This window comes from Serratia sp. CY84636 (genome assembly GCF_052166245.1).
GTDB classification, from domain to species: Bacteria; Pseudomonadota; Gammaproteobacteria; order Enterobacterales; family Enterobacteriaceae; genus Serratia; species Serratia nevei.
The window spans coordinates 783,049-839,200 of the sequence record NZ_JBJNOX010000001.1 but is presented as its reverse complement, the minus strand read 5'-3'; the positions used below and the strand labels follow the sequence as shown (position 1 = coordinate 839,200).

54 protein-coding genes and 1 other annotated feature (2 of these 55 running past the window's edge) are annotated in these 56,152 nt (G+C 58.6%); of the genes, 25 read left to right on the top strand and 29 right to left on the bottom strand.

The features are described 5' to 3' along the window. From deoC to ACJ8QI_RS04165, 4 genes are all read left to right on the top strand, one after another. Window positions 1-111, top strand: the 3' portion of a protein-coding gene (gene deoC, locus ACJ8QI_RS04180; protein ID WP_038881133.1) for a deoxyribose-phosphate aldolase. It extends 570 nt beyond the left edge of the window; only the last 111 of its 681 coding nucleotides appear in the window; its start codon lies beyond the left edge, outside the window; its stop codon occupies window positions 109-111. Between the two features lie 153 nt (window positions 112-264). Next, complete coding sequence (gene deoR, locus ACJ8QI_RS04175; protein ID WP_060421601.1) at window positions 265-1,029, top strand: DNA-binding transcriptional repressor DeoR; 765 nt, start codon at window positions 265-267, stop codon at window positions 1,027-1,029. 979 nt (window positions 1,030-2,008) lie between these two features. After that, window positions 2,009-3,307 carry an HAAAP family serine/threonine permease gene (locus ACJ8QI_RS04170; protein WP_038881129.1) on the top strand — a complete coding sequence of 433 codons (1,299 nt, stop codon included), beginning with the start codon at window positions 2,009-2,011 and terminating at the stop codon, window positions 3,305-3,307. A gap of 92 nt (window positions 3,308-3,399) precedes the next feature. After that, complete coding sequence (locus ACJ8QI_RS04165; RefSeq protein WP_025302221.1) at window positions 3,400-4,767, top strand: L-serine ammonia-lyase; 1,368 nt, start codon at window positions 3,400-3,402, stop codon at window positions 4,765-4,767. Between the two features lie 54 nt (window positions 4,768-4,821). Here the strand turns inward: ACJ8QI_RS04165 and ACJ8QI_RS04160 are convergent, their stop codons facing one another. The 9 genes from ACJ8QI_RS04160 to ACJ8QI_RS04120 form a co-directional block, all read right to left on the bottom strand. Further along, window positions 4,822-5,487, bottom strand: coding sequence for a response regulator transcription factor (locus ACJ8QI_RS04160; RefSeq protein ID WP_060440316.1), 666 nt, complete (start codon window positions 5,485-5,487; stop codon window positions 4,822-4,824). Continuing rightward, window positions 5,484-6,872, bottom strand: a complete 1,389-nt coding sequence (locus tag ACJ8QI_RS04155) for an FKBP-type peptidyl-prolyl cis-trans isomerase N-terminal domain-containing protein (protein ID WP_343179315.1) — start codon at window positions 6,870-6,872, stop codon at window positions 5,484-5,486. The genes ACJ8QI_RS04160 and ACJ8QI_RS04155 overlap by 4 nt, the downstream gene beginning before the upstream one ends. Continuing rightward, window positions 6,869-7,291, bottom strand: a complete 423-nt coding sequence (locus ACJ8QI_RS04150; RefSeq protein WP_060435266.1) for a hypothetical protein — start codon at window positions 7,289-7,291, stop codon at window positions 6,869-6,871. The genes ACJ8QI_RS04155 and ACJ8QI_RS04150 overlap by 4 nt, the downstream gene beginning before the upstream one ends. A 24-nt stretch (window positions 7,292-7,315) precedes the next feature. Next, the gene (locus ACJ8QI_RS04145; protein ID WP_100396930.1) at window positions 7,316-7,870 is read right to left on the bottom strand and encodes a fimbrial protein; all 555 of its coding nucleotides are present in this window, start codon (window positions 7,868-7,870) and stop codon (window positions 7,316-7,318) included. 50 nt (window positions 7,871-7,920) lie between these two features. After that, complete coding sequence (locus ACJ8QI_RS04140) at window positions 7,921-8,559, bottom strand: fimbrial protein (RefSeq protein WP_063989367.1); 639 nt, start codon at window positions 8,557-8,559, stop codon at window positions 7,921-7,923. Between the two features lie 71 nt (window positions 8,560-8,630). Further along, window positions 8,631-9,395, bottom strand: a complete 765-nt coding sequence (locus ACJ8QI_RS04135; RefSeq protein WP_048321394.1) for a fimbria/pilus periplasmic chaperone — start codon at window positions 9,393-9,395, stop codon at window positions 8,631-8,633. A gap of 81 nt (window positions 9,396-9,476) precedes the next feature. Beyond that, window positions 9,477-12,011: an outer membrane usher protein gene (locus ACJ8QI_RS04130; protein WP_442532107.1), complete on the bottom strand. Its 2,535-nt coding sequence runs from the start codon at window positions 12,009-12,011 to the stop codon at window positions 9,477-9,479. A 46-nt stretch (window positions 12,012-12,057) separates the two neighbouring features. After that, window positions 12,058-12,594, bottom strand: a complete 537-nt coding sequence (locus tag ACJ8QI_RS04125; RefSeq protein ID WP_060421578.1) for a fimbrial protein — start codon at window positions 12,592-12,594, stop codon at window positions 12,058-12,060. Between the two features lie 78 nt (window positions 12,595-12,672). Next, on the bottom strand, window positions 12,673-13,194 hold the full coding sequence (locus tag ACJ8QI_RS04120) for a fimbrial protein (RefSeq protein ID WP_025302212.1): 522 nt from the start codon (window positions 13,192-13,194) through the stop codon (window positions 12,673-12,675). 665 nt (window positions 13,195-13,859) lie between these two features. On the opposite strand from ACJ8QI_RS04120, the gene ACJ8QI_RS04115 reads away from it, so the two are divergent. The 3 genes from ACJ8QI_RS04115 (at window position 13,860) to ACJ8QI_RS04105 (ending at window position 15,750) form a co-directional block, all read left to right on the top strand. Then, a complete protein-coding gene (locus ACJ8QI_RS04115) occupies window positions 13,860-14,180 on the top strand; it encodes a hypothetical protein (protein WP_047728024.1) in 321 nt (106 codons plus the stop codon). Window positions 14,181-14,321: 141 nt separating this feature from the next. Continuing rightward, on the top strand, window positions 14,322-15,239 hold the full coding sequence (locus tag ACJ8QI_RS04110; protein WP_072265445.1) for a fimbrial protein: 918 nt from the start codon (window positions 14,322-14,324) through the stop codon (window positions 15,237-15,239). 19 nt (window positions 15,240-15,258) lie between these two features. Next, entirely contained in the window at window positions 15,259-15,750 is a 492-nt protein-coding gene (locus tag ACJ8QI_RS04105) for a fimbrial protein (RefSeq protein ID WP_225528983.1), read from the top strand. Between the two features lie 100 nt (window positions 15,751-15,850). On the opposite strand, the gene ACJ8QI_RS04100 is transcribed toward ACJ8QI_RS04105, so the two are convergent. Next, window positions 15,851-17,056, bottom strand: coding sequence for a serine hydrolase (locus ACJ8QI_RS04100; protein WP_038881127.1), 1,206 nt, complete (start codon window positions 17,054-17,056; stop codon window positions 15,851-15,853). Window positions 17,057-17,522: 466 nt separating this feature from the next. On the opposite strand from ACJ8QI_RS04100, the gene ACJ8QI_RS04095 reads away from it, so the two are divergent. Both ACJ8QI_RS04095 and ACJ8QI_RS04090 read left to right on the top strand, forming a co-directional pair. After that, window positions 17,523-18,890: a pyridoxal-phosphate dependent enzyme gene (locus ACJ8QI_RS04095; RefSeq protein WP_197756799.1), complete on the top strand. Its 1,368-nt coding sequence runs from the start codon at window positions 17,523-17,525 to the stop codon at window positions 18,888-18,890. A 12-nt stretch (window positions 18,891-18,902) separates the two neighbouring features. Then, window positions 18,903-20,048, top strand: coding sequence for a trans-sulfuration enzyme family protein (locus tag ACJ8QI_RS04090; RefSeq protein ID WP_442532106.1), 1,146 nt, complete (start codon window positions 18,903-18,905; stop codon window positions 20,046-20,048). A 59-nt stretch (window positions 20,049-20,107) separates the two neighbouring features. On the opposite strand, the gene ACJ8QI_RS04085 is transcribed toward ACJ8QI_RS04090, so the two are convergent. Both ACJ8QI_RS04085 and ACJ8QI_RS04080 read right to left on the bottom strand, forming a co-directional pair. Then, complete coding sequence (locus tag ACJ8QI_RS04085) at window positions 20,108-21,130, bottom strand: isopenicillin N synthase family dioxygenase (protein ID WP_442532132.1); 1,023 nt, start codon at window positions 21,128-21,130, stop codon at window positions 20,108-20,110. Continuing rightward, window positions 21,075-21,311, bottom strand: a complete 237-nt coding sequence (locus tag ACJ8QI_RS04080) for a hypothetical protein (RefSeq protein WP_072271032.1) — start codon at window positions 21,309-21,311, stop codon at window positions 21,075-21,077. The genes ACJ8QI_RS04085 and ACJ8QI_RS04080 overlap by 56 nt, the downstream gene beginning before the upstream one ends. 107 nt (window positions 21,312-21,418) lie before the next feature. On the opposite strand from ACJ8QI_RS04080, the gene ACJ8QI_RS04075 reads away from it, so the two are divergent. Next, window positions 21,419-22,075, top strand: a complete 657-nt coding sequence (locus tag ACJ8QI_RS04075; protein ID WP_004938759.1) for an HAD family hydrolase — start codon at window positions 21,419-21,421, stop codon at window positions 22,073-22,075. Between the two features lie 89 nt (window positions 22,076-22,164). After that, window positions 22,165-22,785, top strand: a complete 621-nt coding sequence (locus ACJ8QI_RS04070; protein ID WP_048233208.1) for a glutathione S-transferase family protein — start codon at window positions 22,165-22,167, stop codon at window positions 22,783-22,785. Between the two features lie 13 nt (window positions 22,786-22,798). Here ACJ8QI_RS04070 and ACJ8QI_RS04065 read toward each other — a convergent pair whose 3' ends face one another. After that, window positions 22,799-23,899, bottom strand: a complete 1,101-nt coding sequence (locus ACJ8QI_RS04065) for a PQQ-dependent sugar dehydrogenase (protein WP_087762233.1) — start codon at window positions 23,897-23,899, stop codon at window positions 22,799-22,801. A gap of 131 nt (window positions 23,900-24,030) precedes the next feature. Between ACJ8QI_RS04065 and ACJ8QI_RS04060 the strand changes: the two genes are divergently transcribed. Both ACJ8QI_RS04060 and ACJ8QI_RS04055 read left to right on the top strand, forming a co-directional pair. Further along, the gene (locus ACJ8QI_RS04060) at window positions 24,031-24,450 is read left to right on the top strand and encodes a GNAT family N-acetyltransferase (protein WP_041034264.1); all 420 of its coding nucleotides are present in this window, start codon (window positions 24,031-24,033) and stop codon (window positions 24,448-24,450) included. Window positions 24,451-24,461: 11 nt separating this feature from the next. Continuing rightward, window positions 24,462-25,445: a magnesium and cobalt transport protein CorA gene (locus tag ACJ8QI_RS04055; protein ID WP_055312326.1), complete on the top strand. Its 984-nt coding sequence runs from the start codon at window positions 24,462-24,464 to the stop codon at window positions 25,443-25,445. A 63-nt stretch (window positions 25,446-25,508) separates the two neighbouring features. Here the strand turns inward: ACJ8QI_RS04055 and ACJ8QI_RS04050 are convergent, their stop codons facing one another. The 4 genes from ACJ8QI_RS04050 to speB all read right to left on the bottom strand — a co-directional run bounded on the left by ACJ8QI_RS04050 (window position 25,509) and on the right by speB (window position 30,172). After that, window positions 25,509-26,321, bottom strand: a complete 813-nt coding sequence (locus ACJ8QI_RS04050; protein ID WP_442532105.1) for a nitrilase-related carbon-nitrogen hydrolase — start codon at window positions 26,319-26,321, stop codon at window positions 25,509-25,511. Then, window positions 26,318-27,745 (bottom strand): purine-cytosine permease family protein, encoded by a 1,428-nt coding sequence (locus ACJ8QI_RS04045; RefSeq protein ID WP_442532104.1) that lies wholly within the window; start codon window positions 27,743-27,745, stop codon window positions 26,318-26,320. The genes ACJ8QI_RS04050 and ACJ8QI_RS04045 overlap by 4 nt, the downstream gene beginning before the upstream one ends. A gap of 31 nt (window positions 27,746-27,776) precedes the next feature. Beyond that, window positions 27,777-29,162: a sodium:solute symporter gene (locus ACJ8QI_RS04040; RefSeq protein ID WP_442532103.1), complete on the bottom strand. Its 1,386-nt coding sequence runs from the start codon at window positions 29,160-29,162 to the stop codon at window positions 27,777-27,779. A 77-nt stretch (window positions 29,163-29,239) separates the two neighbouring features. Next, entirely contained in the window at window positions 29,240-30,172 is a 933-nt protein-coding gene (speB, locus tag ACJ8QI_RS04035) for an agmatinase (RefSeq protein ID WP_033637774.1), read from the bottom strand. A gap of 248 nt (window positions 30,173-30,420) precedes the next feature. Here speB and ACJ8QI_RS04030 point away from each other — a divergent pair, with 248 nt between their 5' ends. Further along, on the top strand, window positions 30,421-31,326 hold the full coding sequence (locus tag ACJ8QI_RS04030) for a LysR family transcriptional regulator (protein ID WP_060421547.1): 906 nt from the start codon (window positions 30,421-30,423) through the stop codon (window positions 31,324-31,326). Here ACJ8QI_RS04030 and ACJ8QI_RS04025 read toward each other — a convergent pair. Further along, window positions 31,317-32,507 (bottom strand): MFS transporter, encoded by a 1,191-nt coding sequence (locus ACJ8QI_RS04025; RefSeq protein ID WP_442532102.1) that lies wholly within the window; start codon window positions 32,505-32,507, stop codon window positions 31,317-31,319. The two genes, ACJ8QI_RS04030 and ACJ8QI_RS04025, sit on opposite strands and share 10 nt — an antisense overlap. Window positions 32,508-32,644: 137 nt before the next feature. Between ACJ8QI_RS04025 and ACJ8QI_RS04020 the strand changes: the two genes are divergently transcribed. After that, window positions 32,645-33,529 (top strand): LysR family transcriptional regulator, encoded by an 885-nt coding sequence (locus ACJ8QI_RS04020; protein WP_084826523.1) that lies wholly within the window; start codon window positions 32,645-32,647, stop codon window positions 33,527-33,529. Window positions 33,530-33,544: 15 nt separating this feature from the next. Here ACJ8QI_RS04020 and ACJ8QI_RS04015 read toward each other — a convergent pair whose 3' ends face one another. Further along, window positions 33,545-34,369, bottom strand: coding sequence for an SDR family oxidoreductase (locus tag ACJ8QI_RS04015; protein WP_015377257.1), 825 nt, complete (start codon window positions 34,367-34,369; stop codon window positions 33,545-33,547). A gap of 229 nt (window positions 34,370-34,598) precedes the next feature. Here ACJ8QI_RS04015 and hisL point away from each other — a divergent pair, with 229 nt between their 5' ends. From hisL to hisIE, 9 genes are all read left to right on the top strand, one after another. Beyond that, window positions 34,599-34,646, top strand: a complete 48-nt coding sequence (gene hisL / locus ACJ8QI_RS04010) for a his operon leader peptide (RefSeq protein WP_100396937.1) — start codon at window positions 34,599-34,601, stop codon at window positions 34,644-34,646. Further along, window positions 34,622-34,748, top strand: a sequence feature (His leader region). It overlaps the preceding gene by 25 nt. Before the next feature lie 71 nt (window positions 34,749-34,819). Continuing rightward, on the top strand, window positions 34,820-35,719 hold the full coding sequence (gene hisG / locus ACJ8QI_RS04005; protein ID WP_049202244.1) for an ATP phosphoribosyltransferase: 900 nt from the start codon (window positions 34,820-34,822) through the stop codon (window positions 35,717-35,719). 4 nt (window positions 35,720-35,723) lie between these two features. Beyond that, entirely contained in the window at window positions 35,724-37,031 is a 1,308-nt protein-coding gene (gene hisD, locus ACJ8QI_RS04000; RefSeq protein WP_442532101.1) for a histidinol dehydrogenase, read from the top strand. After that, complete coding sequence (hisC, locus tag ACJ8QI_RS03995; protein WP_442532100.1) at window positions 37,028-38,116, top strand: histidinol-phosphate transaminase; 1,089 nt, start codon at window positions 37,028-37,030, stop codon at window positions 38,114-38,116. Before hisD ends, hisC begins: the two co-directional genes overlap by 4 nt. After that, entirely contained in the window at window positions 38,113-39,180 is a 1,068-nt protein-coding gene (gene hisB, locus ACJ8QI_RS03990; protein WP_084826525.1) for a bifunctional histidinol-phosphatase/imidazoleglycerol-phosphate dehydratase HisB, read from the top strand. Before hisC ends, hisB begins: the two co-directional genes overlap by 4 nt. Next, window positions 39,180-39,770 carry an imidazole glycerol phosphate synthase subunit HisH gene (hisH, locus tag ACJ8QI_RS03985; RefSeq protein ID WP_004938803.1) on the top strand — a complete coding sequence of 197 codons (591 nt, stop codon included), beginning with the start codon at window positions 39,180-39,182 and terminating at the stop codon, window positions 39,768-39,770. Before hisB ends, hisH begins: the two co-directional genes overlap by 1 nt. Window positions 39,771-39,775: 5 nt before the next feature. Then, window positions 39,776-40,513: a 1-(5-phosphoribosyl)-5-[(5-phosphoribosylamino)methylideneamino]imidazole-4-carboxamide isomerase gene (gene hisA, locus ACJ8QI_RS03980; protein ID WP_336843004.1), complete on the top strand. Its 738-nt coding sequence runs from the start codon at window positions 39,776-39,778 to the stop codon at window positions 40,511-40,513. Next, entirely contained in the window at window positions 40,495-41,271 is a 777-nt protein-coding gene (gene hisF, locus ACJ8QI_RS03975) for an imidazole glycerol phosphate synthase subunit HisF (RefSeq protein ID WP_041034248.1), read from the top strand. The genes hisA and hisF overlap by 19 nt, the downstream gene beginning before the upstream one ends. After that, window positions 41,265-41,885 (top strand): bifunctional phosphoribosyl-AMP cyclohydrolase/phosphoribosyl-ATP diphosphatase HisIE, encoded by a 621-nt coding sequence (gene hisIE, locus ACJ8QI_RS03970; protein ID WP_060440333.1) that lies wholly within the window; start codon window positions 41,265-41,267, stop codon window positions 41,883-41,885. The genes hisF and hisIE overlap by 7 nt, the downstream gene beginning before the upstream one ends. Before the next feature lie 74 nt (window positions 41,886-41,959). Here hisIE and gndA read toward each other — a convergent pair whose 3' ends face one another. Beyond that, window positions 41,960-43,366: an NADP-dependent phosphogluconate dehydrogenase gene (gndA, locus tag ACJ8QI_RS03965; RefSeq protein WP_060440334.1), complete on the bottom strand. Its 1,407-nt coding sequence runs from the start codon at window positions 43,364-43,366 to the stop codon at window positions 41,960-41,962. 261 nt (window positions 43,367-43,627) lie between these two features. Between gndA and ACJ8QI_RS03960 the strand changes: the two genes are divergently transcribed. Then, window positions 43,628-44,668, top strand: a complete 1,041-nt coding sequence (locus tag ACJ8QI_RS03960) for an acyltransferase family protein (protein WP_102984974.1) — start codon at window positions 43,628-43,630, stop codon at window positions 44,666-44,668. A 100-nt stretch (window positions 44,669-44,768) separates the two neighbouring features. Here ACJ8QI_RS03960 and ACJ8QI_RS03955 read toward each other — a convergent pair whose 3' ends face one another. The 9 genes from ACJ8QI_RS03955 to ACJ8QI_RS03915 form a co-directional block, all read right to left on the bottom strand. Beyond that, a complete protein-coding gene (locus ACJ8QI_RS03955; RefSeq protein ID WP_442532099.1) occupies window positions 44,769-48,353 on the bottom strand; it encodes a GT99 family glycosyltransferase N-terminal domain-containing protein in 3,585 nt (1,194 codons plus the stop codon). Continuing rightward, entirely contained in the window at window positions 48,353-49,678 is a 1,326-nt protein-coding gene (locus ACJ8QI_RS03950) for an ABC transporter ATP-binding protein (RefSeq protein ID WP_033637760.1), read from the bottom strand. Before ACJ8QI_RS03950 ends, ACJ8QI_RS03955 begins: the two co-directional genes overlap by 1 nt. After that, window positions 49,668-50,501, bottom strand: coding sequence for an ABC transporter permease (locus ACJ8QI_RS03945; RefSeq protein WP_060440337.1), 834 nt, complete (start codon window positions 50,499-50,501; stop codon window positions 49,668-49,670). The genes ACJ8QI_RS03950 and ACJ8QI_RS03945 overlap by 11 nt, the downstream gene beginning before the upstream one ends. Before the next feature lie 122 nt (window positions 50,502-50,623). Further along, a complete protein-coding gene (locus ACJ8QI_RS03940; protein WP_442532098.1) occupies window positions 50,624-51,472 on the bottom strand; it encodes a glycosyltransferase in 849 nt (282 codons plus the stop codon). Between the two features lie 170 nt (window positions 51,473-51,642). Then, window positions 51,643-52,509, bottom strand: coding sequence for a dTDP-4-dehydrorhamnose reductase (gene rfbD, locus ACJ8QI_RS03935; RefSeq protein WP_442532097.1), 867 nt, complete (start codon window positions 52,507-52,509; stop codon window positions 51,643-51,645). Next, entirely contained in the window at window positions 52,509-53,042 is a 534-nt protein-coding gene (gene rfbC, locus ACJ8QI_RS03930) for a dTDP-4-dehydrorhamnose 3,5-epimerase (protein ID WP_049202254.1), read from the bottom strand. The genes rfbD and rfbC overlap by 1 nt, the downstream gene beginning before the upstream one ends. Before the next feature lie 414 nt (window positions 53,043-53,456). Beyond that, window positions 53,457-54,473: a UDP-glucose 4-epimerase GalE gene (gene galE / locus ACJ8QI_RS03925; protein WP_100396912.1), complete on the bottom strand. Its 1,017-nt coding sequence runs from the start codon at window positions 54,471-54,473 to the stop codon at window positions 53,457-53,459. A gap of 144 nt (window positions 54,474-54,617) precedes the next feature. Then, the gene (gene cpsG, locus ACJ8QI_RS03920; protein ID WP_442532096.1) at window positions 54,618-55,991 is read right to left on the bottom strand and encodes a phosphomannomutase CpsG; all 1,374 of its coding nucleotides are present in this window, start codon (window positions 55,989-55,991) and stop codon (window positions 54,618-54,620) included. A gap of 14 nt (window positions 55,992-56,005) precedes the next feature. Beyond that, window positions 56,006-56,152, bottom strand: the end of a protein-coding gene (locus tag ACJ8QI_RS03915) for a mannose-1-phosphate guanylyltransferase/mannose-6-phosphate isomerase (RefSeq protein ID WP_100396910.1). Its footprint extends 1,278 nt past the window's final position; the window shows 147 of its 1,425 coding nt (coding positions 1,279-1,425); its start codon lies off the right edge, out of view; the stop codon is at window positions 56,006-56,008.

The following is a 56,152-nucleotide window of genomic DNA, read 5'->3' as shown; positions in this document are numbered from 1 at the left end:
CGCGATCGCGCCACCGCCGAGAAGATGATCAACGCCGGCGCCACGCGTATCGGCACCAGCTCCGGCGTCGCCATCGTTTCCGGCGCCCAGCCGGCGGCGGGCAGCTACTGATCGTCGGCATGTCCTGACGGGCACAGCCAATACACTCCGATGCGGGACAATACGGGCGGCCAAGGCGGCCCGATATTGCCCCGCATTGTTGTGTTTAGCGCCGGACACGCCGGCACGCCCTTTTACCTCTACTACCTGTGGGAAGACGGACCTATGGAAACGCGGCGCGAAGAACGTATCAACCGGCTAGTTCAGGCGTTAAAACGCGCTGACAAGATCCACCTGAAAGAAGCCGCCGTGCTGCTGGGGGTCTCGGAGATGACCATTCGCCGCGATCTGAGCGCCGAACCGGCGGCGGTGGTGCTGCTCGGCGGCTATGTGGTGACCGATCCGCGCAGCAACGGCGTGACCAACTACTTCGTTTCCGATCAAAAAGCCAAGCAGGTGACGGAGAAACGGCGTATCGGCCTGCTGGCGGCCCCGTTGATCAATGAAAACGACACGGTGTTTTTCGACTGCGGCACCACTACCCCGGCGATCATCGACGCCATCGCCGACGAGCTGACCTTCACCGCCGTCTGTCATTCGCTGAACACCTTCCTGGCGCTGCAGGACAAACCTAACTGCAAGGTGGTCCTGTGCGGCGGTGAGTTCAAGCCGAACAACTACATCTTTTCCAGCGTCAGCGGCCGTAACGAGCTCGATCACATCTGCCCGAACATCGCCTTTATCTCCGCCGCCGGCCTCAGCCTGCAGCACGGCGCCACCTGCTTCAACTTCGACGAGCTGGAGATGAAGCATCGCGCCATGGCGATGGCGCAGCAAAAGATCCTGGTGGCAGACCACAGCAAGTTCGGCAAAACCAAACCGGCCTGCATCGGCCCCCTGACGCAGTTCGATCGGGTGATCAGCGACCGCCAACCGGACGCCGACTTCATGGCGTTCTTCAACGACAACGCCATCGCTACCCGCTATTAGTCCGCCTTCTGCGCCGTCGAAACCGACGGCGCACCGTTGCAATCCCCTTCTTTTCCCGCCCGAAAATGAACAAATAATGCGCAATCGATTCGCGTTTTTCGCTTATCCGCACGCAACATCAGGTTAATAAAATGCAACAGATCACCCGAGTGATTATTTTCTCGCAGGCTAAACCGGCTGTCGGCTGCGTGAATTAACGACTATTTATGGCTTTTATATGATAAATCGCGCCAAAGGCCGGGATGTTTAAATAAACGGCGGTTTAAGCGATTGCAGCAAATCTCGCCAATACCTGTTAGTTATCTGTTATTTATATGATGAATGGTTACGCATTTTTATCCGCTAACCACGTAAGTAATTTCCCTTCGTTATTAGCGGTGATTTTTAACAAAAAACCATTAAAAACAAATAGATGAATTGAATTTTACTTAAAAATACAATGTGATCTACGTCACTAAAACTGCTTAATCCGGGTTTTTCGCTAGATCCAAAACCACGCATAAAATATATTGCTCGGCTTGCTGCTGAGCACAGCGCTTTATCCGGCTAATTATTGTACAAACCGCATAATCGCAGAAATCTTTATGAGAGCGTTCTCAGCACGAAATCTTACACAAATGTGCAACAAATGCGCGAAAAATCGATAAAAAAGCGGATAACTGCACATATTGCGCATTTGAGAGCAGGATCACGGTTGTTTCTACTGTAAATCGTTATCTTGCCGCCAACAAAAATCGACAGGCAAAGACCTGTCGGCAGCGGTAACGACTTTTATCACCCGTGACGGTGAAAAGTCTTTAGTGAATTACCCGGCGCTGTGCCTTGGTAATGAACGCAATAAACAACCAGGGGGACGCCAAAACATCCCCGCAAGCAACACCTGATTCTTACCGCAAGCGTTGCCTGAATAGGACGTTTGACGGTTTAACCTTAAGTTTTGCCTTTTAATTTTAAATTCGTGTTCACTTCGGAGATATTTATGGACACTACACAGACCGGCACAATTGCCTCTGCGGCCTCGGGCTCCAGCAGTACCTGGCGTAAAACGGATACCATGTGGATGTTGGGCCTGTACGGCACCGCCATCGGCGCAGGCGTCCTGTTCTTGCCAATCAACGCCGGTATCGGCGGTTTGATTCCTCTGATCATCATGGCCATCATCGCTTTCCCGATGACCTTCTTTGCCCACCGCGGCCTGTGCCGTTTCGTTCTGTCCGGCAAAAATCCCGGTGAAGACATCACCGCCGTGGTAGAAGAGCACTTCGGCATCACCGCCGGTAAGCTGATTACCCTGCTGTACTTCTTCGCCATCTACCCGATTCTGCTGGTTTACAGCGTGGCGATCACCAACACCGTCGACAGCTTCATCACCCACCAGTTGGGCATGACGTCGCCACCGCGCGCCATCCTGTCGCTGATCCTGATCGTCGGCCTGATGACCATCGTGCGCTTCGGTGAGCAGGCCATCGTGAAAACCATGAGCATCCTGGTCTTCCCGTTCGTCGCGGTGCTGATGCTGCTGGCGGTGTATCTGATCCCTAACTGGACCGGCGCCATCTTCGAAAACGTGTCGCTGTCCGGCAGCGGTACCGGCATGGGCCACGGCCTGATAATGACCCTGTGGCTGGCGATCCCGGTAATGGTGTTCTCCTTCAACCACTCGCCGATCATCTCCGCCTTCGCCGTCGCCAAACGCGAAGAGTACGGCGCAGACGCCGAGAAGAAGTGCTCCCGCATTCTGGCTTATGCACACATCATGATGGTGCTGACCGTGATGTTCTTCGTGTTCAGCTGCGTGCTGAGCCTGACGCCGGAAAACCTGGCGGAAGCCAAGGCGCAGAACATCTCGATTCTGTCTTACCTGGCTAACCACTTTAACAACCCGATGATCGCGTACATCGCGCCGGTTATCGCCTTCGTCGCCATCACCAAATCGTTCCTGGGCCACTACCTGGGCGCGCGTGAAGGCTTCAACGGCCTGGTTGCCAAGTCGATGAAGAGCCGCGGCAAAACCGTCAGCACCGCCAAGCTGAACCGCATGACCGCTATCTTCATGCTGGTGACCACCTGGATCGTCGCCACCCTGAACCCAAGCATCCTGGGCATGATCGAAACCCTGGGCGGCCCAATCATCGCCATGCTGCTGTTCCTGATGCCGATGTACGCCATCCGTAAAGTGCCTGCCATGCGTAAGTACAGCGGCCACATCAGCAACGTGTTCGTGGTTGTGATGGGTCTGATCGCCATCTCTGCAATCGTGTTCAGCCTGCTCGGCTAATCACGTCCGGCCGGCGCCGCTGCGCGCCGGCCCTCCCGCACTCCCCCATTTCCCGTATTCACCGCCTGAAACCTGAAGAAGGAGGCGAGACCATGGTCAGCGTTTTCGATATTTTCAAAATTGGCATCGGCCCATCCAGTTCCCACACCGTTGGCCCGATGAAAGCCGGCAAACAGTTCGTCGACGATCTGATCGCCCACCAGCAGCTGCAGGACACTACCCGCGTGGTGGTCGACGTGTACGGTTCGCTGTCGTTGACCGGTAAAGGCCACCACACCGATATCGCCATCATCATGGGCCTGGCCGGCAACCTGCCGCACGACGTGGACATCGACAGCATTCCGGGCTTTATCCGCGACGTCGAACAGCGCGGCCGCCTGCCGCTGGCCAACGGCCATCACGAGGTGGATTTCCCGCTGCACGGCGGTATGAACTTCCACAGCGACAACCTGCCGCTGCACGAAAACGGCATGCGCATCCGCGCCTTCGCCGGTGAGCGCCTGCTGCACAGCAAAACCTATTACTCGATCGGTGGCGGTTTCATCGTCGACGAAGAGCACTTCGGTCAGTCCGCCGAGGGCGCCACGCCGGTGCCCTACCCGTTCAAATCGGCGCACGATCTGCAGCAGCATTGCAAAGACACCGGGCTGTCGTTGTCCGGCCTGGTGATGCAGAACGAGCTGGCGCTGCGCAGCAAGGCGGATATCGACGCGCACTTCGCCGACGTCTGGCAGGTGATGAGCGCCGGTATCGAACGCGGCATCAACACCGAAGGCTTGCTGCCCGGCCCGATGAAAGTGCCGCGCCGCGCCGCCGCGCTGCGCCGCATTCTGGTGACCGGCGACAAGAACAATATCGACCCGATGAACGTGGTCGATTGGATCAACATGTTCGCGCTGGCGGTCAACGAAGAGAACGCCGCCGGTGGCCGCGTGGTCACCGCGCCGACCAACGGCGCCTGCGGCATCATCCCTGCGGTGCTGGCTTACTACGACAAGTTCATCCGCCCGGTGAACGCCAACTCCTACACCCGCTATTTCCTGGCGTCCGGCGTGATTGGCGCGCTGTACAAGATGAACGCCTCGATCTCCGGTGCCGAAGTGGGCTGTCAGGGGGAAGTGGGCGTAGCCTGTTCGATGGCGGCGGCCGGGTTGACCGAGCTGCTGGGCGGCAGCCCGGCGCAGGTGTGCATCGCGGCGGAGATCGCCATGGAGCACCATTTGGGGCTGACCTGCGATCCGCTCGCCGGCCAGGTTCAGGTGCCCTGCATCGAACGCAATGCCATTTCCGCCGTCAAGGCGGTCAACGCCGCGCGCATGGCGATGCGCCGCACCAGCGAACCGCGAGTTTGTCTGGATAAGGTGATCGAAACCATGTACGAAACCGGCAAAGACATGAACGCCAAATACCGCGAAACCTCACAGGGCGGGCTGGCGATCAAGGTCGTTGCCTGCAATTGACCGCCACGGCGAATCACTAAAGGCGCCGGCCGTTCCGATCTGGCCGGCGCCGTTTCAATGCCGCTCTTTCCCTGCCGCAACGCCCGGCTGAATGCCGGCTCGAGCCCCCACGGCGCCGGGACGGGCGCTGTGCCGCAGCCAACCGTAAAGTTCGGCATTACGCCGGAATCCCATCTTGCGCATAACGCTCATCTTGTGATTGCTGACGGTTTTCACGCTGATGTCCAGCATCCGCGCAATTTGCGTCACCCCCATCTCCCGCGTCATGCAGCGCATGATCTCCTGTTCGCGCAGCGTCAGGCCTCGGTGCTGGCATACGCAGTTCATGCCACAACCCGGCCTGCCCGGCCATTTGCTGCGCCGCTCCAGTTCGGCGCTCACCTGATACAATGCCGATACCAGCGGCGTATCGTGGTAAATGACGCCGGCCTCCAGCGAGCATCGGGTGCCGACGGTGCGTTTATGCCGCCCCTCCGGCGTTCGCAACGAGAAATACAGCGTTTTACGCCCTGCGGCCTGCGCCTCAAAGAAGTGACAAAAGCAGCTTTGCACGCCAGGAGGAAAATAGCAGAACACCAGATCGGCTTCGTGAACCTGCTGCGCATCCAGTAACAGCGTGCGCTTGCCGTAAGTGCTGAAATGCAGCGCCAGGGCCTCCTGCCAACCGGCGCTGAAGTAACGGTTTTCATCAAATAGCGCGATTTTTATCATGGTGTTCATCCCTGCCCTCCCGCCGTTCCGGCTTCCCGTTTAACCGCCTGGGCCCCCTTTGTCGGAGCCTGACTGTTGTCGATGCGTAATTCATAAATCATGGTGGCGTTAGGTGGCACTTTCGGCGGGTAGCCGGTTTCGCCGTAGGCCAGCGCCGGCGGCACGACCATCGTCAGCGAACCGTGGTTATGCAGATGGCTTATCGCCTCCCTGAACAGCGGCGGATACTCGGACAGCGGTTGCGACAGCACCTTGCCGCTCAGCTCCATATCCTGGATCACCGTGCCGTCGGTCAATTTCTCCTTCACGACCACATCGACCACCGCCGTTGGCGCCAGCACGCCCTCCCCGGCGTAATCCACCCGATACCAAAAGCCCATCGCCGACTGCTTTACGCCCTTTTGTTGACTGAACTGCGCCAGATAATCTTCATCACGCCGCCGCTGTTCGTTAACGCGTTTCTCACGCGCGGCCATGGCGGCGGCATCCGCCTGCGCCGTCAGCGTATTCAGTTCATCCGGCGGCAGCTGCAAACGCCCCGACACGCTATCGATGACGCCCGCCAACAGGCTGTCGCGGTCCACCGGTACGCCCCAGCTTTGACGCTCCGTCACTACCCCCTGAATATCCCGCCCCAGCGCACTGCCCGCCGCATAGGACAAACGCTTGCGTTCATCCTTCAACTGCTCCGGCGTCACCTCCCATTGCAGCCGCTTATGCAGCGCCAACAGCGCTTCGCGCGCCTGCTGGGTCACTTTCTGCTCATCGGCCCGCTTCTGCTCACTCGCCTCCAGCGCGGTACGCAGAGTGTGCAGTTCCTCCTGGTGCTCGCGCTGGCGTTGTGCAAGCGTCTGTGCCGATGCCTGCGCAGCGGACTCCAGCTCGGTGACGCGCCGTTCGGCCTGCATCGCCGTCGCTTTGGTTTTGGCGGTTTCCTGCGTCGCCTGCCGCAGCAGCGCCTCGGCGCGCTGCGCATCGGGCGAGCCGCGCCAGGCGGCGCCCAGCCCGGCGATCCACTGCTGCAGCGTTGACGAATCGGGCAACGTCGCGACGGGTGGTGCCGCTTTCTCCGCCCGCAGCGCGGCGAGTTCCTGGCGCAACACCGTCAGTTCCATTCGCTGGCGCGCCAGCTGTTGGTCACGCGCCAATAATTCCTGGCTCAGCGTAAAAGCTTTGGCCGGGGAACCAGGCTGGTGGGTATCCGACGGACGCTTTGCCGGCTCACGCTTTTTTTGCCCCGCCCCGCGGTCGGCGGGTGCCGCGTTTTCGCTCTTCGGCGCGGTGTTCTGCCGTTGATACTGCTCGGCAAACTGCAGCAGCGCCGGCACACCGTCGTCCGCCTGCGCGACGCCGGTGAACAGCAGAGCCGCACAGCCCAGCAGGCGCAGCCTCATTTAACCTGCTCCCCGCGATCCGCCAAGCCGGTCAACACCGCCTGATTCACCCCGGCGCACAGATAGTTGACCTTGTAGCGATACAGCGCATCCACCGTCTCCTGCGTGTCGCCGTTTACCCGGGCGCGCAGGTTGGCGTACTGCGAAGCGCCGCTCATCAGGCTGTCGAAGGCCTGTTTATAGCGCTGATACTGTTTCTCGTCGATCGTGCGCAATGCACCCAGTTGCTCCTGGCACTGCTGCAGCTGCTCGGCCTCACGCTGCTTGCGCAAAGCCTCTTCTGACGGAGCCTGCACAGCCTGATTTTTGGTGTTCACAGCCGGCTTGCCCGACTTTTGGTTTTGACAGGCGGCGGCGCTCAACGCCAACAGGCACAGCAGGCCCATGCGCAGGGCGCGATTGAGGGGCTTTATCATCATTGCGTTTTTTGTCCTTGTAGACGCTTATTCATATTCCAACGTAAAAGTGGCCACCGCGCTGAAGGTGCCGCGGCCGATGGACTTCGTTTGGATGGCCTCCGGCTCCCCCTGCACATAGGCCTGCAGCGTGAGCGTGGTGTTACCGGCATTCAGGCGGAATTTATCGCTGGCGCGATTGAGCGGCAGCGCCTTGCCGGTGCTGTCCTCCAGCCCGATGCCGATCCCCGAGGCCAGGCTGCCGGCATCCAGCGCCAACAGGCCGGGCAGCTTAGCGTTCTCGGTGCCGGTAAACGTGATGGCCACCGTATTGCCCAGGCTGAGATCGCACTCGGTCAGGTGCAACGCGAAGCTTTGGCTATGGGTGCGGGTGTTCAGATACAGGTATTTGTCGACGATGGTGCCGAAATCCAGTTGGATATCCTCATCTCCCGGCTGAATGACGCACGGCTCGGCTACCAGCGTACCGTGAAAGCGCATGTTTTCCGCCGCAGTCGCCGGCGGCGCCATCATGCCGGCCGCCATGACCATGCCTGCCCCCAACAGCGCGCTCCGGCGCCGGTTCGTCTCTGTCGCGCGCATGTCGCCACTCCCTTTGGTTGTGCTTGCGCCGGTCCGACGCAAGCGGCGTATTAGTCGTAATAAAGGCGGAAATCGATCGCCGCACGGTAGGCGCCGGCGCTCAGCGTCGCCGGGGTTCGCACCGGCGTCACCGTATACGTCAGGGTGTTTTGCCCCGGCGTCAGCAAGATCGGTTTGTTACGCGCGCCGAGGCGCACCGGCAGGCCGCTGGCATCCGCCAACTGCAGCCCCAAGCCGGTGACGCCGGCCACCCTGACCAAACCCGGCGCGTCGTCATCCGCAGGCGCGGCAAACGCCACGGACACCGCAGGTTGACTGCCGCTCCAGGCCAGAACCCCGGTCCAGGCGTCGCGGTTGCTCGCCGGCGCCCGCAGACAGTCTTTCAGCGTCAGCTCGAACGCCACCGGCGTGCCGCGATCGCCCGGGCGCTGGAAGTGCGCCGTCCCCGTCTCCCCCAGCCACACTTCCTGACGAGCGGTGGTCATTTCCAGACTGCAGGCGCTTTCCGTCAACGCGCCGTAGACGTGGAGCGTGCCGTTCGCGCCCTCCACGTCCCAGTTGTCCACCGCGCGGGCCGGCGGCATCAGCATCAGCATCGTGCCTGCCGTCAGCGGTACCATCAGCGCGGCCAATACCGTCAGGCCGATAGTGCGTCGCTGATGACGTTCATAGGCCTTTCCCAACAGCATGGGGATCTTTCGTTGCATGATTCGTTCACTCCGCTGTATTCACTCTGTCTTCCCTGCTTGCGCGCGGATCGTCATTTGGCGACCGGCACGACCTGGCAGGCATTGCCGGCGCAGCGGAAGTTCAACTGCGGCCGCCCACCGTAATCGTTGATGTATGCCAGCGACGGGCCGTTGCCGAGGCTCGCGGCGGAGACGTTCAGCGGGGCACTGGCCTTCGGCGCCACCATCAGCGGTTCAAAGCCCGCCGCTCCTTTTCCGCCCTTGCCGGCGCTCGCCTCAACGATCGTCACGTAATAAGGGGTCGGGTTGTTCACCACGTACTTGTCGCCCTGCCGGGTCAGCGTCAGCTGCTCCTGCCACGGTGCGGCGTTCTTTTTCGGGGCGAGCGCCGCCGGGCGATAAAACATTTTGATGCGCGTCTGCAGCGCTATCTGCAGCGTGTTCGGCTTATTGCTGCGCGGCGGGATCTCGCGCAGGTTGAAGTAATACAGCGTCTCCCTGTCCTGCGGCAGCTGACGCGCGGCCGGCAGCGACTGGATCTTCACCTGGCTCGGTTTACCCGGCTCCACCCGTTGCACCGGCGGCAGCACGGTGAAAGGGCTTTGGATTTTGTTGCCGCGATCGTCTTCGATCCATCCCTGCGCCAGATACGGCAACTGTTTGTTCTGGTTACTGATGTTGAGACTGACCGTTTTCAGGTCGCCGTCGAAAATCACGCGCGTGCGATCCAGCGCGATAGCCGCATGAGCGGGCAGGCTGACCGCGCCGATCGTCAACGCGGCGGCGAGCGGGCCCACAAGGAAAACGGTCTTTCTGGTCATAGTCAGATTCATCATGTCTTCACGGTTCCAGTCGGCCGGAAGCGGACGAGCCCGCTCCGGCGGTTTAGCGGCGGAGCGGGCTCCGCCGGGTGTATGTCAGTTGGCGTCAGCCGCCGGCTTGCTGCCGGTAAGAGGACGGCAAGGCAGCAGCAACGTGTTCATCAACATTTCGGCCGGCAGCGGCGACGGCAGCTGGATTTCACACTGCGCCGCGCCGTTCCAGTGCACGCTCATGCGCTCGCCGGGGTTAAGGCCGGACAGGTAAACGCTGCCGCCGTCATTGATGATGCCGGTCTCCTGTTTGCGGGCATTCAGCACCGTGGCACCAAACGGCGGCTCGCTGCCGTCCGCCAGCTTGACGATCGCCATCGCCTTCTCACCGGCAATCACTTCAAACTTGCGGTAGCCGATGGCCCCCTCGGTCAACGTGGCCTGCACCACGGAACGCGTCGCCTCGACGTTGTCGCTCAGGCTGTTGAGATCGATGCTGGCCTTGTTGCGGTAGTAGCTATTTACATCCGCCACCACCGCCTTGCCGTAACGGTTGGTCAGCACCGTACTGCCGTAGCCGCGCACCGGCACACCGGCGACGCCTTCGGTATCGAGCAGCAAGCGCGTCCCGCCCGGCGTGTTGACGCGGTGCAGCACCGCCCCTTCCGCCGCCATCGTCAGGCCGCCCTGCGCACCGATGCCGACGGCGCTGTAGCGGCCGGCCTGGTAGCTGGCGTTGGCGTTGATCTGCGCCATGTCGCCCTGATGGCTGTAATAACCGCTGGCCGTCGCTCCGCTGCGTGCGGCGCCGGCGCTGATCTGATAGTTGTTGTGTTCATCGACCCGGTTGTAGTACCCGACCCGGTGAGCGTTCTCTTCGCGATCGAGCGTCATGTTGTAACTGAGCGTGCCTGCACTGCCCCAGGGCAGCGACAGCGACAGATACATCCCGTCGTCGTTGCGCTCGTTGTAACGGTTGCGATAGGCCGACAGCGACACGCTGACGTTCTTGAAATCGCCGATGTCGAAGTAGCGCGATACCATCAGGTTGTAACGATCGTTCGGCGCCCGATCCCAGTAGGTTTGGTGGCTATAGTTGAGATAGGTGCTCAGCCCCAGCTCGCGGAACTGCTTGTTGAAGGTGATGGTGTACATCTCCTTGCTCTTGCCGCTGCGCCCCCCTTCGTAACGCGCATCCAGGTAGTCCCCCATGCTCATGAAATCTTCCTGGGAGAAGCGGTAACCGGCGAAGGTGACCTGGCTGTCGTATTCATCGAAGTTCTTCGAATAGCTCAGCCGGTACGAACCGCCGGTCAGCGTGCCATCCTGCGGCAAACGCGCACGCGACTGCGTGGCATCGAATGACAGCGCCCCCAGCGCCATCAGATCGCGCCCGATCCCCAGCGACAGCGCGTTGTAATCGCCGCCGGCGATGCCCCCGCCGTACAGCGACCAGCCGTTGCTGATCCCCCAGGAGAACTCGCCGGTGCCGAACATCGGCCCGCGCAGATGGTGCCCCCACTCCGACGGTTTGCCCGTCGCCAGCTTGTAACGCACCGTACCCGGCCGCGTCAGATAAGGAATGTTGGCGGTGTTCATCTTGAACTCCTGCACGCTGCCGTCTTGCTCTTCGACGCGCACGTCCAGCTCGCCGGAAACCGCATCGTTGATGTCCTGAATGCGGAACGGCCCCGCCGCCACCTGCGTTTCATACAGCACGCGCCCCTGCTGGCTGACCACCACCTTGGCGTTGGTTTTCGCCACGCCGGTCACTTCCGGCGCATAGCCGCGCAGGTTGGGCGGTAACATGCTGTCGTCGGATCGCAGACTGACGCCGGTAAAGCGCAGGCTGTCGAAAATGTCGGAGTTCAGGTAATCCTCACCCATCGTCAGCCGCGAACGCAGCGCCGGGATCGCCCGGTAGGCGTAATAGCGGCTCCAGTCGAACTGTTTATCGGTAGGCTGAGAAGAACCGGTCTGATGGTTGAGGTTGGCCTGCCAGTCGGCGCGCAGACGCCAGGCGCCCAGGTTGGCGCCACCGGTACCGTTGCCGCTCAGGCTGTAACTGCTGCCGCCTTTCTGATGCTTTTGCGTTTGGGCGTTGACGTTATAGTCAAACAGCAGCCCGGGAATACCGTCATCCCAGCGCGAAGGCGGGTCCCAGTTTTCCGAGCTGTATTCCAGATAGGCCTGAGGAATGTTCAGATACAGTGAGGAGCTGGCAAGATCGCCGCGGGCTTCCATCCCCGCCAGACTGGAAGCGTCAAGGCAACGGCCGCCGTGCGTCCAATTCAGCGTGCTTAACAGTTTTTCTTTCAGCCCCAGTTGGTTGACCAATTCTGGCGAAAGACAGGCTTCGCTGCCTTTTGGATCGCTCTCGGGCGCCATAAACGTTACCGGCTGTTCCGGCAGATCGTTCTTATTGACGTGCACCACCATGGTATAAACGCCCGGCATGATGTAGCCGCTGCGCGTAAATTGGCTCAGATCGATATTTTTACGATCGTTGATGTCCAATACGTCGGTATTGAATTGAATCACGTCGGCGGCATAGACCAACGCGATTGGATTTCCCAGAGAAAGGGCAACGCAAAGCCCCAAGGCCTGAAGACGAAATAACTTCCCTGCCGGTGAAAGCATAATAAAGTCCTTTCAATAACGAATTAACCGTCAGTACGAGAAAAAATCAAAAATAATCCAGCTTAAAACGCACTGTGGAAAAATACGCTCCCACCTTCAACGGCTGGTGATTCGGCATCAACGTCATGGAATAATTCAGCACTCGGTTTCCCGGTATTATTCCCTCCATCGGCAAAGGTTTCCCTGGAATAACCGCCGTGCCGCTGCTGTCTTTTATCTCCAAGGCAACGCCGCGCGCATCGCCCTGTACGCCAAACAGAGCACCTTCCGCATAACCATCAAACGTGACCTGAAAGAATTTCCAGTCAGGCTTGTTTTCCGGCCGTTCCAAAATGCAATTGACCAATTCGATACTGAAAGGTTTGGTCATCCCCTGGCCGTCACGAATGATCTGTCCGAGAGGAATAGTGTCCATATCGATCGTCTGATCGCGGCTGCCGGCAGCAATGGCGCAGGCGGTGTCGATAATGGCGCCGTGCATGTTGACTTTGCCCCACCCCTGCGCGGCGGAAATTGCATAGCCGGGCGCAAACGCCAACGACGCCAAAAGAACGGCACCCGCTCGATTCCTTGGTAAAAACATCGCGACATTCCTTTGACAGGGAGATTCACCAGGCATGCGGCGAACCCCATGCCTGGTTGATTAAGCCTTCGGACTCACTTACTGATAAGCCAGGGTGAAATCGGCTACGGCAGTGAAATCGCCCGGAACGATGGCGGCGGAAGCGCCTTCACCCTGCAGGTAGGCGGCGAAATGCAGGGTATTGTTGCCGGTGTTCAGGGTCTGCGCGGTAGTCGCTTCACCCAGTTTGATCGGCTGACCATTGTAAGAGATGGCTACGCCGGCGCCGCTGGCGGTACCCGCGATACCCAACAGATCCTTGTCGGTGGACGACGCTACGCCGCTGAAGGTGGTTTTAACGGTTTTCAGCGTGGTGATATCACACTGCTCCAGTTTGATTTCAAACGGACGCGGGTTGGATTTGCCGCCGTTTTTCAACGCCACGTTGGAAACCTGGCCCAGATCTACGGTCTGATCGATCGACTCGGGTGCAATAGAGCATGGCGCATCAATAATAGAGCCCGTGAAGGTGACCTTACCGTGTCCCTGATCGGCTGCCTGTGCAAAAGAACTTGCGCCAAATGCAATCACTGCAGCCATCATGATTTTGTTAAGTTTCATAGAACCTATATTCCTTATAAGAAAAAATGCATATTCCAATCAAGAAAAAGAGCAACAGGAAACCCGCTCGCGCTTATATATGCGCCGCCCTGATTCTTTAGCATCTTGCTGGTTGGTTAACTGCCAAAACCCAAAGGCACCGACAATAAACATGTCGATTACGGCAAGCTCGCAGCGGCCCACCCATTAATGAATTCGTCATATAAAAATAAACAAAATCACAACAAGCAGAGACCAATACTTTCTAATCCGCCCTTCTTGTTCGGCGATGAATATTCTGGCAAATGCCTCCAAGCAAAAAAAGGCTTTTTTTGATCAAGGCGAACATTCGCAATTTATTTCCTAATTGAAGTTAATTTACTGTTATTTTTAGGCTCATAGATCGTAAAAGATGCTTTTATAGAGCAATATCCTGTTTTTCTGTGATTCCCAAGTAATCAGATCGCAAAGTGGCACTTTGTGAATATAATAAACCAAAATTTTAGGTTTCAGCGTGACGCCACCCCTGCCTTGGTATAGGTAAAAACGGGGCGGGCAACGCCTTTTTTTTCAATCCTGATAAATAGATAGGATTTTTCTTTGTTCGCGTTTTACCTCGTTGTTGGTAGGCAGCGAAAGTTTGTTTTTTCTTAGGAATACGGCAATCGGAATACAGAGGAAGTGCTATGGAAGCGTTATCTCCGAAACAAAAGGAAATACGGCAATTGCAGCACGATCTGCTGCAAACATTATTTGCGCAGTCACCCCGCAAGTGCCCCGTCGCCGGTCTGCCGCCGCCGCAGCAATGGCTATCGACGCGGCAACTGGCCAATGCCGTCAACGTCGGTGTTTACCGGGCTCGGCGGCTGTTGTTGGATCTTGTCGCCCGGCAAAAAGTGATTGTGACGGACGGCTCTATCAACAACTCGTTGAGGTGGTATCCCACCGCGTTGCTGAACGGTGATAACGACGGCATCCCCAACAGAGATGCCCTCACTCCCCTTTAACGGAATAAATATGGCCAACCGGCCTGATTGGCGATATTTCATTGCGGAGTAATGCCGCACACTATTTATATATATTGGGATATTATCGTGAGAAAAACAGCCCTGCTATTTTTACGTTGCTGCCTGGCATTATCTTTCTTCATGCTGCTTGGCAATGCCAACGCATTTACCTGCCGCACGTCCGATGGCGGACTGATTCCACCCGGGGGCTCGACCACGCCGGTTGACGTCCGGGTACGCATCGGGCCACAGCTTTCTTATGGCAAAAACGAAATCGTCAACGTCAGCCAGGTCACCTGTAAAAACGACGTCGCGAGCTGGTATGACTATCTCAAAACCGACAGCCCGGCGCTGTCGATGAACAGTGCGATTTTTGGCACCATCGGCAGCGGTACCACCATCAACGGCAGCGATTACAACTCTCCGGTGCCATCAGGTATCAGCGTACTCAGCCTTACCGGGTTACAGACCCAGTCGGTCGCCATCCGGGTCTATATCGTGTTGAACCGTTTCCCAACGCCGGACATCAAGGTGAACAAGGGCGACGTCATCGGCCAAATAAACTTTATTCAGACCAACGATCAGCCGGGTTGCCCGCAGTGCGGCGTTTATCGCTGGCGCCTGATCGCCGACAACGACGCCTACTTCGTCACCACCAGTTGCACCATCAACAACGGCCAGCAAATTAACGTCGACTTTGGTCAGATCCGCCAGGACTTTCTGACTCAAAGCGCCAGCGACGCCCAAATCAAACAGGACAAGGCGCTCAGCTACCAATGCGACGACCAGAGCGCGACGCAGGATATTCTGATCCGCATGGTCAGCGACGCCAGTGGCTTCTCCAGCGATTTTATCAAAACCAGCAACCCTAACGTCGGCGTGGCCATGGTGTACAACGGCGCGGTGGTAAAGCCCAACAATGCCTTCAGAACGCGCATCGTCAACGGGCTGGGCAACGACACCGTAACCTTTGTGCCGGTGAAGAACAATGTGCCTTACACCAGCATCGCCACCGGCCCGCTGTCAGGCTCGGCCACGCTGATCTTCAGCGCACCTTGAAACGGGAGCCAGAATGAACATGACGAAAAAAACGCGCTGCGCTCTGCTGTGGTCGCTGAGCCTGATCAGCGCCACCACCCAGGCCGCCGACCAGGGCACCAAGGTCAACATCACCGCCACCGTGGTGGCGCCTCCGCCTTGCGTGATCAATGACGGGCGCACCATCGATATCGACTTCGGCAAGGTCGGCATCAAGCGCATCGACGGCAATCGCTATATGCAACGCATCGATTACAGCATCAAATGCGAGTTTCTGGATAACAGCCGCCAGCTGAAAATGAAGATCATGGGCGGCGCGGCGGCCTTCGACGGCAGCGTGTTAACCAGCAGCGTCAATGGATTGGGCATCAAGCTGTTGGCCAACGGTAAGGCCTTCGCCATCAATACGCCGCTGAACATCGATTACGCCAATCCGCCGACGCTTGATGCAGTGCCGGTGAAAAACAGCGCCGTCACCCTGGCGGAAGGCGATTTCACCAGCGGCGCCACCATGCTGGTGGACTACTTTTAATCACCGCGACCCAGGAACTCGCGAAAAAAAAGCCGCAACGTCTCCGTTGCGGCTTGGTCGAGAATCTTGCGCCCGGGGCGCGCGCCTCACATCAGGGTATTTAGCCGAAGATCCCGCCGAACCACTGGCTCAGCTTCATCATCACCATATCCCAGATGCGGCTGAAGAAGTTGCCCTCTTTCACCTCTTGCATCACCACCAGCGGGTGCTGTTCGATGGTCTTGCCGTCCAGCTGGAAATCGATGGTGCCGACCACCTGGTTTTTCGCCAGCGGCGCTTCCAGCGTCGGCTGGGTCAGCTTGTAGCTGGCCTTCAGGTTTTTCATCTGCCCTTTCGGAATGGTGACCGAGGCGTCTTTCGCCACGCCGAGCGGCACTTCGCTGACGTCGCCGAACCACACTTTCTGGGTGACGAACGGCTTATCGGCCTTGATCGGCGTCGCGGTTTCATAGAAGCGGAAGCCCCAGGTCAGCAGCTTTTCGCTTTCGCTGAAGCGCACGCGATCGCTCGGCGCGCCCAGCACCACCGAGATCAGACGCATCGGGCCGTCGGTGGCCGACGCCACCAGGTTATGGCCGGCGCCGCTGGTGTAACCGGTTTTGATGCCGTCGACGTTCAGGTTGCTGCTCCACAGCAGGCGGTTGCGGTTAATCTGGCGGATCTTGTTAAAGGTGAACTCTTTTTCTTTATGCAGCGCGTATTCGTCCGGCACGTCGCGGATCAGCGCCTGGCTCAGCAGCGCCATGTCGCGCGCCGTGCTGTACTGCCCTTCCGCATCCAGACCGTGCACCGTCAGGAAGTGGGTATTCTGCAGCCCCAGGGATTTGGCGTAGTTGTTCATCAGGCCGACGAACGAATCCTGGCTGCCCGCCACGTAGTCCGCCAGCGCGATGCTGGCGTCGTTGCCCGACTGGATCACGATGCCCTTATTCAGCTCCAGTACCGGCACCTGATCGCCCGGCTTGATGAACATCAGCGAAGAACCGCGCAGCGCCGGGTTACCGGGCGCCCAGGCGTCTTTGCCGACGGTGACCAGGTCTTCCGGCTTGATCTTGCCGGCCTTGATCGCCTGGCCGATCACGTAGCTGGACATGATCTTGGTTAGGCTGGCGGGATCGAGACGGGTGTCGGCATTGCCTTCGGTCAGCACCTTGCCGCTGTTGTAATCCATCAGAATGTAGGCCTTGGCGTCTACCTGCGGCGGCGCCGGCGGCTCGGCCGCGTGCACGGCCGGGGCGGCCAGCAACAGGATGCCTACGCTGAAGGTCAGTTTTTTCAGGGAAGTGGATAAGTTTTTTTTCATCATGACGTCGCCAGAGTGTCCATTCAAACCATTGAAATAGCGTTAACTTTCAAACATGTTCACGTTTTAAGCCAACCAGCGAGAGTGGCCCGGTGCGCGCGTGCCGGCCGCAACCCCCTGCGGCGCCCATAGCGGGTAACGCAACGCACCGAAAATGCCCTTGCTGTGAGTTTATGTGATTTATCTTATTTTTGCAGGGTTTAGCGTGAATTTTCAGCATTTTTACATAACTGTACGCAGGCCCCCGCTTATCGTTCAAAAAAGCATCGCGGCGCGCATTTTTGCGCCCACCCACGGCTACACGGCCAAGCATCTGCACCGCTAAACATCTGCGCATCTATACGTCTAAAAAAGATTAATATATTCCATAATGGCATATAGAACCGTTATTTGTTCTTTTTAAAGCGCTTATCCTCAGCGCTATCATCCATATAACGACTTTTATACCGAATAATCCTGGAGATGAGTCATGGCGATCCCCCATTCCGTCATCGAGATGATTGGCAATACCCCGATGCTGGAACTGACCCAGTTCGATACCGGCCCGTGCCGGCTGTTCGTCAAGCTGGAGAATCAAAACCCCGGCGGTTCGATCAAAGACCGCGTGGCGCTGTCAATGATCGAACAGGCCGAGCGCGACGGCAAGCTGCAGCCGGGCGGCACCATCATCGAAGCCACCGCCGGCAATACCGGCCTGGGACTGGCGCTGGTGGCGGCGCTGAAAGGCTATAAGCTGCTGCTGGTGGTGCCGGACAAGATGAGCCGCGAGAAGATCTTCCACCTGCGCGCACTGGGCGTGGAAGTGCAGCTGACCCGCTCGGACGTCGGCAAGGGGCATCCGGCTTACTATCAGGATTACGCCAAACGCCTCGCCGGGGAGATCCCCGGCGCCTTTTATATCGATCAGTTCAACAACCCGGCCAACCCGGCGGCCCATACCACCACCACCGCCCCCGAGCTGTGGCGGCAGATGGAGCATGACGTGGACGCTATCGTCGTCGGCGTCGGCTCCGGCGGCACGCTGGGCGGGCTGAGCCGCTATTTCGCCGACGTTTCGCCGCAGACGGAATTCGTGCTGGCCGACCCTGCCGGCTCTATCCTGGCGGACTATCTCGACAACGGCCACATCGGCGAAGCGGGCAGCTGGCTGGTGGAAGGCATCGGCGAAGACTTCGTCCCGCCGCTCAGCGACTTTGACCAGGTCCGCAACGCTTACCGCATCGGCGACGCAGAAGCCTTCACCACCGCGCGCGATCTGCTGCGCAAGGAAGGCGTGCTGGCGGGCTCGTCCACCGGCACCCTGCTGGCCGCCGCACTGCGTTACTGCCGCGCACAGACCGAACCCAAGCGGGTAGTGACCTTTGTCTGCGACAGCGGCAACAAATACCTGTCTAAAATGTATAACGATCACTGGATGCTGGAACAGGGTCTCCTGAGCAAACCGCAGCACGGCGATCTGCGCGATCTGATCGCCTACCGCCACGACGAAGGTGCGGCCGTTTCTGCCGCGCCGGACGACACGCTGGCGATCGTGCACGCCCGCATGCGGCTGTACGACATCTCGCAGCTGCCAGTGCTGGAAGGCGATCGGGTGGTCGGCCTGATCGATGAGTGGGATCTGCTGAACGCCGTCCAGGCCGACGCCGCCCACTTCAGCCTGCCGGCCAGTAGCGCGATGACCAAGCAAGTCCATACGCTGCAAAAAGAAGCCGGCTACGAAGAATTGCAGGCCACCTTCAACCATGGCCACGTCGCGGTAGTGCTCGACGGCGAGCGCTTCCTCGGCCTGATTACCCGCACAGACGTGCTTAACGCCTGGCGCCAAAAATTACGTTAATAAGGACCCATTATGGCCAAGTTTGATACGTTGACCGTTCACGCCGGTTACACCCCGGACGCGACCGGAGCAGTGATGCCGGCGATTTACGCCACCTCCACCTACGCCCAACCGGCACCGGGCGAGCATACCGGCTACGAATATTCCCGCAGCGCCAACCCGACGCGCACCGCGCTGGAAAGCGCCATCGCCGAACTGGAAGGCGGCAGCCGCGGCTACGCCTTCGCCTCCGGCCTGGCGGCCTGTTCCACGGTGCTGGAGCTGCTCGATAAAGACAGCCACCTGATCGCGGTGGACGACCTGTACGGCGGCACCTATCGCCTGCTGGAAAAGGTGCGCAGCCGCACCGCCGGCCTGCGCGTCACCTACGTGTCACCGGCGGATCTCGCCGGGCTGGAACAGGCGATCGAGCCGGATACCAAAATGATCTGGGTGGAAACCCCGACCAACCCCTTGCTGAAACTGGCGGATCTGAGCGCCATCGCCGCGATCGCCAAAAAGCATCAGCTAATCAGCGTGGCGGACAATACCTTCGCTTCGCCGTATCTGCAGCGTCCGCTGGATCTGGGCTTTGACGTGGTGGTGCACTCCGCCACCAAATACCTCAACGGTCACTCCGACGTGGTGGCCGGCGTCGCGGCGGTGGGGGATAACCCGACGCTGGCGGAGCAGCTCGGTTTCCTGCAAAACGCGGTCGGCGGCATTCTCGATCCGTTCAGCAGCTTCCTGACGCTGCGCGGCATTCGCACCCTGGCCCTGCGCATGCAGCGCCACAGCGACAGCGCGCTGCGCATCGCCCAGTGGCTGGAGAGCCAGCCGCAGGTGGAAAACGTCTACTATCCCGGCCTGCCGAGCCATCCGCAGCATGCGCTGGCGGCACGCCAGATGACGCGCTTCGGCGGCATGATTTCGGTACGGCTGAAAGGCGACGACGCCTATGCGCGCCGGGTCATCCAGCGCTCGCACCTGTTCACCCTGGCGGAAAGCCTGGGCGGCGTGGAAAGCCTGATCAGCCAGCCGTTCAGCATGACGCACGCCTCCATTCCGCTGGAACAGCGCCTGGCAACCGGCATCACGCCGCAGCTGGTACGCCTGTCGGTGGGGATTGAGGATGTGGAAGATCTGATCGCCGATCTGCAGCAGGCGCTGGCGGAATAATCGCCCGAATCAATCGCCATCAGCCCGGCCGGCGCGCCGGGCTTTTTTGTGCCTGATGTTCAGACGCCGATGACGTCCCGATAAAAGCGCTGTGCCACATCGGGGTGGGAACGGATGCGGCCTTTCAGGTAGTTATACCCCACGTCGCGCAGCAGCGGATTGAGCGGATCGCTGGCCAGGCCGCGCGCCTGCGCCGCCAACTGCGGCGGCAGTTGATACAACGGCACCACCGCGTCCAAGCGCGCGCCGAGGAAGAAGGCGATCGACAGCCTGTCGCGCCCCGCCGGCGGCGTTTCCACCCGGTGCACCGTGGCGCGCAGATAGCCGTTGGTCGCCAGCTCCAGCAGCTCGCCGATGTTCACCACGAAGGTGTCCTCACGCGGCTGGGCGTCAATCCACCGCCCTTCGCTCACCTCCACCTGCAGCCCTTTTTGCGCGTCCTGCAGCAGGAAGCTGAGAAAGCCGGAGTCCTTGTGCGCGCCGACGCCCTGTGCGCTGGCGGTAGCGTCCCGCCCCGGGTAGCGAATCAGTTTGATGTGTTCGTTGGGCTTCTCGCCGTACAAGCGATCGAAAGCCTGCTCCGGCAGCGACAGCGCCAAAGCGAAAGCGCGCAGCAGCCGCAGCGACATGGCGGTCATCGCCTGTTGCCACTGCAGCAGCAGCGGTTTCAGCGTCGGCAGCGCCGCCGGCCACTGGTTTGGCCCCTGCAGACGCGCCCAGCGCGGGGTGTCGTCAGACAGCGTCAGCGCCGGGCGTTCGGCGCCGATATCGAACTGCTCACGCCAGTCCGGCTGGCCACGCGTCAGCTCCGCCGCCGCCCGGTTGTAACCACGAAAGTGCGGCGAATGCACCATCTGCACCGCCAATTTGTCGGCTTCCGGCAGCGCGAAGAATTGCCGCGCGCCCTGCTGCAGCCGCGCATTCAGCGCACTGTCCACACCGTGCCCGCGCAGATAGAAAAAACCGACGTCGCGGGCCGCCGCGCGCAAATCGTCAAGAAAGGCGCGCCGCCGGCGCGCATCGCCGTCAAGCTGCGAAAGATCCAGCAGCGGCAGCGTCTTCAGCGTCGTCAGGTGCGTCATCATGCGGTTCCTCTTCTTCCCCGATCGCGATCGGGCTGCCGTACAGGCGAATAATCAACATTGTCTCTCTCCAGCGGGTGGCTGCGTTTGCCTCATAGTTATCACCGCGCTCGCCGGGGCGGCCAATATTGTTGCGTTCTAAGTTATGCAAACGTTCAACAAACTGTCGCAAAACCGTCATCAATGTTTCTTATGCTCTGCGCAATTTCGCCGACGCCGCTGGCTGGCGATGGGCGCTATCCGCTATCCTGTAAACGACCTCATACCCTGCCTGCCGGAGAAATACTGATGGATTTAGCCTTATTCGACCTGGATGAAACCCTGATTGACGATGACAGCGCCAGCCTGTGGATCCGCTGGCTGGTCGGCCAGGGATTCGCGCCGGCGGAGCTGGAACTGCAAGAGCAGCAGCTGATGCAGCTCTATTATCAGGGCAAGCTGTCGATGGAGGACTATATGCAGGCCACGCTGGCGCCGCTGACCGGCCTGAGCGTGCAAACCGTAGCCGGCTGGGTGCAACGCTACATTCGCCGCGATATCCTGCCGCGCGTCTACCCCGCCGCCCGTGAACGCCTGCAGTGGCACCGCGAGCGCGGCGACTGCATCCTGGTGATCTCCGCCACCGGCGAGCACCTGGTGGCGCCGATCGCCGAACAGCTCGGCGCCGACGATGCGCTGGCGATCGGCGTGGAAATCAGCGACGGCCGCTTCACCGGCAACACCTACGGCACCATGACCTACCAACAGGGCAAGGTGATCCGCCTGCAACACTGGCTGGCGCAGCATCCGCACCTGAAATTCGAACACAGCCACGGCTACAGCGACTCCCTCAACGATAAGGCGATGCTGCAATTCGTCGACAGCGCTACGGTGATCAACCCCGACAGCGAGTTGAGCGCGCTGGCGGCGGAACACGGCTGGGAAGTGTGCCGCTGGGAGCGCTGAGCGGCAGGCAAAAAGTGCCCTGCGGTGTGACAAAAAGCGCGTTGTGGCGTAGGTATTAAGGGTCTTTAATCCGCTAACGGAGTTATCCCATGCTGACCATTTGGGGTCGTGAGAATTCGAACAACGTCAGGAAGGTGCTGTGGTGCGCCGCCGAACTGGGGCTGAGCTATACCCACATCAACGCCGGCGGCGCGTTCGGTAAGGTGAACGAAGAGAGTTACCGCGCGCTGAACCCGAACGGCCTGGTGCCGCTGCTGCAGGACGATGACTTCGTGCTGTGGGAATCCAACACCATCGTGCGCTACCTGGCGGCGAAATTCGGCGACGCGACGTTCTATCCGCAAGATCTGCAGGCACGCGCCGCCGCCGAGAAGTGGATGGATTGGACCACCTCGACCATCGTCCCGGCCTTCACCATCGTCTTTTGGGGCCTGATCCGCACCGCGCCGGAATTGCGCGACATGGCGAAAATCGAAGCGGCGATCGCCACGCTGGAAAAACACTTCGACGTCATTGAACAGGCGCTGGCACATCAGCCTTACCTCTCCGGCGATGCATTCGGCTTCGGCGATATTCCGCTCGGCAGCTTCGCCTACGCCTGGTTCGAGATGCCGATCGCCCGCCGTTCGCGGCCGAACATGGAGCGCTGGTATCAGCAGCTGCGCGCTCGCCCCGCCTACCAGCGCGGCGTGATGAGCGAACTCACCTGATCGCTGCGGGGCGTTACGACGCCCCGACTTTCAGCAGCTTGCCGTCCCGCTCGTCCGTCAGCAGATACAGGTAGCCATCCGGCCCGCTGCGTACCTCGCGAATGCGCTCGCCGCGATCGCCCAGCAACCGCTCTTCCGCCACCACCTTGTCGCCTTCCAGCGTCAGGCGAATCAGCTCCTTTTGCGCCAGCGCGCCGATGAACAGCGAGTGCCGCCAGGCGGGGAAGCGCTGCCCGTCATAAAACGCCATGCCGCTGAGGCCGGGCGAAACCCGCCAATAGTGCAGCGGCTGTTCGGTGCCGGGCACCCGTTCCCCCCTGGCCTCCGGGATCGGCTGGCCGGAATAATTGATGCCGTAGGTGGCCAGCGGCCAGCCGTAGTTTTTACCCGGCTGCGGGAGGTTGAGCTCATCGCCGCCGCGCGGGCCGTGCTCGTGCTCCCAGATCGCGCCGCTCCACGGGTTCAGCGCCAGCCCTTGCGGATTGCGGTGGCCGTAGGACCAAACTTCCGGCCGTTTGCCGGCCTGGCCGACCCAGGGGTTGTCCGGCGGCACTGCGCCTTCGGCGGTCAGCCGCACCAGCTTGCCCTGCAGCTTGTCGGTCTCCTGCGCCGTCGGCCGCTGGTTGTTTTCGCCCAGCGCGATAAACAGGTAGCCCTGCCGGTCGAACGCCAGCTTGCCGCCGAAGTGATTGCCGACCGACAGCTTGGGCAACTGGCGGAAGATCACCTTGAAGTTTTCCAGCCGCGCGCCGTCTTCGCTCAAACGGCCGTAGCCGACCGCCGTGCCGGCTTTGCCGCCCTCGCCCGGTTCGGCGAAGCTGAGGTACACCCGTCGGCTGGCGGCGAAGTCGGGGGCCGGCAACACCTCCAGCAGGCCGCCCTGCCCCTCGGCGTAAACCTGCGGCACGCCGGCGATCGGCGGCGACAGGCCTTTGCCCTGCTGCCACAGCCGCAGCCGGCCGGGCCGCTCGGTGATAAGCAGGCCTTGTTCCGCCGGCAAAAAGGCCAGCGACCACGGGTGTTCCAGGCCGTCTTGCAGTTGGCTAACCGTCGGCGCGGCGTGCAGCAGGCCGCTGCACAGCAGCAAACCGGCCAGCAAAGTCAATCGGGGCATGGCATCCTCCTGGAGGTGAAATGACCCGTTTAGTGTAGCCCACTCAGCGGGCGCGGTCGTTTGCATTACATTTCAACAGGTTGCCTTTTGGCCGCAGTGTGCTTAAGTTAACGCATCACCCAGGAGGAATCATGGACATTACCGTTACCGACGCGATTGACGAACACACCCTCGATGCGATCAGGCAAGGCCTGCGCGCTTACAACCTGCCGCATATCGACGCCCGTCACCGCAAGCCGCTCAGCGTCTATGCGCGCGACGAGGCCGGCACGGTGATAGGCGGGCTGACCGCCGAAACCTGGGGCAACTGGCTGAGCGTCGAGTGGCTGTGGGTGGCGGACTCCCAACGCGGCAGCGGCCTCGGCGGCCGGTTGATGCGCGCCGCCGAACGCGAGGCGCAGGCACGTGGCTGCCGCTACGCTCGCCTGGATACCTTCAGCTTCCAGGCGCGGCCGTTCTACGAAAAACTCGGCTATCAGCTGCAAATGACGCTGAAAGAGTATCCGGTGGAACATGAGTGTTATTTTCTCACCAAAACCCTGACTGATTAATGGATGGACGGATGGACAGCAAAAGCATGGTGGTGAACTGTGTGGCGTACAAAGCCGGCCAACGGCTGGGCGAAGTGACCATCGACGATATCAGCGAGGTGGTCAAACAGCCGGACACCTTCGTCTGGCTGGGGCTCCGGCAGCCGGAACCGGCGTTTATGCGCAAGGTGCAGGAGGAGTTCGGCCTGCACGATCTGGCGATCGAAGACGCGCTGTGCGCGCACCAGCGGCCGAAGCTGGAGACCTACGGCGATTCGCTGTTCATCGTGGTTAAAACCGCGCAGTGGGGCGAGCACGACGAAATCGAATACGGTGAAACCCACTTCTTCGTCGGCAAAAACTTTCTGGTGACGGTGCGCCACGGCGCCTCGCCCAGCTACGCGCCGATCCGCGCCAAGGCGGAAGAGAACCGCAAGCAGATGTGCCGCGGGCCAGGCTTCGCCCTCTATTCGGTGCTGGACTTCGTGGTGGACAACTACCGCAGCGTGGTGGCGCGCTTCGAGAGCACCATCGAGAACATCGAAGCCAACATGTTCCAGTCGGAATTCGATCAGGCGGCGATCGAGAACGTCTATACCCTGCGCCGCCATCTGCTAGCGCTGCGCAACGCCGCGCTGCCGATGGATGAAATCTGCAACCAGCTGATCCGCCTGCACGAAGAGGTGATCCCGAAAGAGCTGCGCGCCTACGTGCGCGACGTGCAGGATCACGCGCATCAGGTGGTCAGCAATATCGACGACATGCGTGAAATGCTGACCAACGCCATGCACGTCAACCTGGCGCTGGTGACGGTCAAGCAGAACGAAGTGGTGAAACGGCTGGCGGGCTGGGGCGCGATTTTGGCCATTCCGACGGTGGTCTTCAGCCTGTACGGCATGAACTTCGCCGACATGCCGGAGCTGAAGTTCCCGTGGGCCTACCACGCCACGCTGGGGGTGACCGCCGTCGGCTGCATTTTCCTGTATCAGAAGCTGAAGAAATCGGGCTGGCTGTAAGCGCCAAAACGGCGGCTGTTGCCGCCGGCAAAAACCCTCTGCGGGGCAGCCCGCCCCGCCGCTTCAGTACAGCGTCGGCCGCCGATCGCGATGCACGTGATTGTGGCGGCCGATGCGCTTGTCATCGGCCGTGCCGATATCCATCGATGCCAGCACCATGCCTTCGCCCGCCAGGCTCTGCGTCAACGGGTAACCGTCGGCGTCGACGATCACCGAGCCGCCGATCCACGCAACGCCGCGCTCCGTTTCGCAGCGATCGCACACCGCGATGAACAGCCGATTGACGGCGGCGTTGGCCTGCGCCTTCACCATCTCCGCCGGCCGTTCACCCTGCGGGCGCGGCGCCAGCGGCCAGTTGACCGGCGCGCACAGCAGCTGAGCGCCGGCCAGCGCCGGCAGCCGCACCCACTCTGGGAATTCGAGATCGTAACAGATCATCACCGCCAAGCGGCCGAAGCGGGTCTCGACGACCGGCGGCGGCCGATCGCCGGCGGTAAAAATGGTGCTCTCTTCATGCCACAGGTGCGCTTTGCGATAAATCGCCCTCACCCCCTGCACATCGATCAATGCCGCGCTGTTGGCCACCTCGCCATCGGGCAGGCGCTCGCAAAAACCGACGACGATCGCCACATCCAACTCGCGCGCCAGGGCTCCCCACAGGCTGAGGCTCGGCCCGTCTTCGGCCTCGGCCAACGCGCGCGCCTCCGCCTTATCGCGCAGCACGTAGCCGCTGTTCACCAGCTCCGGCAGCACGATGACGTTGGCGCCGCACTGCGCCGCCCGGCGGATCGCTTGGGCGGACAGCGCCCGATTGTGTTCCGCTTCCCCGACCCGCAACGCTAACTGGCAGCATGCGACGCTGATTTTTTCCTTCACTCCCGTTCTCCTTCCAATAAACCCTCGCAGCACAACGCCACCCGCCGTTCGGCTTCAAGATCGAGCTTCCGGCACATCACGACATAAACGCTCCCGGCCACCAGCAGGCCGACCAGAAAAGCGATATCCGCACCGCCCAGTAAAACAGCAAAGGGGCCGGTGTAAAAGCCCAACGTCATGAACGGCACCATCGCCAGCAGGCCGATCGCGTAGGCCGTCAGGCCAGGGCGCCCCCAGCGGCCGTAGATCCCCGCCGGGTTGAAGATTTCACCGATCGCGTAATGCCCGCCGCGCACCACGTAAAAGTCCATCAGATTCACCGCCGTCCAGGGCACCAGGAAATACAGCATCAGCAGCACGAAGGTGTTGAAGCTGGCGAGATAGCTTGCCGGGATAGCCAACGCAACCGCAAACACCGTCAGGGCGACGACGCCAATGCCGATCATGCGTAACCTCAACGTCGGCGTCACTTTACGGAACGCGTCAATCGCGCTGAGGCTGGTCAGCATCGCGCCATAACAGTTGACCGCCATGATGCCGACCAGCGAGGGCACGGCGATCAGCACGGCCAGCGTGCCAAACCCCAGGTAAACGGCATTACCCACCGCCTGTACGCTGCCGATCGCATCGGGGGCCGGTATGGCTGAAGCCAGAAATGCGCCCAGCGACATCAGCCAAAGCGCCGATCCGGCCGCCCCCAGATAAGTCCAAAAGATCACCTTGGCAGACGGCGTTTCCTGCGGCAGATAGCGCGAATAGTCGGAAACGTACACCGCGTAGCTGATCTGGTAGCCGGCGGCGGCCGACAGCTGAATCAAAAAGGCCGCCCACGAGAAATGCCCGGCGCCGACGGCGGCATCCATCCGCAGCGACAACGCGGCGCCGATCGTCAGCACGCCGAACACCGCCATCATCACATAGGTCAGCCAGCGCTGCACCGCATGCAGCATATCGTGGCCGACGATCGCCAACAGCACGGCCACCGCGATCAGCAACGCATACCAGGGCAGACGGTGGCCCGGCAGCACCGTGTTGATCGCATCGGTCGCGAGAATAACGTTGAACACATTGAAGCCGATGTAAACAAACACCACGGCGGCGAAGGGCACGATGGCCCCACGCAGGCCAAATTGGGCCCGCGACTGGATCATCTGCGGCAGCCCCATGCGCGGCCCTTGGTTGGCATGGCACGCCATGAAGAACGTGCCGAACCCTACGCCGGCGGCAATGGCCAGCATCGAATAAAGCGCACCCAGCCCCAGCGCCGGGCCGGTGAAACCGACCACCATCGTCGTCAAAACGAAATTACCGGTGAACCAAAACGGCGCCTGATGCCAAACCTTGCCATGCCGCTCGTGACGGGGCACATAATCTATCGAGCGCACTTCAATTTTTGGGCGTGACGCCACATTGCGATTGTTCATGTTCCACCTCGTCGCGATCATTAGCCTCGTCTCAACGCTCGGTTTGCGGCTGCAGCTGCGCTGCCGGGCGGCTCAACAGGCTGCCCAACACGAAGGCGATGCCGCCGCCCAGCAGGCCGCCGTAGATTGGGCTGTTGGCGTCGATGCCGTGCCAGGCCATCAGCCCCACCACGCACAGGCTGCCGGTCAGCATGCTGGCAATGGCACCGGCGCTGGTGGCGCGCGGCCAGAAGATCGCCCCCACCAGCGGGATCAGCATGCCGCCCACCAACAGGTTGTAAGCCAGCGTCAGCGCCGCCAGCACGTCGCGTACCACAAACGCCAGCCCCAGCATGACCACGCCCATGAGAAGCGTGGTGAAGCGCCCGGCGGCCAACCCGCCGGAAGGTTTGCGCCGGATGGCCGGCAATACGTCCTCCAGCGCGATGGTGGAAGAGGCCAGCAGGCAGGCGCTGGCGGTGGACATCAGCGCTGCCAACGCCGCGGCGGCCACCAGCCCGCTGACACCGACCGGCAACACCGCCTGCGCGATGGCGGCAAAGGCGCCGTCGGTGTTGCTGAGCGACGGCAGTACGATCTTGCCGGCCATGCCGATCAGCGCGCCGGTCACGCCGTACAGCACGCAATAGACGCCCGCCCCCAGCCCGGCGAAGCGCGCCACGTTGGCGCTGCGGGCGGTAAACACCCGCTGCCAAATGTCCTGGCCGATCAGAATGCCGAAGAAGTAGATCAGGAAGAACACCAGAATGGTGTCCACCCCGATCGACGACAGTTGATAGTAACCGGCGGGCAGCAGGCTGGTGAAGGCTTCCCAGCCGCCGGCCTTGACGATGCTCATCGGCATCAGCACCAGCATCATGCCGACGGTCATGATGATGAACTGAATGATGTCGGTCAGCGTCAGCGACCACATGCCCCCCAGCGTCGAATACAGCACCACCAGCCCGCCGCCGAGCAGGATAGACGCGCTAAACGACAGGCCGAACATCACCTGCATCACGCTGCCGATGGCGATGATCGAGGTCACCGCCACCATCAGGTCATACGCCAGCATGATCGCGCCGCTGGTGACCCGCGCCGCCGGGTGATAGCGTCGCGACAGCACCTGGCTGACGGTATACAGCTTCAACTTGAGCAGCGGCTTGGCCAGCACCAGGCTCAGCACCACGATGCCCAGCCCGAGCGCACCGCACAGCCAGACGCCGGAGATGCCGTAGGTGTAGCCGAGTTTGACGCTGCCGATGGTCGACGCGCCGCCGAGCACCACCGCCGACAGCGTGCCCAAATACAGCCCCGGCCCCAGATTGCGCCCGGCGACCAGATACGCCTCTTTGGAATTGGCGCGGCGAATGCCCATCCACCCCACCGCGCCTATCACCAGAAAGTAAAACACCACGACCAGCAGATCGAGATTCATGGGTACCTCCACTCCGTTGTTATTGTTATCAGGGGCCCCGACGCAACCGCTCCGCCGGTAGGGTCAGCGCACCGGCCTCAGCGGGCCGGCAGCACGCACAACATTTCAAACAGCAGGTTGGCGGCCAGCAGCGCCGTGTTGCCGGAGCGATCGTAAGGTGGCGACACCTCCACCACGTCGCCGCCCACCAGGTTCAGCCCGTGGCAGCCGCGCACGATCTCCAGCCCCTGCCAGACCGACAGCCCGCCGACTTCCGGCGTGCCGGTGCCCGGTGCGAAGGCCGGATCCAGTCCGTCGATATCGAAGCTGAGGTAAACCGGCGCATCGCCCATCTGTTCACGGATCTCCGCCATCAGCGGCGTCAGCGACCGGTGCCAGCAGGCCTCGGCCGGCACCACGCGGAAGCCCTGGCGCCGTGACCAGTCGAAGTCGTCCGCCGCATAGCCGCTGCCGCGCAGGCCAATCTGCACCACCTTTTCCGGCGCCAGCAGCCCCTCCTCGAACGCGCGGCGGAAGGTGGTGCCGTGCGCCAGCTGTTCGCCGAACATCTCCTCGTTGGTGTCGGAATGCGCATCGACGTGGATCAGCCCGACCGGGCCATGCCGACGGGCGACGGCGCGCAGCACCGGCAGCGTCAGCGTGTGGTCGCCGCCGAGCGTCAACGGCATGCAGCCGTGCGCCAGGATCTCGTGGTAAGCCGCCTCGATGCGCTGCACGCTGTCCGCCAGGCTGTAAGGGTTGATGGCGACATCCCCCAGATCGGCCACCTGCAGACGTTCGAACGGGGCGGAGCCGGTGCCCATGTTGTAAGGGCGGATCATCACCGACTCCTGGCGGATCTGGCGCGGGCCATAGCGGGTGCCGCTGCGGTTGGAGGTGCCGATATCCAGCGGAATGCCGACAAAGGCGGCATCCAGACCGTGCGCCTGGTCGGCCGCGGGCAGGCGCATCATGGTGGGAATACCGGCAAAGCGCGGCATGTCGTTACCGCTTTGGGGTTGGTTCAGCATGGCGTTTCCTTGTCTTGATCTGCGATGAATTGAAACATTTGAGCAACATTCGCAGACTACCCCGTTGGCCACCCCGGCTACCATTCCCGCTTTTGCATGTAAACATCGAAAAACGCGATGCAACTAACTTATTGAAGTATTGATTTTTATTTCCACTTCATGCCATAAGGAAGGCCATATCTTCAGCGCCGCCCCTATTTTTTCGATGTTAAAAATGGGTTAACCGGCCGACGTTCTGCGGAGGGGGAATGCTCACCAACCTAAGCGATATCGATCTGAAACTGCTGCGGGTGTTCGTCGCGGTGGCAGAAGCCCAGGGCGTCAGCGCCGCGCAGGAAACGCTGCTGATGAACCAATCCACCATCAGCACCCACCTGGCCTCGCTGGAAACCCGGCTGGGTTTTCGCCTGTGCCAACGCGGCCGCTCAGGCTTCCGGCTGACGCCCAAGGGCGAACGCATGCTGATCGCCTGCCGTTCGCTGTTCAACGCCGCCCGCGACTTCACCCGGGTCAGCCAGTCGCTGAACGGCCTGCTGACCGGCGATCTGCAGATCGGTCTGGTGGATAATCTGGTTTCGCTGCCGGGCAACCCGTTCAGCCAGGCCATCAAACACTTCCAGCGCCGACATCAGGACGTGCAATTGCAGTGCCGCATCTGTTCACCGAACGAGATTGAGCAGGGGCTGCTGCACCGGCAGCTCGATCTGGGCATCGGCTACTTCGGCCAACAGTTGGAGGCGTTGCGTTATCAGTCATGGCTGGAGGAGACGCAGGCGATCTACTGCAGCGCGGATCACCCGCTGTTCGCGGTGGAAGAACCGGAGCGCGAGCAGATTGAAAACGCGCGTTGGGTCAAGCGCGGCTACCTGCTGGCGCAGCAGCTGTGCCCGATCGCGCCGCCTCACCTGGCTGCGGTGGCCCACCATATGGAAAGCGTCGCCCATCTGGTGCTGAGCGGTTCCTGTCTCGGCTACCTGCCCACCCACTACGCGGCGCGCTGGGTGGAACAGGGGCTGCTGCGGCAGCTGGGCGGCGCGGCGCTCTCTTACCGCGCCACGCTCAGCCTGGTCAGCCGCCCTGTCCAGCCCGACGAGGCGTTGAACGCGCTGCTGGAGGATTTGGCGCGCGCCGCACGCCAATCGCCTCATCGCTGAGAGGCCAGCGCCCGATTCATGGCAAACAGCGTGCCGGTTAAAGACAGGATGAGGAGCCCGATAATGGCCCAGGCAAAAGAGGCCGCTCCGCCCTTGTCGAGCAGCATGCCGCCGATCGCGCCACCGGCGGCCACGGCGGTATTCCAGCCCGTCGTATACATGGACTGCGCCATATCGGCCGCGCGGCCGGAAAGGCGTGACAATGCCGTCTGCGTGAGGGTGGCGAAACCGCCGAAAGCCACGCCCCACAATGCGACCGCGAGATACACCATCGGCGCAATCCTTCCGCCACTGGCCAGCAGCACGGCGGCGAGGGCAAAGATGACGATGCTCATCACCGTAAGAGATTGGACTCGTCGATCGACCAGCATCCCGGCGACGCCCAATCCGGCAATCGCGCCCAGCCCGAAGATAAACAGCACGATATCGACCCGCTCGGATAACCCCGACGGCTTGAGGAAAGGCTCCAGGTAGATATACAGAATGTTGTGGGCAACGATGAAGGTGAACACCACGAACAGCACGGCGCGGATCCCGCATTGCAAGAATACGCCGCTCAGAGACGGGCGATGCGCCTTAGCCTGGCCGGGGAAATCCGGCACGATGGCGATGATCCACACCACAAGCATCAGCGCCATCAACGTCATCAGGCCAAAGGCGCCCTGCCAGCCGATGGCTCGGCCAAGCAACGTGCCGAGCGGTACGCCGAGCACCAGCGCCAGGGTGGCGCCGGCGCCGGAGATCGCAATAGCGCGGCCGCCAAGATGGGCCGGTGACATGCGCACGGCGTAACCGGCCAGCAAGGACCAAACGATGCCGCCGAAAACGCCGGCGAAGAAACGCGTCGCCAATGAGACGTGGTAATCATGCGACAGCGCCGTGACGAGGTTGACGATGGCAAAGCCGCCGATCGCGCTCAAGAGCAAGGGGCGGCGCCGCATGCCCTGCGTCAATGCGGTGAGCGGAATGGCGGCGACCAACGCCCCCACCGCATAGGCGGTGATGAATTGCCCCGCCAGGCTTTCAGACACGCTCAAATCGCCCGCGATCGAAGAAAGCACGCCCGCCGGCATGATCTCGGTCAGCAGCGTGATGAAAGCGGCCATCGCCAACGCCAGCAGGCCCCCCAGAGGCAACCGCTCGCTGCTCGCGGCAGGCGCAGATATCGTCGTTTGATTCATCAATCACTCCCCATTCAAAGATGTTTCCGCCCATTGCGGATGACGTTTGCATCATGCTGCCCACTCGCCGATAAAAGAAAAACAGGCTAAAGTGAACAACACTCATGACATAAAGGTCATCAATAGAATGGAAGCCTATGGAAAGCTTGGGTTCTCTCGACGTTTTCGTGCGGGTCAGTGAAAGCCGCAGCTTCACGGCGGCCGGGCAACAGCTGGGGATCTCCGCGTCGGCGGTCAGCAAAACCATCGCCCGGCTGGAGGAACGGCTCAGCGTGCGGTTGTTTCACCGCTCCACCCGCACGGTCAACCTGACGCCGGAAGGCGCCTTGTTCCTGGAAAGGTGCCGACGCATTTTGAGCGAGGTGAAAGACGCGGAAGCCGAACTGTTGCAAACGCGAGGAACGCCCCAGGGTAAGCTGCGCATCAGTCTCCCGTCGCTGGGCACGCTTTTCATGCCAAAACTGGGGGACTTCAAGCGCCGCTATCCTGAGATCGAGCTGGATATTGATTATTCGGATCGGCTGGTTGACGTGATTGAGGAAGGTTTCGATGCCGTTATCCGCAGCGGCACCCCGAGCGATTCACGGCTGGTTGCCCGTCGGTTGGGGACCTGCCGCAAGGTTTTCGTTGGCGCGCCAAGCTATTTCAGCCAAGCGGGTATGCCGAGCAAGCCCGAGGATCTGACAAGCCATGCCCGTTTGCATTATCGCTTTCCCAGCACCGGCAAACTGGATGTCTGGCCGCTGGGGGACAAGACGGAGATGATCCCCGAACGGCCGGCCAGCATGGTGACAAATACCCTCGATCCGCAGGTGTGCTTCGCGGAGCAAGGGCTCGGCATCGCTTATTTGCCGGAGATCGCCGTGCGCAGACAGCTGGAACAGGGCAGCCTGGTGACGGTTCTGGATGAATACGACCGCGAGAACATGGTTTTTCATGTCCTCTGGCCGTCGGGCCGCCACCTGTCAGTCAAAATCAGGCTGTTCGTCGACTTTGTGACGAGCCACCTTTTCCCGCTTTAAACGACGTATGCTGCCTTAACTGACCGGCATGCGCGCCGGATCGGGATACTGGTACTCAAACCCCAGCTCGTTGCAGATACGGTTGCCGTCCACCAGCCGCTCATCCTGCTCCGCTTCGTCGGCGAACTGCGGCGGCTCCAGGTGCAGCTGCTCGGCCAGCGCCGGATAAAATTCGCGTTTGGCCGGATGACGCGGCGCGCACAGGTTGTACACGTGACCGCCCTTCGGCAGCTTCAGCAACAGCTGGATGGCGGCGATGACGTCGTCCTGGTGCACCAGATTCACCCCCTGCGAACCGCCCTTCACATCGAGCTTGCCCGCCAGGAAGCGACCGGGGTGACGATCGGCGCCCACCAGCCCCGCCAGCCGCAGAATGTCCACCGAGGTGTTCGGCAATTCATGCAGCCAGCGCTCCAGCTCGGCCAGCACCCGGCCCGACGGCGAGACCGGCCGCAGCGGCGACTCTTCGCGCAGCGTGCCGGCGGTTTCGCCGTACACCGAGGTGGAACTGGTAAAGATCACCCGCGGCACGCCGAAGGCCATCGCGCTGTCCACCAGCATGCGCACCGCATTGAAATAGTTCTCGCTGCCTTCGACGGTGCGGCGAGCGGGCAGCGTCACCACCAGCGCATCCACACGCAGCAGCGATTCCAGATCGTCCGGATCGCACACCAGCTCCGGCGTCAGCTCCAGTTGATAGCATTCGATGCCGCTCATGCGCGCGGCCTCGACGCCGTCCGGCGTGGTTTTGCTGCCGACCACATCATACCCGCGCCCCATCAGCGACAGCGCCAACGGCATGCCCAGCCAACCCAAACCAATAATGGCTACCTTTTTCATCCTCTTCCTCTCCTGAAGATCGCAGCGCCCTACCCCTAAGGCTACGCCACTGCGCACGGCGATACAATCTGCCCGGCTTAAGGTTAGGTAAAGCCGTCTGTGGCTAATAACCTAACCTGTTTCAATAAATTAAATTTATGACGTTAAAAAAGGGTTGCGCGGTGGACAGCGGATAGTTTAGCTTAATTGGCATACGGTTTTTACCGGCTTTTGATTAGAGAAAAACACCATGACACGCGTTCAGTTCAACCACCATCATCACCATCACCCTGACTAGTCTTTCAGGCGATGAGTGCTGGAAGACGGTTTGTTAATCTTCCAGTGGCGCGCAGAACGCAAGAGAGAGCCCTCGGAAGATTTCTTCCGAGGGTTTTTTTTTGGCTCCGGACAGACAGAAAAGAATAGTTTTTACAATAAATTCATAAAATTACAGATTAAACAGAGGTTACCATGCTGGACAAGACACGTTTACGGATCGCAATGCAGAAGTCGGGCCGCCTGAGCGATGAATCCCAGGAGCTGCTGGCGCGCTGCGGCATCAAGATCAACCTGCAGCAACAGCGCCTGATCGCCTTCGCGGAAAACATGCCGATCGATATCCTGCGCGTGCGCGACGACGACATTCCGGGCCTGGTGATGGACGGCGTGGTCGATCTGGGCATCATCGGCGAAAACGTGCTGGAAGAAGAGCTGCTCAGCCGCCGCGCTCAGGGCGAAGACCCGCGCTACTTCACCCTGCGCCGCCTCGATTTCGGCGGCTGCCGCCTGTCGCTGGCCACCCCGCTCGACGCCGAATATACCGGCCCGCAAAACCTGCAGGACGCCCGCATCGCCACCTCTTACCCGCACCTGCTGAAGCAATACCTCGACAAGCAGGGCGTGCGCTTTAAATCTTGCCTGCTGAACGGCTCGGTGGAAGTGGCGCCGCGTGCCGGCCTGGCCGACGCCATCTGCGATCTGGTCTCTACCGGCGCCACGCTGGAGGCCAACGGCCTGCGCGAAGTGGAAGTGATCTACCGCTCCAAGGCCTGCCTGATTCAGCGCGACGGCGAAATGCCGGAAGCCAAGCAGCAGCTGATCGACCGCCTGATGACCCGCATTCAGGGCGTGATCCAGGCGCGCGAATCCAAATACATCATGCTGCACGCGCCGAGCGAGAAGCTGGACGAGATCGTCGCGCTGCTGCCGGGCGCCGAGCGCCCGACCATTCTGCCGCTGGCCGGCGCGCAGAACCGCGTGGCGATGCACATGGTGAGCAGCGAAACCCTGTTCTGGGAAACCATGGAAAAACTGAAAGCGCTCGGCGCCAGCTCGATTCTGGTGCTGCCGATTGAAAAGATGATGGAGTAACGCCATGTCGACCTTCAACACGCCGATCGATTGGGCAACGTGCAGCGCCGAACGCCAGGCCGAGCTGCTGATGCGCCCGGCAATCGCCGCTTCCGATAGCATCACCCGCACGGTGAGCGAGATCCTCGACAACGTGAAGGCCAACGGCGATCGGGCGCTGCGCGACTACAGCGCCCGTTTCGACAAGGCGGACGTCGCCGCGCTGCGCGTCAGCGCCGAGCAGATCGCCGCCGCCTGCGCCCGACTGGGCGATGACATCAAACAGGCGATGGCGGTGGCCGTCGCCAACGTGGACACCTTCCACAACGCGCAGCGACTGCCGCCGGTGGACGTCGAAACGCAGCCGGGCGTGCGCTGCCAGCAGGTGACCCGCCCAATCGGCTCAGTGGGCCTGTATATTCCCGGTGGATCGGCGCCGCTGTTCTCCACCGTGCTGATGCTGGCGACGCCGGCGCGCATCGCCGGTTGCCGCCGGGTGGTGCTGTGCTCGCCGCCGCCGATCGCCGATGAGATCCTGTATGCGGCGCAGCTGTGCGGCGTGCAGGAAGTGTTTCAGGTCGGGGGCGCGCAGGCGATCGCCGCCCTGGCGTTCGGCACCGAAAGCGTGCCGCGCGTGGCGAAAATCTTCGGGCCGGGCAACGCCTTCGTGACCGAAGCCAAGCGACAGGTCAGCCAGCGTCTCGACGGCGCGGCCATCGACATGCCGGCCGGGCCTTCGGAGGTGCTGGTGATCGCCGACGCCGGCGCCACCCCGGCGTTCGTCGCTTCCGATCTGCTGTCGCAGGCCGAACACGGCCCGGATTCGCAGGTGATTCTGCTGACGCCGGACGCGGCAATGGCGCAGGCAGTGGCCGAAGCGGTGGAAAGCCAGCTGGCCGAGCTGCCGCGCGCCGAGACCGCCCGCCAGGCGCTGGCGAGCAGCCGCCTGATCGTAGCGCGCGATCTGCCTGAGTGCGTGGCCATCAGCAACCGCTACGGCCCGGAGCACCTGATCATTCAGACCCGCAATGCGCGCGAGCTGGTAGACGGCATCACCAGCGCCGGCTCGGTGTTCCTCGGCGACTGGTCGCCGGAGTCCGCCGGCGATTACGCCTCCGGTACCAACCACGTGCTGCCGACCTACGGCTACACCGCCACCTGCTCCAGCCTGGGGCTGGCCGATTTTCAAAAACGCATGACGGTGCAGGAGCTGACGCCGCAGGGCTTCAGCAACCTGGCCGCCACCATCGAGACGCTGGCTGCCGCCGAGCAGCTGATCGCCCACAAGAACGCCGTGACCCTGCGCGTCGCCGCCCTGAAGGAGCAAGCATGAGCATCGAAAAACTGGCACGCGCCAACGTTCGCGAGCTGACCCCTTATCAATCGGCGCGTCGCCTCGGCGGTAAGGGCGACGTGTGGCTCAATGCCAACGAATACCCGATCGCGCCCGAGTTCCAGCTGACCGCGCAAACCTTCAACCGCTATCCGGAGTGCCAGCCGGCGTTGGTGATCGAACGCTACGCCGCCTACGCCGGGGTGAAGAAAGAGCAGGTGCTGGTCAGCCGCGGCGCCGATGAAGGCATCGAGCTGCTGATCCGCGCCTTCTGCGAGCCGGGTAAAGACGCCATCTTGTTCTGCCCGCCGACCTACGGCATGTACGCCGTCAGCGCCGAAACCTTCGGCGTGGAGCGCCGCACCGTAGCCGCCAAAGAAGACTGGCAGCTGGATCTGCCGGCCATCGCAGACAGCATGGACAACGTGAAGCTGATCTACGTCTGCAGCCCGAACAACCCGACCGGCAACCTGATCGATCCGGACTCTCTGCGCAACCTGCTGGAGCTGGCCAAAGGCAAGGCGATCGTCGCGGTGGACGAAGCCTATATCGAGTTTTGCCCGCAGGCCTCGGTGGCCGGGTGGCTGAGCGACTATCCGCACCTGGCTATCCTGCGCACGCTGTCGAAGGCCTTTGCGCTGGCCGGCCTGCGCTGCGGCTTTACGCTCGCGAACGAAGATCTGATCGCCCTGCTGCTGAAAGTGATCGCGCCTTACCCGCTTTCGACGCCGGTGGCGGATATCGCCGCGCAGGCGCTGAGCGAAGAAGGTATCCGCACCATGCGCCAGCGCGTCACCGACATTGCCGCCACCCGCAGCTGGCTGCAGCAACAGTTGGAAAAATGCGCCTGCGTCGAGCAGGTTTTCGCCAGCGACAGCAATTACCTGCTGGCCCGCTTCACCGCCTCAAGTAATGTGTTTAAAAGCTTGTGGGATCAGGGCATTATCTTACGAGACCAAAACAAACAGCCCGGGTTGTCCGGCTGCCTGCGCATCACCATAGGCACCCGCGACGAATGTCAACGCGTGGTGGACGCCTTGTCCGCCCAGCCCGGTGCCAACCAGACTCGCCAGGAGCCAATGTGAGCCAAAAAATCCTCTTTATCGATCGTGACGGCACGCTGATCGCCGAGCCACCGGAAGATTTCCAGGTTGACCGCCTGGACAAGCTGGCGCTCGAGCCGGACGTGATCCCTTCCCTGCTGGCGCTGCAACAGGCGGGGTATCAGCTGGTGATGATCACCAATCAGGATGGGCTCGGCACCGCCAGTTTCCCGCAGGAAACCTTCGACCCGCCGCACAACCTGATGATGCAGATCCTCAGCTCGCAGGGCATTCAGTTCTCCGATGTGCTGATCTGCCCGCACCTGCCGGCGGACAACTGCGACTGCCGCAAGCCGAAAACCGCGCTGGTGAAGGGTTACCTCGAACCCGGCGTGCTGAATGCCGCCCACAGCTACGTGATCGGCGATCGACCGACCGACGTGCAGCTGGCGGAAAACATGGGCATCCAGGGGCTGCGCTACCAGCGCGGCGTGCTGGGCTGGAAAGAGATCGTGCGCCAGCTGACGCTGCGCGATCGCCATGCGCGGGTTAATCGCGTGACCAAAGAGACGCAGATCGACGTCAACGTCTGGCTGGATCGCGAAGGCGGCAGCAAGATCAAAACCGGCGTCGGCTTCTTCGATCACATGCTGGATCAGATCGCCACCCACGGCGGCTTCCGCATGGAGATCGACGTCAAAGGCGATCTGTATATCGACGATCACCACACGGTGGAAGACACCGGCCTGGCGCTGGGTGAAGCGCTGAACAAGGCGCTCGGCGACAAGCGCGGCATCGCCCGCTTCGGCTTCGTGTTGCCGATGGACGAATGCCTGGCGCGCTGCGCGCTGGATATCTCCGGCCGCCCGCACCTGGAGTACAAGGCCGAGTTCAACTATCAGCGCGTCGGCGATCTCAGCACCGAAATGGTCGAGCACTTCTTCCGTTCGCTCTCTTACACCATGGGCTGCACGCTGCACCTGAAGACCAAGGGCAAAAACGACCACCACCGGGTCGAGAGCCTGTTCAAAGTGTTTGGCCGCACGCTGCGCCAGGCGATCCGCGTCGAGGGCAATACCCTGCCGAGCTCGAAAGGAGTGCTGTGATGAACGTGGTGATTTTGGATACCGGCTGCGCCAACCTGGCCTCCGTCACCTACGCGGTGCGGCGCCTGGGCTATCAGCCGGAGGTGAGCCGCGATCCGGAGATCGTGCTGCGCGCCGACAAGCTGTTCCTGCCGGGCGTCGGCACCGCACAGGCGGCGATGGATCAACTGCGCGAGCGCGATCTGATCGAACTGATCAGGGCCTGCACGCAGCCGGTGCTGGGCATCTGCCTCGGCATGCAGCTGCTGGCGGCCAGCAGCGAAGAGAACGGCGGCGTGACCACGCTCGGCCTCATCGATACGCCGGTCAAGCAGATGACCGACTTCGGCCTGCCGCTGCCGCACATGGGCTGGAACCAGGTGTCCGCGCAGGCGGGCCACCATCTGTTCCGCGGCATCGATGACGGCGCCTACTTCTATTTCGTTCACAGCTATGCGATGCCGATATGCCCCAGCACCATCGCCCAGGCGAACTACGGCGAGCCCTTCACCGCCGCCGTGCAAAAAGACAACTTCTTCGGCGTGCAGTTTCATCCAGAACGATCTGGAGCGGCCGGCGCGCAACTGTTGAAAAACTTTCTGGAGATGTAGGCAGCATGATTATTCCGGCTTTGGATTTGATCGACGGCAACGTGGTGCGTTTGCATCAGGGCGATTACGGCCAACAGCGCGACTACGGCAACGATCCGCTGCTGCGCCTGCAGGACTATCAACAACAGGGCGCCCAGGTGCTGCACCTGGTCGATTTGACCGGCGCCAAGGATCCGGCGGCGCGCCAGATCCCGCTGCTGCGCAAGCTGTTGGCGGGGGTTGACGTACCGGTGCAGGTCGGCGGCGGCATCCGCAATGAGCAGGACGTCAGCGCCCTGCTGGAGGCCGGCGCCACGCGCGTGGTGATCGGCTCCACCGCGGTGAAACAGCCGCAGTTGGTGCAGGGCTGGTTCGAGCGCTACGGCGCCGACGCGCTGGTGCTGGCGCTGGACGTGCGCATCGATGCGCAGGGCGTGAAACGCGTGGCTATAAGCGGCTGGCAGGAGGATTCCGACGCCACGCTGGAACAGGTGGTGGAGCAGTTCCTGCCCTACGGGCTCAAGCACGTGCTGTGCACCGACATTTCGCGCGACGGTACGCTGGCCGGGTCCAACGTGGCGCTGTATCGGGAGATCGGCCGCCGTTATCCACAGGTGGCCTTCCAGGCCTCGGGCGGCATCGGCAATCTGGACGACATCGCCCAGCTGCGCGGCAGCGGCGTTGCCGGCGTGATCGTGGGGCGCGCCCTGCTGGAAGGTAAATTTAGCGTTGAGGAGGCGATCGCATGCTGGCAAAACGGATAATCCCGTGCCTGGATGTTAAAGACGGGCAAGTGGTGAAAGGCGTGCAGTTCCGCAACCACGAGATCATCGGCGACATCGTGCCGCTGGCGCAGCGCTATGCACAAGAAGGTGCGGACGAGCTGGTGTTTTACGATATCACTGCCTCGAGCGACGGCCGGGTGGTGGACAAAAGCTGGGTATCGCGCGTGGCAGAGGTGATTGATATTCCGTTCTGCGTCGCCGGCGGCATTAAAAGCGCCGAGGACGCCAGCCAGATCCTGTCTTTCGGCGCCGACAAAATTTCAATCAACTCGCCGGCGCTGGCCGATCCTGAGCTGATTAGCCGCCTGGCGGAACGCTTCGGCGTACAGTGCATCGTGGTAGGCATCGACACCTGGTTCGACAGTGAAACCGGCAAGTATCACGTCAACCAATATACCGGCGATGAGAGCCGCACCCGCATCACCCAGTGGGAAACCCTCGACTGGGTACAGGAAGTGCAGCGCCGCGGCGCCGGTGAGATCGTGCTGAACATGATGAACCAGGACGGCGTGCGCAACGGTTACGATCTGCAGCAGCTGCGCCTGGTGCGCGAGGCCTGCAAGGTGCCGCTGATCGCCTCCGGCGGCGCGGGCACCATGGAGCACTTCCTGGAAGCGTTCCGCGATGCGGACGTCGACGGCGCGCTGGCGGCGTCGGTGTTCCACAAACAAATCATCAATATCGGCGAACTGAAAAGGTTCCTGGTTGAACAAGGCGTGGAGATTCGCGTGTGCTGACAGAACAACAGAGAAACCAGCTGGACTGGGAAAAAACCGACGGTCTGATGCCGGCCATCGTGCAGCACGCCGTTTCCGGCGAAGTGCTGATGCTGGGTTACATGACGCAGGAAGCGCTGGCGACCACCGAGCAGAGCGGTAACGTCACCTTCTTCTCACGCACCAAGCAGCGTCTGTGGACCAAAGGTGAAAGCTCCGGCCATTTCCTCAAGGTGGTCAGCATTACGCCGGACTGCGATAACGACACGCTGCTGGTATTGGCCAACCCGATCGGCCCGACCTGCCACCTCGGCAACAGCAGCTGCTTCCACCCGGCCGCCAGCGACTGGACGTTCCTCTATCAGTTGGAGCAGCTGTTGGCGGAGCGCAAGCACGCCAGCCCGGACAGCTCGTACACCGCCAGCCTGTATGCCAGCGGCACCAAGCGCATCGCGCAGAAAGTCGGGGAGGAAGGCGTGGAAACCGCGCTGGCCGCCACGGTCAACGATCGCGAAGAGCTGACCAACGAAGCTTCGGACCTGATCTATCACCTGCTGGTGCTGCTGCAGGACCAGGATCTGGATCTGAGCGCGGTGATCGGCCGGCTGCGCGAGCGGCATCAGAAAAAAGCGTGACGTTAAATTACACGCAATAAAAAAGCCGCCGGGCGTTAACCTCGGCGGCTTTTTTTATCGCTCAACGAGCGGGCTTATTCCATCCATTCGGTATGGAACACGCCTTCCTTGTCGATGCGTTTGTAGGTGTGCGCGCCGAAGTAGTCGCGCTGCGCCTGGATCAGGTTCGCCGGCAGCACCGCGGAACGGTAGCTGTCGTAGTAGGCGATCGCGGCGGAGAAGGTTGGCGTAGGGATACCGTTCTGCACGGCATAAGCCACCACGTCACGCAGCGCCTGCTGGTATTCGTCGGCGATTTGCTTGAAGTATGGCGCCAGCAACAGGTTGGCGATATCGGCGTCCGCCGCATACGCGTCGGTGATCTTCTGCAGGAACTGGGCGCGGATGATGCAGCCGGCGCGGAAGATCTTGGCGATTTCGCCGTAGTGCAGATCCCAGTTGTTTTCTTTAGACGCGGCTTTCAGCTGAGAGAAGCCCTGCGCGTAGGACACGATCTTGCCCAGATACAGCGCGCGACGCACTTTCTCGATGAATTCGGCTTTGTCGCCGGTGAACGGCGCCACTTTCGGGCCGGTCAGCACTTTAGAGGCAGCAACGCGCTGATCTTTCAGCGAGGACAGGTAGCGTGCGAACACCGATTCGGTGATCAGAGACAGCGGTTCGCCCAGATCCAGCGAGCTCTGGCTGGTCCACTTGCCGGTGCCTTTATTGGCGGCTTCGTCCAGGATCACATCGACCAGGTATTTACCCTCTTCGTCTTTCTTGGTGAAGATGTCTTTGGTGATGTCGATCAGGTAGCTGTTCAGCTCGCCCTTGTTCCACTCGGCGAAGGTTTCGGCCAGCTGCTCGTTGCTCAGGTTCAGCGCCTGCTTCAGCAGAGAATAGGCTTCGGCAATCAGCTGCATGTCGCCGTATTCGATACCGTTGTGCACCATTTTCACATAATGGCCTGCACCGTCTGCGCCGATGTAGGTCACGCAAGGCTCGCCTTCCGCAACCGCAGCGATTTTCTTCAGGATTGGCGCCACCAGCTCGTAAGCTTCTTTCTGGCCGCCAGGCATGATGGAAGGCCCTTTCAGCGCGCCCTCTTCACCGCCGGAAACGCCGGTGCCGATGAAGTTGAAGCCCTGGTCGGACAGTTCGCGGTTACGACGGATGGTGTCCTGATAGTAGGTGTTGCCGCCGTCGATCAGGATATCGCCCTTGTCCAGGTGCGGAGTCAGCGAGGCAATGGTTTTATCCGTCGCTTCGCCCGCTTTCACCATCAGCAGGATGCGGCGCGGTTTTTCCAGCGATTCAACAAACTCTTCAACGGTGTAATACGGCGCCAGGTTTTTGCCCGGGTTCTCAGCGATCACTTCGTCAGTTTTGTCGCCAGAACGGTTGAAAATGGAAACGGTGTAACCACGGCTCTCGATGTTCAGCGCGAGGTTGCGGCCCATTACCGCCATGCCGACAACGCCGATTTGTTGCTTGGACATTTAGGAACTCCTGTCTGAGGATGACCCTGCCGGCAACGTCGGCCAGCAGGTTTTGTGATGTGGCACACATGTTAACTCAGGATTGAGCCGGGTGGGTAGTGATTGGTGCGATAGGTCACATCACAGCACAAATTCATAGCAAGCAAACTCACATTTTGTTACATACATTGACAAAAAGGGAAGTCAATGAGGGGAAAAACTTTAAACTTGAAGTGAGATGAACTAAAATCCAGCAACCCATTTTTTGTGTAAAAAAAGAAAATGAAGCCTCTCTCTTCTCATCAAAAAAACTGTTTTGATGTTATTCGTATTTTTGCAGCATTCCTTGTCCTTTATTCGCATCATTTTGCTTTGAGTGGCAAAGCCGAGCCATCTTTTCTGGGCTTTGAAAGCTTTGGCGGATTGGCCGTTGTTATATTCTTTGGTGTTTCCGGGTATCTGATCGCTCAGTCAGGGATGAGAAGCGGGAGCTTTGTCTCGTTTATGGAAAAGAGAATAAAGCGAATATTCCCGGCGCTTGTCGTATGCAGCCTCGTTTTATACGTCGCCGTGGGCTTCGCGTTACAACCTGAAAGTGTCTTCACCAAAAGATCGTTGATTGCTGCGATTAACCTGGTCGCCTTGCGCGGGGCTGACCCCATCACTATGGCGCAGCATTATATTTATCCTAACGCGATAAATGGCAGCCTCTGGACACTGCCATTAGAGTTCGCTTGTTATCTCATTCTTGCCGTCGCTTTTTGCTTCGCAAAAAATATCAAGCCAATACTCGTCGTCCTGCTCTCCATGGTGGCACTCACTATTTATTTCCTGTCAAATCCAACGACACTTGGCTTTTATTCAATTTCGCTGCAACTGTTTACGCCACGAGCCGTCGCCTTCTTCTGCGGTGCATTAATGGCATTGACAGAAAGCAGTTGGAATAATAGAAACGCCAAGAAATTCCTCTTCATTTCAGGCATTGTTTTACTTTATGTACTGAAAGGGAGTTATGAATTGCGAGTTTTAGGCTACCTCATTATCCCAACATTGGTCATTATCATTGGCGTCTCGCTGACGGACAAACTTATCTATGGCCGATTTGATTACTCTTATGGCGTATATATTTATGCGTTCCCAGTGCAGCAAATCGTGATAAACCATACATCGTTAGGTTTTTACAGCAGTATGTTGTTCAGCGCTTTAATGACCCTGTTCCTCGGCGCTTTATCCTGGCATCTCGTGGAAAGACGCTTCCTGCGCAAGAAAGCGATACCGTCGGCCACATCAGCTATTAATACGGATGAACTGGCCATCAAGTAGTGCCAATAGCGCCGTTGAAAAGTCCCTCGTTCTCTTTACTATAAAAAAACCGGCGCTATAGCGCCGGTTTTTTAATGCAAGAAACTCACTCTCTGCTTCGTTAGCCGATGATCTCATGGATCGCTCTGCGCGACAGAATTCGCTTCACATAACGCTGCAAACGGTAAGGCACTAATTTTACGCCCCAGGCCAACGCCGGATGCTTGCTTAACCGCCACAGAATGGCCAGTAATTTCTCCTTACGGCCTTGCGGTGCGGCTGGCGTTACGGCAACAACTTCTACATAAGCAGAGGCGTAAACCGATGCCAGCAGCGCTTTATAATCGATACGCCCCAACTCGCTTTCCCGCAGCCAATCAGCCTGCAAATAACCGTCCCGATAGAAGTCCCCTACGCGTTCTGCCTGAGAAAGATCCAGCACTGCCGGCACATTAGCAGCTGCAAAGAAAGCTTGCGGATCGGTACGCAGAGAACGCCAGAGCTCGCACATCTTCTTGGCGGAAGTATCCCATGCTATCACCCGGCTATCACGACGGCCGACAACACGCTCGCCGAAAGCGCCAATGTTCGGAACAACAACGGGGATACCGTATTCGAGCGCGATGCTGAGCGTATAGCTATAAGTTTCAGGCCATTGAGCCGGGTACCAAATGACGTCCGGCTTGATCTCATCCAGTTTCTGCTGCAGGTCGCGGCTTGAATAGGCGCCATGACCTTTGACGGCATCGCACAGGGGGCGAAAAGCGTAGCCTAACAGATGAAACTCGATATCTTCGTGTTTCAAGTCATTGGCGACCTCATCCAGCATCAATGCGCCTTTTTCACGGCTGATCGCACCCAACACAAGCACCTTCAGCTTCTGCCCCACCTGATAGGTGGACTTGACTTCAGGATAAGGAGCGGCAACTTCGTAATCCGGGTGCCAGGCAATGACACTCTTTTGTGCGCAACTCGGAAAATCGCGCATAAAACGGACTTGCGTATCGGCAGAAGGGAAAATAACCCGCTCGGCGTTTTCGATCCACGGCAGCAGTTTAGCGCGCCATTGTTCTGCCGACATCCCACCCGGAATCGGATAGTGTTCACTGCAAAGTTTATCGCGGATAGCGATAACATCACCGGCAAAGATGCCGTTTTTATCGGTCAACGTCGGATTCGCGTTCACGAAATAGTAATCGTGAATCGTAATGTCATAGGTGCATGACAAGCTATTTTTCAGCTCGCCAATTTTATCGGCAACGCCGATCATATGATGGAAATGAATGTGCCCAACGCCAATAAAGCGCAGCAGGTTGACCAGCGTGTCATAACCATGAGCGACATCAATAATGAACTTCTCGCGGTACACTGCCTCGTTCGTATTTAACGACAACGCAACGCTGCGCCCTTCCTCTTCCGGTGTTAACAGCAGGAAATGCGCCTTATCTTTATAAAACTTGACCAACTCATGCAAATGTTGGGTAACGCCCCCACCCATCTTATGAGAGACCAGCAAGACTTTGCTGACGTCTTTCTTGGCCAAGATGCGCAGCAGCATCTGTTGGCGCGCTTTTTTGGCCGGATCGTGCGCAATGAAATCCATCACATCTTTTGTGTAGTTAGGATGGAGTTCGTTCAACAGCTCCAGCGCTCGCGTTTTGCGCGGGTTCTGTTCGCCAGCGAAGCTCACGCCGCCTTTGTGGTAGACAAAGACGTTGAGCTGATGGAAGTTAGGCCATCCGGCTTTTGCCGCACGCTGGCACCAGTCGTTTTCCTCGCCATAACCGCGGCCAAAGGTTTCGACGTCGAAATACCCCACTTCATTCAAACAATCCCGACGGATATACATGCAGAAACCGACACCGGTCGGCACTTCCACCAGGTTGTTTTCTCTGCCGTAAGTCGAGAACTGATCGTCCAGCTGCTGTACGTTCATTCCCATAAAGAGTTCATTGTCTTCACAGAAATTAGGGAAGCTGCAAATGGTCGCATTGTTTGAGAATGGTGTAATGCTGCCGACTCGGCTACGTGAATAAGCCGCTTCGCGAATACGCTCCAGCCAATCATTAGCGACCTCAACATCGCTATTGAGCAACAAGACATCCCGCTTTGGATTGAGCTTCATGCCGCGGTTCACCGTTGCTACAAAACCCAGGTTTTGTTCGTTTTCAAGCAGTTTAAAACGCGCCGTTTCAGCCCGCTCCCGTAGCCACTGAGTCAGCTCAGGCTCCGGGGAAGCATCGTTGATAACCACCAGCTGGGCCCAGTGCGGCAAAGTCGCCAGAGCGGACTCAATGCATTCCTGAGTCTCTTCCAATCCACCGTAGACCGGGACCACGACGTCGACGATGATCTCTTCAGATTGCTCACTGACCGTCGCCTCCAACGCGCCGACTTTTTCTTCCAGAGCGCCAATCTCAGCCTGTTTGGCTGCCAATGCCGAGTTCAAATCTTCAATTGTATTCATTAAGGTACAAACAGTCCTTTCAACACTTCCATCTTCGATAATGGAAGAGGCCTTTTTTTCCATTTCCGCATCACGCATGCCATCACCACGGGTAATATAATAATTGACGTGTTTCGTTATTATTTCCGCTTCATCCGGAGAGGAAAGCCGGAAACGAATATAGTTGATATCAAACAATAACTCAAAAGGCACCAAATAGGAGAACAAGTAGAAGGCAAGACGCTTTACCCTCTCTGTCTGATTGGCGACATTACAGAACGCGTATGAACAGTCACCCAGCACAGTCACGGGGACGTCCAATAACATCGCCTCCAGACCCACACTTGAGTTAATCGTCAGAATATGTTTGCAACGATGGATAAAGCCGATACTGTTTGCCGAATGGTCGATGACATCGTGCCCTGCCTGCAAGGTGAAGCGACTGCCTGGATGGCTGCGAACCAGCCGCTTTCCAGGGAAAGTGAACTCGGCATAGTCCAACAACGACTGGTTATTGAAAGAGTTGCTGAACGCGATGATATTGGAATCATTTTCAACCTGCAGCGCAATACCGACATCAAACTTGTCTTCCGCTCGGTCTTCACCATCTTGAGGCGCGTTTGGCATCACCGGAGCCGGGCCGGCAAAGAACTCGCGGAGTTGCTCCACTTGAGCGTTCATATTGAAACGGTAATCGCTACTCAAGTAGCGTCTTTCCGCCTCCGTATTACCGTTTACCCCGCTAAAGTCAAAATAAGCGGTCGACAAATACTCCGGCGAACGCAATGGCCCCAACTCAAGGTTAACAACTTTAATATTTCTTCTTTTCGCTGCCGCATTTAAGGAAGGGCAATTACACCATGTCAATACGCACTCGATGTGGTTTTCCTGGCTTAGCGCAGCAAACAGAGCCGCCTCAAGCTCAGGAATCACTTCAGTGATGAACTTCTTAAAGAGCGCATCGGGGTTGTTAAAACATTTTGCCATGTAGTGACTGAAAAAAGACTCATCAATCACACTGACTTTATGTCTATCACCCAGCAGGTTCAGGTCAGGCAATTGGAAGCCCAGACGCTTTTGCGAATCCTCCTCAAGCTCCCAACGCTTCTCACTTTCCCATTGCTCAAGAGAAGACTGGTAATCGTTGCCCATCATGAAATAAACGGGCTCTTTCATCGAGCTCAGGACGCGATAGAAAAACCACAAATAGGGTGCTTTAACGCCTCTAAAGGGGTACGCCGGTAAGAAAACACTGATCATTATGACACTCCATCGGCAACGATTTGGATTGGAGCATGGATCACGCCACCGAGCTCTCGCGAGGACCAGTACTTAATTTTTCCAATAGGCCTGCGCTGATCGAGCTCTTCTCGCTCGCCATTATTAAAGCACGCCAGACCGCAGTGGATCAGATAATCGCCGGCGTTAATCGGCAACTTGACTTTGTATTTCAACGTTTGCAAACCCGGTTGCAGCGTTAGAGGGTGCCCGGCGCCGATGTTGTTATCCCCCCAAATATCGCCCCCCTGAGCGCGAGAAATCGAGATACCCAAAACAACGTCGCTGATCGTCTCTGAGGCCGCCAGGGTAAAGTTAAAGTACAGCTCTTCACCCGATTTGACTAAAGGCTTGTCAGCCAGGGGGGTGCCATCACTTTTGATGACAGAGAACGACTCGATAATCGCCCGCGCACTACCAAAACGTTTCTCATCCACTTCCGCATTGATCGACGCCTGTTGCAGGGCTCGGAGCTCCTCAATCCCGTACCTGGCGGAAGAATCGACGGAAGAAGATACCACCGGTTCCTGTTTCTTTTCAGAAAGCAGCATCCCCTTTTCATAGGCTAATACCGCAGCCAGCACATCCGTCGTATCACCGATCAGTTGGCCGTCGCTCATGACCAGACAGCGGTCGGCGTATTCCAGAATGCTGCCGGTTGAATGGGTCACCATAATGATGGTTGTCCCCTGCTTCTTCAGCGCTTCCATCCTTTTAAAGCATTTATACTGGAATCCGATATCCCCTACCGCCAACGCTTCATCGACGATTAAAATCTCGGGATCAATACAGGCTTGCACCGCAAAAGCCAGGCGCACATACATCCCGCTGGAATAGGTCTTTACCGGCTGGTCGATAAACGCGCCAATATCTGCGAAATCGAGAATACTTTGAAACTTGCGATCGATCTCAGCCTTGCTTAACCCCAGTACGCTGCCGTTAAGGTAGACGTTATCTCGGCCAGTAAATTCAGGATTAAACCCCGCGCCCAGCTCCAGCAAGGCGGCGATTCGGCCATTGACGCTGATGTCACCTGTCGTCGGTGTCAGCGTACCGCAAATCATCTGAAGCAGCGTGGACTTACCCGCCCCATTTCTGCCGATAATGCCGACGGTCTCCCCGCGGTTTATCGTGAAGGACACATCCCTGAGGGCCCAAAACTCACGGAAATACGTACGGCTTTCTTTCCTCGCCACGCGCTGCAGTTTAGGGGCAAAGAACTGCTTCAGACGGTCGCGCGGACGAGAGTAGATTTGGTAGCACTTGCTTAAATTGCTAACCTGAATCGCAACATCGTTAGAGGACATCTGCAAACCCCTTTCTGGTTTTCTGGAAGAAAGCATAACCCAGCCAAGCCACTAACATCGCGGCTAACGTATAGACCGCCAGCCCGCTCCAGTTAGGCATCTGACCCCAGATCAAAATATTACGCGCTTGTTCGATAATAAATGTTAGAGGATTGAGCATAATCCAGATCCGATACTTCTCAGGCAGCGCAGTGATTGGGAAGAAGACCGGGGATAAAAACATCATTACAGTGGTAATGATTACCGTAGTCTGGCCGACATCACGGATAAATACCCCAAGCGAAGCCAGGATCCATCCCAAACCAAGGCAAAAAATGACCAGCGGCAAGAAAACCAACGGCACAAACACCAGCGTCCAGTGCAAATAGCCGTTGAACAGGAAAAAGGCGCAAAGCAAAACCAGCAGGCTGATCACGGTGTGAAACAGCGCTGCGCATAAGCTGATCACCGGCAGGGTTTCTAAAGGAAACACCACTTTCTTCACATAGTTGGTATTCCCCAAAATGATCTGCGGCGCACGGTTCACCACTTCAGCAAAAAAGCCATGCACAATCATGCCAACAAAGAGGATCACGGCAAACTGAGTGCGGCTTTCGTCTCCGCCGACGGACCAGCGAGCTTTAAAAACGACTGAAAAGACAAAAGTATAGACAACGAGCATAAACAAAGGGTTTAAAAAGGACCAGGCCAGTCCCATCGCGGAACCTTTGTAACGACCAATCACTTCGCGTTTGGTCATCTGCAGAATCAGCTGCTTGTAACCCCATATGTTACGCACCAAGGAGAGTGGCGATATCGGTTGATTTTTATGCGGATTGCTCATTCCCCTACCCCCGGTGTGATCACGGCAGCATGCGTCACCGCCATAAACTCATTAAAAATATTCATAATCAATACCTTAATACTTTTGACATACCGTCTTTACGCTTCTTCTCGCGGCGTATGCTACCGCTTGCGACCGTTTTCTTTCATAGGAATGCTCTTTAAGCATTGCTGGTTATACTGGCGGCGCTGACGATCAAAAAACCATCCCCACTTGCAAAAGTAGGCGACAGCTGAGCGCACATGATGGCCCAGCAACACCAGATTTTTATAGGACCCTTTGCCGAAGACATGCGTGATCAGCGCCCCCGAAAAGTACATGATATCGCTGTGCGATAAAGCCCTGCGACAGAGATCGACATCTTCCATGTACATGAAAAAACGTTCGTCAAACCCTTCCAGCTTTTTCAACAACGGGGACGCAATCAGCATAAAGCACCCCGACACGGTCGGCACGGCAAAGGTTGAATCATAATCCGCAGCCTGCAGCTCATAAGCGGCATCCATCTTAGCGCCTAAGCGGGGAATAAAGCGGCGCAACAGCAAATTCGCCGGCGTTGGCAGCAATCGGCAACTGTATTGAAAACGGCCATCGCTGTAATGAATCCGTGGAGAGACAAACTGATGTTTCCCTTCGCTGGCGAACCGATACAAACTCGCCAATGCCCCCATCTCAAAACTGATATCCGGGTTACAGATCAAAAAATACTCGCAGGAGTCCAGATAGCGGCTCATTGCCAGGTTATGTCCGTGGCCAAACCCGCCATTTCCCTCGGCAGAAATGTAGCTGATACGATCATTTTCCAAAGCATCAGCCCAATCTGCACCGCCATTATTGACCAAAACAATCTTTTCAACGCAGCGTTCGGCCAAGAGGGACGTCAAGGTGCCCACCACCTGCTCATAGCTGTGGTTGTATAAAACGATAGATGCAACGATCTGAAATTGAGATTTTTCTTGGTCTACAGCCATGCTGTATCTAGTTCCTAAACCCGTAATTTACCGCAGTCACAAAGTCATGCCATTAGGGTGGTTAAAAGACTGAACGTCAGGCCCATAAGCGATGTTAACGTTTCATCACCATGCAAAAACGCCAAAGGGGATAGTATTATCCCCTTTAATCTCATCCATTTGAAGGATCATCACTGAGATAATATCTTCTGGAGTACAATTTTAAGTTGCAGTTCCCATGGGCTAGGCTTCAGATCCAGCGCACAAATCTTGCTGGTGCTCAGAATCGAATAAGCAGGCCTGGATGCAGGCGTTGGATATTCATGGGTTGCGATCGGTTTGACATTCACCTGATGCGGATAATGACCTGAGTTCCCCGCCTCCCGGAAGATAGCGCAAGCAAAATCGAACCATGAAACCGCGTTATCGCCGCAGTAATGATAGATACCGTAAGGTAATTGAGGATGGGACAGCATAGCGATGGCCGTCGCCGCAATGTCTCCCGCATAGGTAGGGCAGCCGAACTGGTCGCTTACCACGCCCAATTCCCCCCTCTGTGCACCGACTCGCAGCATGGTTTTCACGAAGTTGTTGCCGTACTCGCTGAAAACCCAGGCCGTTCTGATCACTACCGTTTTCGGATTTGCCAGCAAAGCCGCATGCTCACCTTCGAGTTTCGTTTGCCCGTAAACGCTCTGGGGTGAACATGGCGTCTCTTCACAGTACGGTTCCGATGAAGTGCCGTCAAAGACGTAATCGGTCGAGATATGTATGAAAGGAATGTCTAACTTCGCCGCTGCTGTAGCCAGGAATCCTGGGCCGAGCGCATTGATCGCCCTGGCCTTTTCAGGCTCAGATTCCGCTTTATCCACCGCAGTATAAGCCGCAGCATTGATAATGGCATCCGGTACTAGCTGTTCAACCGCTGCCGAAACGGCAGCGGAGTCCGCGATATCCAATTGCTGGCTGTCCATCGCCATCAGGGTCCAATTGGCAGGGAAACGATCGATAATACAGCGTCCCAGCTGCCCCGCAGCACCAGTCAAAAGTACACGCATTAAAAAAGCTCTCTAAACAGTTTTCCCTGCAGATCCTTTGGCGACAACAGCGGATCGCTGATTGGCCATTCGACACCTACTTCCGGATCGTTCCACAGTAGGCAACCTTCATTACTTGGATCATAGTAATCAGTGCATTTATATTCAAAATCAGCCGAGTCCGAAACTACGACAAAACCATGGGCGAGACCAGGCGGCACCCAAAGTTGGTTTTTGTTCTCTTCAGACAAGTAGACGCCAACCCACTTTTTGAACGTCGGCGACTCAGGACGAATATCGACGACCACATCGTAGACCTCGCCGCGTACCACCCTTACCAACTTACCTTGCGGTTTTGCCGTTTGAAAATGCAATCCCCGCAAGACGCCACGCGCAGAACGGGAGTGGTTATCTTGTACGAACTCCGCATCAATGCCGAGCAGCTCCTGGTATCGGCTTTTTTGGAACGTTTCCAAGAAAAAACCACGCTGGTCGCCAAACACTTTGGGTTCGATCAGCTTTACACCTTCAACCTGCGTCTCTATCACTTTCATTAGAAATTTACTCACAAAAACGTTACCCAGAGACCTCGAATTATGCTTATAAACACGCGTCGCCACCGAGTTTACACTTCACGTTTGAGGTCTTTTTGAACGAACCTTAAACAAACTCGCGTGCATATGACAGAAATAATATAGGGTCCGCGAAGGTTTGAGAGACTAGCACAATTTGCAAAAACATCCGACACCGTAACGTAAAAAAATACGCTGAATCTGTGTGGTTCTTGTTCAAGGATAAGATTTAACTCAATGGTTTTAAAATGAAATATAGGAAATGTAGTAGAAAGTTTTGCTGTATTTTCTAGGAAGCTGGTTACAATTTATCAAGTATCGCTTACTGATTGCCCAATGGTCGTTTTGGCCCCACCATTTATCCTTTCCTATAAACGATGGGGGTAAACTGCAGGATCAGCGCTGAAAACCCTTAGGATTTTTCTTCTGCCAGTTCCAGGTATCGCGCATCATATCATCGAGCCCCCTGCGCACTTTCCACCCCAGCTCCTGATAAGCCAGATCGGCGTTCGCCCAGAAGGCAGGCAGATCGCCGTCGCGGCGCGGCAATATTTGGTAAGGGATCGCGACACCGGAGGCTTTTTCAAATGCCTGAACCATCGCCAGTACCGAGTGCCCTACACCGGCCCCCAGGTTATAGGCCTTAAATCCGTTGAGCTTCGGCAGATGATCCATCGCTTTCAGATGGCCTTCGGCCAGATCCATGACATGAATGTAATCACGCTCTCCCGTCCCATCGTTCGTCGGGTAATCCCCGCCGAAAATACCCAGCTTTTCCAGTTTGCCAATCGCAACCTGCGAGATATAAGGCAACAGGTTATTGGGAATTCCGTTAGGATCTTCGCCGATCAACCCCGACTCATGGGCACCTACCGGGTTAAAGTAACGCAAGGCAATAATCGAAAACTGCGGCTCAGCCTTGGCGAAATCCTGCAGAATCTGTTCCACCATCAGCTTGGACGTACCATAAGGGCTGGTCGTGCCGCCGATCGGCGTCGTCTCGACGTAAGGCACCGGCGAATTGGCCCCATAGACGGTGGCGGACGAGCTAAAGATGAACGCATGTACGCCGGCACGGCGCATCGCATCCAACAACACCAGCGTGCCAGTAACGTTATTCTGGTAGTATTCCAGCGGTTTACGCGTAGATTCACCTACCGCCTTAAGACCGGCGAAGTGGATCACGCTCGTAATCGAGTGCGCTTCAAAGATGCGATGCAGACATTCGGCATCCTGAACGTCCCCCTGGTAGAACACTGCGGATTTCCCCGTCAGCTTTTCCACGCGGCTTAATGACTCGGCAGAAGAGTTCGACAAGTTGTCCAATACCACCACGTCTTCGCCGCGCTCCAGCAAAGATAAAACGGTGTGAGACCCGATGTAACCGGCACCGCCGGTGACTAGAATTGCCATATCAACCCCTTATACTTCGGTAACACCCTTTGTTTGACAAAAGCACCCCATTTAATAATGGATGCATCATACAACCTTCTGAGCGCACCATGAAGAAAGAGCGGCAAAAGCCGCCCCCATCCTAGATCTTCAATGTACTAAGCGTTAAATTTTTGCAGCAAGCAGCGCAAGAATTTCATCAGTTTTCTCTTGCATCAGCGCAACATCAGCACGCGATTCGACATTAAGACGCACCACCGGTTCCGTATTGGAGGAACGCAGATTGAAACGCCAGTTTGCAAACGTCATGCTGATGCCATCGGTATAGTCCACCTCGTCGGCATGCGCTAAATAGTGTTGCTTAACGCTTTCGATAGACACGGCCGGCTGAGTCAGCTTGATATTGATCTCACCGGAAGACGGATAGGCGACAATGCGATCCTGTACCAGCTGCCCCAGAGTTTGTCCCTTCACGCTGACCAGTTCAGCGACCAGCAGCCACGGAATCATGCCACTGTCACAATAAGCAAAATCTCGGAAATAGTGGTGGGCGCTCATCTCCCCGCCATAAATGGCATCTTCCGCACGCATGCGTTCCTTAATGAAAGCATGGCCAGTTTTCGACATCACAGGTACGCCCCCGGCACCGGTGACCACATCGACGGTGTTCCAGCTCAGACGTGGATCGTGGATGATCTTCGCGCCCGGCTGTTTCTGCAAGAAGGCCTCCGCCAGCAAGCCGACGATATAATAACCCTCAATGAAATCACCTTTTTCATCGAACAGGAAGCAGCGATCGAAATCGCCGTCGAACGCAATGCCCATATCAGCGCCATGCTCACGCACCGCATCGGCAGTATCCGCACGACACTCAGGAAGCAATGGGTTGGGAATACCGTTAGGGAAAGTGCCGTCCGGCTGGTGATGCACCTTGATAAACTCCAATGGTACGCCCTGCGCCTTCAGTTGCGCTTCAATAGCATCGATCACATGCCCCGCCGCGCCGTTGCCCGAGTTGATCACCAGCTTCAACGGTTTGAAATTTGTCACGTCGACATAGGACAGAATGTGCTCTACATAAGCCCCCAACACGTCCTGGCGGACGTAGCTGCCGCGCATTGCTGCCGGTGTCTGAAACTGGTTTTTCTCCGCCAGCTCCTGGATCGCTCGTAGTCCGGTATCGCCGCTAATTGGGCGAGAGTCTTCTCGCACCAACTTCATGCCGTTGTAATCGATAGGGTTATGGCTGGCGGTGACCTCTACGCCACCATCCGTTTTTAAATAGGTCGTGGCAAAATAGATTTCTTCGGTCCCGGTTAAGCCGATGTCGATAACGTCAGTGCCCGCATCCTGTAAGCCTTTCGCCAGCGCCAGTTTCAGGCTTTCACTGGTCAAGCGTACATCGCTGCCCAATACGATAGACTTGGGCTTCAAATACTCGCCGTAAGCGCGTCCAATACGGTACGCGATGTCCTCATTCAGCTCTTCGCCCAATTTTCCCCGAATATCGTACGCCTTAAAACACGTTAACTTTCGCATTGCCAAACCCTTTCTCAAACTCTGCCATATCGATCTTGCAAACGTTCAATATCATCTTCTTCCAGATAGCGTCCAGACCTGACTTCGATCATTTCCAAATCGATTTTTCCTGGATTCTCCAACGTATGGACACTGCCCGCAGGAATAAAAGTGGACTGATT

Excerpts from the sequence above, each read along its gene's own strand:
- deoR (WP_060421601.1), top strand. The coding sequence starts at position 265 with ATGGAAACGCGGCGCGAAGAACGTATCAACCGGCTAGTTCAGGCGTTA.
- ACJ8QI_RS04170 (WP_038881129.1), top strand. The coding sequence starts at position 2,009 with ATGGACACTACACAGACCGGCACAATTGCCTCTGCGGCCTCGGGCTCC.
- ACJ8QI_RS04165 (WP_025302221.1), top strand. The coding sequence starts at position 3,400 with ATGGTCAGCGTTTTCGATATTTTCAAAATTGGCATCGGCCCATCCAGT.
- ACJ8QI_RS04160 (WP_060440316.1), bottom strand. The coding sequence starts at position 5,487 with ATGAACACCATGATAAAAATCGCGCTATTTGATGAAAACCGTTACTTC.
- ACJ8QI_RS04155 (WP_343179315.1), bottom strand. The coding sequence starts at position 6,872 with ATGAGGCTGCGCCTGCTGGGCTGTGCGGCTCTGCTGTTCACCGGCGTC.
- ACJ8QI_RS04150 (WP_060435266.1), bottom strand. The coding sequence starts at position 7,291 with ATGATGATAAAGCCCCTCAATCGCGCCCTGCGCATGGGCCTGCTGTGC.
- ACJ8QI_RS04145 (WP_100396930.1), bottom strand. The coding sequence starts at position 7,870 with ATGCGCGCGACAGAGACGAACCGGCGCCGGAGCGCGCTGTTGGGGGCA.
- ACJ8QI_RS04140 (WP_063989367.1), bottom strand. The coding sequence starts at position 8,559 with ATGCTGTTGGGAAAGGCCTATGAACGTCATCAGCGACGCACTATCGGC.
- ACJ8QI_RS04135 (WP_048321394.1), bottom strand. The coding sequence starts at position 9,395 with ATGATGAATCTGACTATGACCAGAAAGACCGTTTTCCTTGTGGGCCCG.
- ACJ8QI_RS04130 (WP_442532107.1), bottom strand. The coding sequence starts at position 12,011 with ATGCTTTCACCGGCAGGGAAGTTATTTCGTCTTCAGGCCTTGGGGCTT.
- ACJ8QI_RS04125 (WP_060421578.1), bottom strand. The coding sequence starts at position 12,594 with ATGTTTTTACCAAGGAATCGAGCGGGTGCCGTTCTTTTGGCGTCGTTG.
- ACJ8QI_RS04120 (WP_025302212.1), bottom strand. The coding sequence starts at position 13,194 with ATGAAACTTAACAAAATCATGATGGCTGCAGTGATTGCATTTGGCGCA.
- ACJ8QI_RS04115 (WP_047728024.1), top strand. The coding sequence starts at position 13,860 with ATGGAAGCGTTATCTCCGAAACAAAAGGAAATACGGCAATTGCAGCAC.
- ACJ8QI_RS04110 (WP_072265445.1), top strand. The coding sequence starts at position 14,322 with ATGCTGCTTGGCAATGCCAACGCATTTACCTGCCGCACGTCCGATGGC.
- ACJ8QI_RS04105 (WP_225528983.1), top strand. The coding sequence starts at position 15,259 with ATGACGAAAAAAACGCGCTGCGCTCTGCTGTGGTCGCTGAGCCTGATC.
- ACJ8QI_RS04100 (WP_038881127.1), bottom strand. The coding sequence starts at position 17,056 with ATGATGAAAAAAAACTTATCCACTTCCCTGAAAAAACTGACCTTCAGC.
- ACJ8QI_RS04095 (WP_197756799.1), top strand. The coding sequence starts at position 17,523 with ATGGCGATCCCCCATTCCGTCATCGAGATGATTGGCAATACCCCGATG.
- ACJ8QI_RS04090 (WP_442532106.1), top strand. The coding sequence starts at position 18,903 with ATGGCCAAGTTTGATACGTTGACCGTTCACGCCGGTTACACCCCGGAC.
- ACJ8QI_RS04085 (WP_442532132.1), bottom strand. The coding sequence starts at position 21,130 with ATGACGCACCTGACGACGCTGAAGACGCTGCCGCTGCTGGATCTTTCG.
- ACJ8QI_RS04080 (WP_072271032.1), bottom strand. The coding sequence starts at position 21,311 with ATGACGGTTTTGCGACAGTTTGTTGAACGTTTGCATAACTTAGAACGC.
- ACJ8QI_RS04075 (WP_004938759.1), top strand. The coding sequence starts at position 21,419 with ATGGATTTAGCCTTATTCGACCTGGATGAAACCCTGATTGACGATGAC.
- ACJ8QI_RS04070 (WP_048233208.1), top strand. The coding sequence starts at position 22,165 with ATGCTGACCATTTGGGGTCGTGAGAATTCGAACAACGTCAGGAAGGTG.
- ACJ8QI_RS04065 (WP_087762233.1), bottom strand. The coding sequence starts at position 23,899 with ATGCCCCGATTGACTTTGCTGGCCGGTTTGCTGCTGTGCAGCGGCCTG.
- ACJ8QI_RS04060 (WP_041034264.1), top strand. The coding sequence starts at position 24,031 with ATGGACATTACCGTTACCGACGCGATTGACGAACACACCCTCGATGCG.
- ACJ8QI_RS04055 (WP_055312326.1), top strand. The coding sequence starts at position 24,462 with ATGGACAGCAAAAGCATGGTGGTGAACTGTGTGGCGTACAAAGCCGGC.
- ACJ8QI_RS04045 (WP_442532104.1), bottom strand. The coding sequence starts at position 27,745 with ATGAACAATCGCAATGTGGCGTCACGCCCAAAAATTGAAGTGCGCTCG.
- ACJ8QI_RS04040 (WP_442532103.1), bottom strand. The coding sequence starts at position 29,162 with ATGAATCTCGATCTGCTGGTCGTGGTGTTTTACTTTCTGGTGATAGGC.
- speB (WP_033637774.1), bottom strand. The coding sequence starts at position 30,172 with ATGCTGAACCAACCCCAAAGCGGTAACGACATGCCGCGCTTTGCCGGT.
- ACJ8QI_RS04030 (WP_060421547.1), top strand. The coding sequence starts at position 30,421 with ATGCTCACCAACCTAAGCGATATCGATCTGAAACTGCTGCGGGTGTTC.
- ACJ8QI_RS04025 (WP_442532102.1), bottom strand. The coding sequence starts at position 32,507 with ATGAATCAAACGACGATATCTGCGCCTGCCGCGAGCAGCGAGCGGTTG.
- ACJ8QI_RS04020 (WP_084826523.1), top strand. The coding sequence starts at position 32,645 with ATGGAAAGCTTGGGTTCTCTCGACGTTTTCGTGCGGGTCAGTGAAAGC.
- ACJ8QI_RS04015 (WP_015377257.1), bottom strand. The coding sequence starts at position 34,369 with ATGAAAAAGGTAGCCATTATTGGTTTGGGTTGGCTGGGCATGCCGTTG.
- hisG (WP_049202244.1), top strand. The coding sequence starts at position 34,820 with ATGCTGGACAAGACACGTTTACGGATCGCAATGCAGAAGTCGGGCCGC.
- hisD (WP_442532101.1), top strand. The coding sequence starts at position 35,724 with ATGTCGACCTTCAACACGCCGATCGATTGGGCAACGTGCAGCGCCGAA.
- hisC (WP_442532100.1), top strand. The coding sequence starts at position 37,028 with ATGAGCATCGAAAAACTGGCACGCGCCAACGTTCGCGAGCTGACCCCT.
- hisH (WP_004938803.1), top strand. The coding sequence starts at position 39,180 with ATGAACGTGGTGATTTTGGATACCGGCTGCGCCAACCTGGCCTCCGTC.
- hisA (WP_336843004.1), top strand. The coding sequence starts at position 39,776 with ATGATTATTCCGGCTTTGGATTTGATCGACGGCAACGTGGTGCGTTTG.
- hisF (WP_041034248.1), top strand. The coding sequence starts at position 40,495 with ATGCTGGCAAAACGGATAATCCCGTGCCTGGATGTTAAAGACGGGCAA.
- gndA (WP_060440334.1), bottom strand. The coding sequence starts at position 43,366 with ATGTCCAAGCAACAAATCGGCGTTGTCGGCATGGCGGTAATGGGCCGC.
- ACJ8QI_RS03960 (WP_102984974.1), top strand. The coding sequence starts at position 43,628 with ATGAAGCCTCTCTCTTCTCATCAAAAAAACTGTTTTGATGTTATTCGT.
- ACJ8QI_RS03955 (WP_442532099.1), bottom strand. The coding sequence starts at position 48,353 with ATGATCAGTGTTTTCTTACCGGCGTACCCCTTTAGAGGCGTTAAAGCA.
- ACJ8QI_RS03950 (WP_033637760.1), bottom strand. The coding sequence starts at position 49,678 with ATGTCCTCTAACGATGTTGCGATTCAGGTTAGCAATTTAAGCAAGTGC.
- ACJ8QI_RS03945 (WP_060440337.1), bottom strand. The coding sequence starts at position 50,501 with ATGAGCAATCCGCATAAAAATCAACCGATATCGCCACTCTCCTTGGTG.
- ACJ8QI_RS03940 (WP_442532098.1), bottom strand. The coding sequence starts at position 51,472 with ATGGCTGTAGACCAAGAAAAATCTCAATTTCAGATCGTTGCATCTATC.
- rfbD (WP_442532097.1), bottom strand. The coding sequence starts at position 52,509 with ATGCGTGTACTTTTGACTGGTGCTGCGGGGCAGCTGGGACGCTGTATT.
- rfbC (WP_049202254.1), bottom strand. The coding sequence starts at position 53,042 with ATGAAAGTGATAGAGACGCAGGTTGAAGGTGTAAAGCTGATCGAACCC.
- galE (WP_100396912.1), bottom strand. The coding sequence starts at position 54,473 with ATGGCAATTCTAGTCACCGGCGGTGCCGGTTACATCGGGTCTCACACC.
- cpsG (WP_442532096.1), bottom strand. The coding sequence starts at position 55,991 with ATGCGAAAGTTAACGTGTTTTAAGGCGTACGATATTCGGGGAAAATTG.